The sequence below is a fragment of the Acinetobacter terrae genome (assembly GCF_002135195.1).
GTDB classification, from domain to species: domain Bacteria; phylum Pseudomonadota; class Gammaproteobacteria; order Pseudomonadales; family Moraxellaceae; genus Acinetobacter; species Acinetobacter terrae.
In genome coordinates this window covers 1-57671 of record NZ_NEGF01000009.1, presented here as the reverse complement: position 1 = coordinate 57671, position 57671 = coordinate 1, and the positions used below count along the sequence as shown (strand labels likewise).

General features: G+C 41.4%; 47 protein-coding genes and 9 pseudogenes. 35 read left to right on the top strand and 21 right to left on the bottom strand.

Annotated elements, in window-relative coordinates; translation table 11 throughout:
* Positions 1–363: 363 nt before the first annotated feature.
* Positions 364–1041, top strand: a complete 678-nt coding sequence (locus B9T23_RS10860) for a type 1 glutamine amidotransferase domain-containing protein (protein ID WP_086194112.1) — start codon at positions 364–366, stop codon at positions 1039–1041.
* 104 nt (positions 1042–1145) lie between these two features.
* Here B9T23_RS10860 and B9T23_RS10855 read toward each other — a convergent pair.
* The 5 genes and pseudogenes from B9T23_RS10855 to B9T23_RS10835 all read right to left on the bottom strand — a co-directional run bounded on the left by B9T23_RS10855 (position 1146) and on the right by B9T23_RS10835 (position 8197).
* A pseudogene (locus tag B9T23_RS10855) lies at positions 1146–4021 on the bottom strand (type I restriction endonuclease subunit R).
* A gap of 41 nt (positions 4022–4062) precedes the next feature.
* Positions 4063–4893 (bottom strand): HNH endonuclease, encoded by an 831-nt coding sequence (locus tag B9T23_RS10850; protein WP_086194111.1) that lies wholly within the window; start codon positions 4891–4893, stop codon positions 4063–4065.
* Between the two features lie 11 nt (positions 4894–4904).
* Positions 4905–5153: pseudogene (locus B9T23_RS17235) on the bottom strand (restriction endonuclease subunit S); the annotation flags it as partial.
* 140 nt (positions 5154–5293) lie between these two features.
* A pseudogene (locus B9T23_RS10840) lies at positions 5294–6861 on the bottom strand (type I restriction-modification system subunit M).
* Between the two features lie 166 nt (positions 6862–7027).
* A complete protein-coding gene (locus B9T23_RS10835; RefSeq protein WP_067724374.1) occupies positions 7028–8197 on the bottom strand; it encodes a replication initiation protein in 1170 nt (389 codons plus the stop codon).
* A gap of 904 nt (positions 8198–9101) precedes the next feature.
* Between B9T23_RS10835 and B9T23_RS10830 the strand changes: the two genes are divergently transcribed.
* Complete coding sequence (locus B9T23_RS10830) at positions 9102–9887, top strand: ParA family protein (protein ID WP_086194109.1); 786 nt, start codon at positions 9102–9104, stop codon at positions 9885–9887.
* Positions 9888–9905: 18 nt separating this feature from the next.
* Positions 9906–10805, top strand: coding sequence for a ParB/RepB/Spo0J family partition protein (locus B9T23_RS10825; protein ID WP_086194108.1), 900 nt, complete (start codon positions 9906–9908; stop codon positions 10803–10805).
* 655 nt (positions 10806–11460) lie between these two features.
* Here the strand turns inward: B9T23_RS10825 and B9T23_RS10820 are convergent.
* Both B9T23_RS10820 and B9T23_RS10815 read right to left on the bottom strand, forming a co-directional pair.
* Positions 11461–12147, bottom strand: a pseudogene (locus B9T23_RS10820) (VIT1/CCC1 transporter family protein).
* 233 nt (positions 12148–12380) lie between these two features.
* Positions 12381–13265, bottom strand: coding sequence for a LysR family transcriptional regulator (locus B9T23_RS10815; protein ID WP_086194107.1), 885 nt, complete (start codon positions 13263–13265; stop codon positions 12381–12383).
* Positions 13266–13440: 175 nt separating this feature from the next.
* Here B9T23_RS10815 and B9T23_RS10810 point away from each other — a divergent pair, with 175 nt between their 5' ends.
* The 11 genes from B9T23_RS10810 (at position 13441) to B9T23_RS10765 (ending at position 23724) form a co-directional block, all read left to right on the top strand.
* Positions 13441–14970, top strand: a complete 1530-nt coding sequence (locus tag B9T23_RS10810) for a CoA-acylating methylmalonate-semialdehyde dehydrogenase (protein WP_086194106.1) — start codon at positions 13441–13443, stop codon at positions 14968–14970.
* Between the two features lie 11 nt (positions 14971–14981).
* Entirely contained in the window at positions 14982–15872 is an 891-nt protein-coding gene (mmsB, locus tag B9T23_RS10805; protein ID WP_086194105.1) for a 3-hydroxyisobutyrate dehydrogenase, read from the top strand.
* Positions 15873–15957: 85 nt separating this feature from the next.
* Positions 15958–17616, top strand: a complete 1659-nt coding sequence (locus tag B9T23_RS10800) for an AMP-binding protein (protein ID WP_086194104.1) — start codon at positions 15958–15960, stop codon at positions 17614–17616.
* 40 nt (positions 17617–17656) lie between these two features.
* Positions 17657–18784 carry an acyl-CoA dehydrogenase family protein gene (locus B9T23_RS10795; RefSeq protein WP_086194103.1) on the top strand — a complete coding sequence of 376 codons (1128 nt, stop codon included), beginning with the start codon at positions 17657–17659 and terminating at the stop codon, positions 18782–18784.
* A gap of 18 nt (positions 18785–18802) precedes the next feature.
* On the top strand, positions 18803–19576 hold the full coding sequence (locus tag B9T23_RS10790; protein WP_086194102.1) for an enoyl-CoA hydratase: 774 nt from the start codon (positions 18803–18805) through the stop codon (positions 19574–19576).
* A 24-nt stretch (positions 19577–19600) separates the two neighbouring features.
* Complete coding sequence (locus B9T23_RS10785; RefSeq protein ID WP_086194101.1) at positions 19601–20662, top strand: enoyl-CoA hydratase/isomerase family protein; 1062 nt, start codon at positions 19601–19603, stop codon at positions 20660–20662.
* Between the two features lie 170 nt (positions 20663–20832).
* Positions 20833–21228 (top strand): transposase family protein, encoded by a 396-nt coding sequence (locus tag B9T23_RS10780; RefSeq protein ID WP_086194100.1) that lies wholly within the window; start codon positions 20833–20835, stop codon positions 21226–21228.
* On the top strand, positions 21176–21427 hold the full coding sequence (locus B9T23_RS17160) for a transposase (protein WP_265733411.1): 252 nt from the start codon (positions 21176–21178) through the stop codon (positions 21425–21427). The genes B9T23_RS10780 and B9T23_RS17160 overlap by 53 nt, the downstream gene beginning before the upstream one ends.
* Positions 21366–21626: a transposase family protein gene (locus tag B9T23_RS17190; RefSeq protein ID WP_322853555.1), complete on the top strand. Its 261-nt coding sequence runs from the start codon at positions 21366–21368 to the stop codon at positions 21624–21626. The genes B9T23_RS17160 and B9T23_RS17190 overlap by 62 nt, the downstream gene beginning before the upstream one ends.
* 378 nt (positions 21627–22004) lie before the next feature.
* Entirely contained in the window at positions 22005–23204 is a 1200-nt protein-coding gene (locus tag B9T23_RS10770) for a tyrosine-type recombinase/integrase (protein ID WP_086194099.1), read from the top strand.
* A gap of 274 nt (positions 23205–23478) precedes the next feature.
* The gene (locus B9T23_RS10765; protein WP_067723183.1) at positions 23479–23724 is read left to right on the top strand and encodes a helix-turn-helix domain-containing protein; all 246 of its coding nucleotides are present in this window, start codon (positions 23479–23481) and stop codon (positions 23722–23724) included.
* Positions 23725–23833: 109 nt separating this feature from the next.
* Here B9T23_RS10765 and tnpC read toward each other — a convergent pair whose 3' ends face one another.
* The 3 genes from tnpC to tnpA all read right to left on the bottom strand — a co-directional run bounded on the left by tnpC (position 23834) and on the right by tnpA (position 26243).
* Positions 23834–25453, bottom strand: a complete 1620-nt coding sequence (gene tnpC / locus B9T23_RS10760; protein ID WP_067723450.1) for an IS66 family transposase — start codon at positions 25451–25453, stop codon at positions 23834–23836.
* Positions 25454–25527: 74 nt separating this feature from the next.
* Positions 25528–25917: an IS66 family insertion sequence element accessory protein TnpB gene (gene tnpB / locus B9T23_RS10755; RefSeq protein WP_081406200.1), complete on the bottom strand. Its 390-nt coding sequence runs from the start codon at positions 25915–25917 to the stop codon at positions 25528–25530.
* Entirely contained in the window at positions 25860–26243 is a 384-nt protein-coding gene (gene tnpA, locus B9T23_RS10750) for an IS66-like element accessory protein TnpA (protein WP_067723454.1), read from the bottom strand. The genes tnpB and tnpA overlap by 58 nt, the downstream gene beginning before the upstream one ends.
* A 56-nt stretch (positions 26244–26299) precedes the next feature.
* Here tnpA and B9T23_RS10745 point away from each other — a divergent pair.
* Positions 26300–27528 (top strand): IS3 family transposase gene (locus B9T23_RS10745; protein WP_407640425.1). Its coding sequence is split into 2 segments (ribosomal slippage): positions 26300–26636 and positions 26636–27528, totalling 1230 coding nucleotides; the frame shifts between segments, so codons are not numbered across the junction.
* Between the two features lie 195 nt (positions 27529–27723).
* Here the strand turns inward: B9T23_RS10745 and B9T23_RS10740 are convergent.
* Complete coding sequence (locus B9T23_RS10740; protein ID WP_067723180.1) at positions 27724–28428, bottom strand: nitroreductase; 705 nt, start codon at positions 28426–28428, stop codon at positions 27724–27726.
* A gap of 296 nt (positions 28429–28724) precedes the next feature.
* A complete protein-coding gene (locus B9T23_RS10735) occupies positions 28725–29495 on the bottom strand; it encodes an enoyl-CoA hydratase/isomerase family protein (protein WP_086194098.1) in 771 nt (256 codons plus the stop codon).
* Between the two features lie 312 nt (positions 29496–29807).
* Here B9T23_RS10735 and B9T23_RS10730 point away from each other — a divergent pair, with 312 nt between their 5' ends.
* From B9T23_RS10730 to B9T23_RS10710, 5 genes are all read left to right on the top strand, one after another.
* A complete protein-coding gene (locus B9T23_RS10730; RefSeq protein WP_086194097.1) occupies positions 29808–31118 on the top strand; it encodes an MFS transporter in 1311 nt (436 codons plus the stop codon).
* A gap of 51 nt (positions 31119–31169) precedes the next feature.
* The gene (locus tag B9T23_RS10725) at positions 31170–31919 is read left to right on the top strand and encodes an electron transfer flavoprotein subunit beta/FixA family protein (RefSeq protein WP_086194096.1); all 750 of its coding nucleotides are present in this window, start codon (positions 31170–31172) and stop codon (positions 31917–31919) included.
* 17 nt (positions 31920–31936) lie between these two features.
* A complete protein-coding gene (locus B9T23_RS10720) occupies positions 31937–32869 on the top strand; it encodes an FAD-binding protein (RefSeq protein WP_086194095.1) in 933 nt (310 codons plus the stop codon).
* A 93-nt stretch (positions 32870–32962) separates the two neighbouring features.
* The gene (locus B9T23_RS10715; RefSeq protein ID WP_086194094.1) at positions 32963–34117 is read left to right on the top strand and encodes an acyl-CoA dehydrogenase family protein; all 1155 of its coding nucleotides are present in this window, start codon (positions 32963–32965) and stop codon (positions 34115–34117) included.
* Between the two features lie 31 nt (positions 34118–34148).
* Positions 34149–35348 (top strand): acyl-CoA dehydrogenase, encoded by a 1200-nt coding sequence (locus B9T23_RS10710; protein ID WP_086194093.1) that lies wholly within the window; start codon positions 34149–34151, stop codon positions 35346–35348.
* Between the two features lie 414 nt (positions 35349–35762).
* On the opposite strand, the gene B9T23_RS10705 is transcribed toward B9T23_RS10710, so the two are convergent.
* Positions 35763–36245: a MarR family winged helix-turn-helix transcriptional regulator gene (locus B9T23_RS10705; protein WP_086194092.1), complete on the bottom strand. Its 483-nt coding sequence runs from the start codon at positions 36243–36245 to the stop codon at positions 35763–35765.
* Positions 36246–36841: 596 nt separating this feature from the next.
* Between B9T23_RS10705 and B9T23_RS10700 the strand changes: the two genes are divergently transcribed.
* The 5 genes from B9T23_RS10700 (at position 36842) to B9T23_RS10680 (ending at position 42902) form a co-directional block, all read left to right on the top strand.
* The gene (locus tag B9T23_RS10700) at positions 36842–37609 is read left to right on the top strand and encodes a glucose 1-dehydrogenase (protein ID WP_067723170.1); all 768 of its coding nucleotides are present in this window, start codon (positions 36842–36844) and stop codon (positions 37607–37609) included.
* Between the two features lie 62 nt (positions 37610–37671).
* Positions 37672–38454, top strand: a complete 783-nt coding sequence (gene badI, locus B9T23_RS10695; protein WP_086194091.1) for a 2-ketocyclohexanecarboxyl-CoA hydrolase — start codon at positions 37672–37674, stop codon at positions 38452–38454.
* Positions 38455–38466: 12 nt separating this feature from the next.
* Positions 38467–39624: a cyclohexanecarboxyl-CoA dehydrogenase gene (gene aliB / locus B9T23_RS10690; RefSeq protein ID WP_086194090.1), complete on the top strand. Its 1158-nt coding sequence runs from the start codon at positions 38467–38469 to the stop codon at positions 39622–39624.
* Between the two features lie 151 nt (positions 39625–39775).
* The gene (gene aliA / locus B9T23_RS10685) at positions 39776–41425 is read left to right on the top strand and encodes a cyclohexanecarboxylate-CoA ligase (protein ID WP_086194089.1); all 1650 of its coding nucleotides are present in this window, start codon (positions 39776–39778) and stop codon (positions 41423–41425) included.
* A 139-nt stretch (positions 41426–41564) separates the two neighbouring features.
* Positions 41565–42902 (top strand): DcaP family trimeric outer membrane transporter, encoded by a 1338-nt coding sequence (locus tag B9T23_RS10680; protein WP_086194088.1) that lies wholly within the window; start codon positions 41565–41567, stop codon positions 42900–42902.
* A gap of 151 nt (positions 42903–43053) precedes the next feature.
* On the opposite strand, the pseudogene B9T23_RS17275 reads toward B9T23_RS10680, so the two are convergent.
* Both B9T23_RS17275 and B9T23_RS10675 read right to left on the bottom strand, forming a co-directional pair.
* Positions 43054–43125 (bottom strand): annotated as a pseudogene (locus B9T23_RS17275) (hypothetical protein); the annotation flags it as partial.
* Between the two features lie 46 nt (positions 43126–43171).
* Positions 43172–43393: pseudogene (locus tag B9T23_RS10675) on the bottom strand (transposase domain-containing protein); the annotation flags it as partial.
* A 607-nt stretch (positions 43394–44000) separates the two neighbouring features.
* Here B9T23_RS10675 and B9T23_RS10665 point away from each other — a divergent pair.
* The 6 genes from B9T23_RS10665 to B9T23_RS10640 all read left to right on the top strand — a co-directional run bounded on the left by B9T23_RS10665 (position 44001) and on the right by B9T23_RS10640 (position 51671).
* Positions 44001–45851, top strand: a complete 1851-nt coding sequence (locus tag B9T23_RS10665) for a choice-of-anchor I family protein (protein ID WP_165493768.1) — start codon at positions 44001–44003, stop codon at positions 45849–45851.
* A 480-nt stretch (positions 45852–46331) separates the two neighbouring features.
* Positions 46332–47558 carry an efflux RND transporter periplasmic adaptor subunit gene (locus tag B9T23_RS10660; RefSeq protein ID WP_086194087.1) on the top strand — a complete coding sequence of 409 codons (1227 nt, stop codon included), beginning with the start codon at positions 46332–46334 and terminating at the stop codon, positions 47556–47558.
* On the top strand, positions 47555–48778 hold the full coding sequence (locus B9T23_RS10655; RefSeq protein WP_067723161.1) for an ABC transporter permease: 1224 nt from the start codon (positions 47555–47557) through the stop codon (positions 48776–48778). The genes B9T23_RS10660 and B9T23_RS10655 overlap by 4 nt, the downstream gene beginning before the upstream one ends.
* On the top strand, positions 48771–49526 hold the full coding sequence (locus B9T23_RS10650) for an ABC transporter ATP-binding protein (protein ID WP_067723160.1): 756 nt from the start codon (positions 48771–48773) through the stop codon (positions 49524–49526). Before B9T23_RS10655 ends, B9T23_RS10650 begins: the two co-directional genes overlap by 8 nt.
* Before the next feature lie 610 nt (positions 49527–50136).
* A complete protein-coding gene (locus tag B9T23_RS10645; RefSeq protein WP_171255149.1) occupies positions 50137–50988 on the top strand; it encodes a SphA family protein in 852 nt (283 codons plus the stop codon).
* Between the two features lie 32 nt (positions 50989–51020).
* Entirely contained in the window at positions 51021–51671 is a 651-nt protein-coding gene (locus tag B9T23_RS10640) for an acetamidase/formamidase family protein (RefSeq protein ID WP_081406190.1), read from the top strand.
* Here B9T23_RS10640 and B9T23_RS17230 read toward each other — a convergent pair.
* A complete protein-coding gene (locus B9T23_RS17230) occupies positions 51584–51787 on the bottom strand; it encodes a helix-turn-helix domain-containing protein (protein WP_350353993.1) in 204 nt (67 codons plus the stop codon). The genes B9T23_RS10640 and B9T23_RS17230 overlap by 88 nt on opposite strands.
* A gap of 418 nt (positions 51788–52205) precedes the next feature.
* Between B9T23_RS17230 and B9T23_RS10630 the strand changes: the two genes are divergently transcribed.
* Positions 52206–52388 (top strand): hypothetical protein, encoded by a 183-nt coding sequence (locus B9T23_RS10630; RefSeq protein ID WP_067723156.1) that lies wholly within the window; start codon positions 52206–52208, stop codon positions 52386–52388.
* A gap of 386 nt (positions 52389–52774) precedes the next feature.
* Positions 52775–52900: pseudogene (locus B9T23_RS10625) on the top strand (IS5/IS1182 family transposase); the annotation flags it as partial.
* A gap of 115 nt (positions 52901–53015) precedes the next feature.
* On the opposite strand, the gene B9T23_RS10620 reads toward B9T23_RS10625, so the two are convergent.
* The 3 genes and pseudogenes from B9T23_RS10620 to B9T23_RS10610 all read right to left on the bottom strand — a co-directional run.
* Positions 53016–54650, bottom strand: coding sequence for a SulP family inorganic anion transporter (locus B9T23_RS10620; RefSeq protein ID WP_067723154.1), 1635 nt, complete (start codon positions 54648–54650; stop codon positions 53016–53018).
* A complete protein-coding gene (locus B9T23_RS10615) occupies positions 54647–55063 on the bottom strand; it encodes a hypothetical protein (protein ID WP_067723152.1) in 417 nt (138 codons plus the stop codon). Before B9T23_RS10615 ends, B9T23_RS10620 begins: the two co-directional genes overlap by 4 nt.
* Before the next feature lie 386 nt (positions 55064–55449).
* A pseudogene (locus tag B9T23_RS10610) lies at positions 55450–55560 on the bottom strand (transposase domain-containing protein); the annotation flags it as partial.
* Positions 55561–55683: 123 nt separating this feature from the next.
* On the opposite strand from B9T23_RS10610, the gene B9T23_RS10605 reads away from it, so the two are divergent.
* Complete coding sequence (locus B9T23_RS10605; protein ID WP_067723151.1) at positions 55684–56190, top strand: cytochrome b; 507 nt, start codon at positions 55684–55686, stop codon at positions 56188–56190.
* A gap of 153 nt (positions 56191–56343) precedes the next feature.
* On the opposite strand, the gene B9T23_RS10600 is transcribed toward B9T23_RS10605, so the two are convergent.
* The gene (locus B9T23_RS10600; protein ID WP_067723150.1) at positions 56344–57045 is read right to left on the bottom strand and encodes a VIT1/CCC1 transporter family protein; all 702 of its coding nucleotides are present in this window, start codon (positions 57043–57045) and stop codon (positions 56344–56346) included.
* A gap of 247 nt (positions 57046–57292) precedes the next feature.
* Between B9T23_RS10600 and B9T23_RS17225 the strand changes: the two are divergent.
* A pseudogene (locus B9T23_RS17225) lies at positions 57293–57376 on the top strand (hypothetical protein); the annotation flags it as partial.
* Between the two features lie 14 nt (positions 57377–57390).
* On the opposite strand, the gene B9T23_RS10590 reads toward B9T23_RS17225, so the two are convergent.
* A partial coding sequence (locus tag B9T23_RS10590) for a transposase (RefSeq protein WP_143222517.1) occupies positions 57391–57671 on the bottom strand: 281 nt, incomplete at its 5' end.

The following is a 57671-nucleotide window of genomic DNA, read 5'->3' as shown; positions in this document are numbered from 1 at the left end:
CTCCCTTCTTTTTTCTTGATTTCCGGTTACAGCGTTTTAATTCAGGATCCCGTTTGCGGCGTCCCTTTGCTTTTAATGACAATAGACTTTTTGGATACAAAGCCTAACCTTTATCTGCAAGTACACAGGCTCCTGCAGCAATCGGATTTAAAGTTTGTTTAAGTCGCCTGAACTGGTAGCGAAAAGCTTTTTATATCGATATCTTTCATGCATAAGTTATGCATGAATATTTTAAAATTTACGGTACAGATCATTACCAAAAAGATCATCTTTTTTTGATTGATCCAAGTAGTCTAAGGGTATTACTTTATGAACTAACCGCACCTCAGTAGAACTTAAAAGTACAACCATTAGGTAAACAATATGAAAATTCTTGTCGTTCTTACATCACATGACCAACTTGGCAACACAGGCAAGAAGACAGGATTCTGGCTTGAAGAGCTTGCAGCACCTTATTATGCCTTTATCGATGCCGATGCAGAAGTGACATTAGCCTCTCCCAAAGGGGGGCAACCACCGCTCGATCCTAAAAGTAACGAACCCGATTCTCAGACTGAAACAACGCATCGTTTTGAAGCAGATTCTGCTGCCATGCAGGCACTTGCTCATACCCAAAAACTGAGCGAAATTTCTATCGCTGACTTTGATGCAGTGTTCTATCCAGGCGGTCATGGTCCCTTATGGGATTTAGCAGAAGATACAGATTCAATTGCCCTGATCGAACAAGCTATTCAGATCGGTAAACCTGTTGCCGCTGTATGCCATGCGCCTGGAGTGCTTCGTCACGTTAAAACAGAACAGGGTAAACCGTTAGTTGCAGGTAAGTCAGTCACAGGTTTTAGCAATAGCGAGGAAGCTGCAGTGGGTCTGACTGAAATAGTTCCTTTTCTGGTAGAAGATGTGCTTAAGGAAAATGGGGGGAATTATTCCAAAGTGGATGATTGGCAAGTGCATGTTGAGGTTGATGGATTGCTCGTCACTGGACAAAATCCAGCTTCTTCTGAGGCAACAGCCCACGCACTACTTAAACTGTTAAATTAATCCATAACCCATGGCTGATCTCATTTTAAACGTGATCAGCCATTTGAAGTGAATAAATTGAGAGGCTATGACCAGAATGACGATTTCTGAAAGTCTTTTATAATCTATATCCCGACATAAAATTTCTCAATAAACTGCCGTGTCTTCACCAGCAGATTTGAAAATACATTATCCCGTTCAAACAGCTTCACCTTATAGTTCAGCAAATCTTTCAGTTCTTCCTTACGTGGCAAACGTTTGGTGAACTGGTAATGATCCAGTACTTGTTTCATCACTTCAGGCTTGAGGTTTTCTGCTTCACAGATGTGTTGATAGGCCTGTTCTTTTTCGAAATCCCAGAATGCTGCAAAAGCGGTTTGCACACTTTGACCATTGATCATTTTGGGCAGGTTTTCATTAATGAACTTCTTGATCAGTTCCTGCTTGTCATACAGACTCACGTCATTACCCAGCAGGTCATAGACCTGTGCTTCGTATTTCTTACGTTTCTCATCATCCCCTGCATCAATCGCCAGTTGCAACAGGTTGAGGATATAACCGACATTGATCCGGTCGCTGTGCAGCAAGTCCAGCTGGAAATCGACATCATCCAGTACCGATACTTTTTCTCTGGTGGTGGTCTTGCGCAGATCACGGCACAAGTCTGCATATTTAGAAGCAAAGTTAGCAAAGTGCTGTTTATCGAGCTTGGTTTGATCCTGATCATATTCCACAAAGGTTTGTAACTGCGCGTTATAACGCATCACTTCACGGAAAGCCTTGATAAATGCCAGTTGATCCTCTTCGGTCAAGAGTGCATCGACGGCCTGATAGTCAGGACTAATCGCCAAGAGCTTTGCTACTGCATTTTCATAGTCTTTTTTGATGTCTTCAAAACTTGGCACCAGTACGATCTGTCTACTCTCCTTATTCGAGAACAGCGCCAGTGCTTCATCGGTCGCCCGTTTCAAATTACGGAAGCAGATGATGTTGCCGAAAGGTTTCTTGTCATTATAAACCCGGTTAGTGCGTGAAAAAGCCTGAATCAAACCATGATATTTCAGGTTTTTATCGACATACAGCGTATTCAGTGGCTTGGAATCAAATCCGGTCAGGAACATATTGACCACCATTAAAATATCGATCTGCTTCTTTTTTACCCGATCTGCAATATCGCGGTAGTAGGCGTAAAAGCCATCACCTGAATTGTAGTTGGTACCAAACTGCACATTATAGTTGGCAATATAACGGTCGAGTTTATCGCGATTGGACTGATTAATCTGGGTGGGTACATCGGCGGCTTCTTCTTCAATCAGCCCATTCTGATCATCGCTATTGACCGCTTCATTGGCGCCATAAGAGAAAATGGTGGCAATCGTCAGCGGTTTGAATAATCGGCCTTGTGCTTCATCTTCAATTTGTTTGGCGGCTTGAACCTTTTCAAACATCTCGTAGTATTGGGTCAGCGTAGCCACCGAACTGACGCAAAACATCGCGGTAAATTCACCATTGCGGGTTTTGGTCGGATGGGTATCGACAATATAGCGGGCAATCATTTCCAGACGTTGCGGATTGTCATACAGCTCTTGGGTATCAATCCCTTCGACCTCTTCATCATACGACTCATTAGTCTGCATACCTTTACTGCTGTATTTTCCGCGATAGTCAATCTGGAACTGCAGCACGTTGCGATCCCGAATGGCATCGACAATCACGTATGATGCAGGCACTGATTAAACAGATGATCCGTGGTGAGCTTTAAACCGGCTTTGGACTGGCTATTTTCTGCAAAGATCGGGGTTCCGGTAAAACCAAACATCTGGGCATTGCTAAAGAACTTCTTGATATTCTGATGGGTATCGCCAAACTGGCTGCGATGACATTCGTCAAAGATAAACACCACTTTCTTATCTTTCAGGTAGTCGATATATTCCAGATAGCGGTCGCTGCTGATCGCGCGGTTCAGCTTTTGCAAGGTAGTAACAATCAGTTTGTCATGCCGTTGATCGAGCTGTTTGACCAAGGTATGCGTGCTATCGGTACTGTCCACACTGTCGGCTTTAAAGGCGTTAAATTCTCGGGAGGTTTGCGTATCAAGATCATTACGATCCACGACAAATAACACCTTTTCCACATCCGGCATTTTCATGATGATCTGACTGGCTTTAAACGAGGTCAGGGTTTTCCCAGAGCCTGTGGTATGCCAGATATAGCCATTTCGATTTGAGGTCTGTACCTGCTGGACAATCTTCTGCACCGCATAGATTTGGTAAGGACGCAGCACCATCAACTCTTTAGAGGTTTCATGCATCACCATATATTGGCTGATCATATCGGTGATATGTGCCGGGGTCAGAAATACCTCAGTAAACTTGACCACTTCATTGATGGTTTTGTTGTCGATCCCTGCCCACGGAAAGGCAAAGTCGATATGTTTGGTACCGTTTGAATAGTAACGGGTATTGGCACCATTGCTGATCACAAACAGCTGAATAAAACTGAATAAGCCCTGCCCTGCCCAATAGGCTTCACGGGTATAGCGCTGGGTCTGGTTGAAGGCTTCAGCAATTTCCATACCGCGCTTTTTCAGTTCAATCTGAACCAGAGGAAGACCATTGACCAACAAAGTCACGTCAAAGCGGCTGGTACGTCCATTATGATCGCGATGATCAATGGTAATTTGATGGGTCACCTGATAGATATTCTTGGAAGCATCATTGAACAGAAAGTCGATATGTCGACTGGAACCATCATCAAACTTCACAGGAAAGCGGTCACGCAGATTTTTGGCACGTTCAAACACGGTGCCGGAATTTAAATGACTGATCACCTGTTTCCATTCATCTTGCGATAAAGGTGGCAAAGCATTGGCACGTTCGAGCTGCGTTTTCAGGTTAGACAGTAGCTGGCTTTCATCCTTGAGCGTTACCGATGCATAACCCAGTTGTTTGAGTTGATCAATCAGTTCATTTTCAAGTTGGTATTCACTTTGTACTGTCATTTTTACCCCTGATCTTCTAAATCTTATTCAACACTTATTTTCTATTTTGAATTTTTCGATACTTCAAATAACAGTTTCAGTCGATCCACTTTCATCGGGATACCATTTTCCTGTCTATGTAACATTGCATGGCAATTTGGGCATACAGGTATCAAATCAGTTTCAGGATTTACTTCATAGCTATCTGAAATTTCACTCAATGACGTAATATGATGGACATGAATAAAATCTTTAGCGAATGTTCCATAAGTTTCTGCAAAGCTCATTTCACATATCTTGCAACGTGTACCATGAATCTCAATGCACTTCGCTCTTGCTTCAGGGTTTCGTTCATATCTGTTGACTTGGACTGTTTTTTTCGCACCTTCAGGAAATAATGAATTTTCTAAATTTGCTTCATCGGGATAGTCGGTATTCACACTATCAGTTTTAAACTCATTAAAAATATGAGTTAAAAAAATGCGAATTGGATCATTTGAGGCTTTATCTCGATCTGTGCGAAGACCTTGAATAGGAGCATCAGGAATTAAGTTTTCCTGTCTGAAATATTCAAAAGACAAAGTGGATTTATCCACTTTGTTTAACTTTTCAAAAACAGAGTACCCACCTAGATAACTTTCAATTTTCTTTTTATCCGACCAAAATACTTTCTGTGCTACTGGGTATTCTGAGTTTTCTACTTGCCCAACAACTTTGAATTGATACATCACCTTTGAGATGGGTTGGGTCACATATACATGAACAATATCATTGAGCTGTAACCCTTTACCTTCACTAGTGGCTGAATTCTTCCAATAAATCTGCGGCAAAGCATCATAAGCTGCTTCTAAATCAAACTCAGCATAATTCACGGTTACTAGCCAATTCGCCATAACATTTCCCCCTACACAAACATCTGCTGCAACAAGCCTTTTTTCCAAGTTTTAGCCTGTTCAATTTGCTGCGCCACAACTTCAATTTTTTGGTCAATCGCTGATAAGAAGTTGGCGATTTTGGTTTGTTCTTCTAAACAAGGATATTCAATATCAGCCTCAGATAGCTGAACTTTACATCTTTTATAAATTTTCTCATGTTCATCTTTTGAGATGTAGGAAATATTAGTCAAGTCTAAGCCGTCATTTCTAATATTTTTTGACGTTATATATTTAAACTCCCCTTCTGTCGTTTTAGGAGAAAAATGTGTTCCATCTACTAAATATTCAGTTGCTTCTGCAATCTTGTATCTAGTCCAATCCCCATCAAATTCTTTAAAGCGTAACTTAGGCGCAGTCATTACTTTACCTCCGCAAATGGGGAAGCAATTCCTAGATCTTTGCAAAAATCTGCAATCACGGCATCGGTTTTTTGACTGTTTTGTTCCAAATCTTGCAAAGCTTGAGCAATCACATCTAGGTCAATTTCAGCTTCCGCTTCAAAGGTATCGACATAACGCGGAATATTCAGGTTGTAGTCGTTATCTTTGACTTGCTGTAAACTTGCTACATGGGCGTATTTTTCAATGTCTTGGCGGTTTTTAAATGCCGCAACAATATTGTCCAAATGCTCAGGCAACAGCTTGTTTTGATTCTTTTGCTTTTCAAAACCGTTACTGGCATCAATAAACAGAATATTGCCCGTATGCTCACGGTTTTTCTTCAACACCAAAATACAGGTCGGAATCGAGGTGCCGTAGAAAATATTGGCAGGTAGACCAATAATCGTATCCACCACATTCAACTGTTCAATCAGGTACTGACGAATCACGCCCTCACTGGAACCACGGAATAACACGCCATGCGGCAACACCACCGCCATGGTGCCGTTGTCATCCAGTTGATACAGTATGTGCTGCACAAAAGCCATATCGGCTTTGGAACTTGGCGCCAGTTGCCATAAGCGGCAAAGCGTTCATCTTGTAGAAATAACGGATCGGCTGACCAGTTGGCTGAAAATGGCGGATTCGCCACTACCGCATCAAACTTGTGCTCTAAATGCTGCGGTCGGGTTAAGGTGTTTTCCTGCTTGATGTCGAACTTGGCAAAATGCACATCATGCAAAATCATGTTCATCCGCGCCAAGTTGTAGGTGGTACGGTTCATTTCCTGACCGTAGATCATATCCACTTCTTTGACTTCACGTTTTACCCGCAGCAACAACGAACCTGAACCACAAGTCGGGTCATAGACTGAACGTAAACGCTCTTTGCCTTGGGTCACAATCTTGGCCAGTAAAGTCGATACCGTTTGCGGGGTATAGAATTCGCCTGCTTTCTTGCCCGCACCTGATGCAAACTCACCAATCAGGTATTCGTAGGCATCACCCAGTACATCGGCTTCAGTATTGCTGATGTCAAAATCAATATCATCTAAATGGCTCAGCACCTTGGCCACCAGTTCATTACGGTCACTGGCGTTGTTGCCGAGCTTGGTCGAATTCAGATCCAGATCTTCAAACAGGTTGGCAAAGTCATCGGCAGAATCGGTGCCCAAAGTACTTTGTTCAATCGATTTTAAAGTCGCAGTTAAATCATCCAGAATAAACTCGCCCTGACGACCACGCTGCGCCAGGGTATGAAACAGCTGTTTCGGGGTCAGCGCATAACCGACTTCGGCAATGGCATTCTTTTTGATTTCTTCGATATAAGGCACATGCTCAGGGTTGCTTTCATCCAGCTCAAGAAAACTGAGATCTTCCCCATCCAGCAATTCATTGGCAAAATTAACCGACTTTTCCGATAAATATTTAAAGAAAATAAACCCCAGAATGTAATCCCGAAATTCATCTGCCCCCATGGTTCCGCGTAAAGTATTGGCAATATTCCAAAGTTGTTTTTGTAGCTGTTGCAGTTGTACCTGGGTCATTCGAAGTCCATACACTTGTTGCTTAATACTGGGGGGAGTTTAGCGTGATTATTCATAGCCTCTCCCCATGTGACATAACTTGTCGTTTCAATTTCGGTGCTTAAAGAGATAAGCTCAATTGAGTTGTATCTATCACGATAAAATGTGTAGTAAGTTGCTACACCTTTTAAATAATCTCTTTGCCGAAAATCTCGTTCAAACGTTCGCGATTTCCCTGAACAAAGGCAGGATCATTTTTTAGCTTATATTTCATTTCTTTTTTGAAATCATTCATCGATACGCCGGCCACAGCAAAATCCATTTGAAACATAATATCGTTTACAATCAGGTTGGCTTGAGAATCGGTTAAACAGCCTTCAGCTTTAAACCACTTGCTGAACTGTTTATAATTCGGATCATTGGCGTGAATATACCAAGACCGAACCGTCATATCGAATTTTGCACCCAGCTCTTTCACGATGGCGTTGTCATCAAAATCCACATCCAGATAGATTTGGGTATTTTCATTGCTTTGAGGAATCACCGCCTCAATATGCCCACTGGTAATTTTAAACCGGACACCGACAATAGGCCGTCCTTTCTTAATGGTGTCATATTCCAGCTTCAGACTGGTTCTATCATTAATTTCTTCAACAATTTTATCTAACACATAACGTCTGAAATCAACCCAACGATCATATTTCTTCTCGCCAATATCAGTTAATGCTTTGATGTTTTCCAGTGACAGTTCAACTTCGTATGTGTCCTGATTGGCATACTTGAACTCATTTTTAATAAAGTAAGAATACAGACTCATACTGGTCACCGAGTCTAAAGCAAATAAATCTTTTAATTGATAGGTGGTAAAATTACCGCTTGCCAGACGGGTAAAATAAGGCAGCACTTCACTGGTAAACCGAATCTGCAAGGCATTTTTGGCATCATCTTCCCAACGCAGTTCCCGAATAATAGGCACTACAGAATGTACTTTTTTTACTTTCCGTTTGCTGTCATCTAAAGGTTCTTCAATGACAAAATGGGCAACCCGGGAGGACAGCTCTTTATAGATCCGGTCTATTGCGACATTAATGGAATTTTTTTTATCTAAACCGAGTAACTCGCCTAAATCATCTTTATGCAAATAAATATAGGTTTGCTCGGTAATTTCACGATCTTGATTATTTTTTTCACCGTAATTCGCTACCGCCATCGCATAAAGGAGCGCTTTGTACTCATTGGATGACAATTCAATCGGTCGAATCAGGCGGTTGCTGGTACTGACCACTCCATTATGGCGAATATTCCCAATACAATAAGGTAAATATTCTATTTCTTCTTTTTCGTTCAGCTTGTTCATAAGTGGAAAATAAAAGTACTTTTCTACATGTTATACACAAAAGTGGAATCCTATGCAAATTATCCACCCTTTTAACTCGACACTAAACAGAAATGAACAACAAGCAATCAAAGCAAAGGCTAAGAGTGGAAGCCATGTCACTTTGTTTTGCTATTTAAAACACTTTTTAAACTTAAGGTGGAAAACAAAACAAGTATTGCACTTTTTAGTGACAAACCTTCCACTTTTAGTATTTCTCAATCATTTTGAAAGTGCGTAGAAAGCCAAAAAATGCGCCAAACCACCCTATAAAGTGGAAAGAATAATTAAAAATGCACCTTAACAGTGACAAACCTTCCACTTTTAGCCTGCTCAGAAATGAAAACAGACAATATCCTTGATGAAATTACGAACAAACAGGTTATCCACAGGATAAAAATATTAAAATGACAAGTCTTCCACCTTTAAAGCCAAATAAACTAACTTATCAACAGATTAAGAACCTGTTTTTAAATAATTTTATAGTTTAAATTCAAGCTTTATTTAAACTCCGTGACAAGTCTTCCACCATAGTGACAAGTCTTCCACCTTTCAGTGACAGCTCTTCCACCTTTCAGTGACAAGTCTTCCACCTTTCAGTGACAAGTCTTCCACCTTTCAGTGACAAACCTTCCACTTTTCAGTGACAAACCTTCCACCTTTAAAATCATAAGATATTGATTTTTAATAGTAAAAAAGTGCTCTAATTATAATTAACTAATTATATAAATTAATACTAATTATAATTAGCTAGCTATATTTAATAAAAAAAAGAATCTGTTTGTTTTTTATTCAAGTTCAGATTATAACTTCAACGTAGCGTAAAGAAGCTGTAGCAAGTTGCTACAAAGTTCTTTATATTAGAATAACTCAAACGAGGTCTATTATGACAAGTAAGTCGACTAAAATCATTGCTGTGGCAAATCATAAAGGTGGTTGCGGAAAGACGACCACTGTAGTTCATCTGGCATCAGAACTGGCAGACTTGGGCAACAAAGTCTTGGTGATTGATTTAGATCCCCAAGCAAACGCAAGTCTACATATCGGATCCAGACATCCAAGTGAAGTTGAAACAACTTCTGCTGAATTACTGGTGGGTGATTTAAGTCTGTTATCTGAAGCTTTAGAAGAAGAAACCAATTTCAAAAATGTTTCTTTAATTTATGGTTCTCTAACTTTAGGTAAAACTGAAGATCAACTCAAAGATGATTCTCCAAGACCCTCTGAAGAACTGGCGACTAAATTGGAATTGTTAAAAGGATTATATGATTTCATCCTGATTGACTGTCCTCCAAGCCTAAAACTTCTCACCAGTAATGCATTGGCTGCATCGACACATGTCATGGTACCGATTGAATCAGGTTCACAATATGGCTTATATGGTGTAACTGACTTAATTAACCATTTAAGTAAAATAAGACGTGTTAATCCTGAATTAAAACTTTTAGGCGCTTTATTGATTAAACATGATGAACGTCAAAACGTGTGTAAACTGATCCGAGATGAAGCTTTAAGCCAGGTCGGTGAATTATTAAAAACCACAATTCCGATGAGTACTAAGGTTAATCAAGCCGCAATTTTGCAACAACCATTATTGAGTGTAGATAAAAACGCTAAAGTTCGTAAAGCGTTTCAAGAACTAGCGAAAGAAATTGTTAATCGTGTTGAATAAAAGCATGCTGAGAATATTATGGTAAGTACTAAAGAACTGTTGGCACAACGTTTACAGCAAAATACTCAAAAGCATCAACAAGCTCAAAAAGAGCATGTCAATGATGTGAAAGAACTGCGTCGGAATGTACAAATTACAGATATTCAGCCTAGTCCCAATCAACCACGAAAAATCTTTAATCAACAAGATATTGAAGACTTGGCAACCTCGATTGAAGAAATTGGATTACTACAACCGATTGCAGTACGACGCGTACAGGACAAATATGAGTTGATCGCTGGTGAACGACGTCTGAAAGCGCATCAGGTTCTCAATAAAAGTACCATCGAAGTGATTGTTATAGATGCATCAGATGAAGATGTAGCACTGTTAACTTTAGCGGAAAACTTAAAACGGGAAGATTTAACCGATTATGAAATCTATGTCGGTTTGAGTTCTTTGAATGAAAAATTAAAAAAGAATAAGCAAAAACTGGCAAAGTCCTTGGGCATGAACCGTGAGGATATGTATAAATATTTATCTTTTGAAAAATTACCTCAAGAACTGATTGATGATTTAGAGCAACAACCGACATTGTTGGCACGTACTGCAGCCACGGCAGTAAAAAAGTTTTTATCAGATCATGAAGAGAATTCTAACCATGCTAAAAAAGCTCTGTTAGAAGCCTGGGCGAAGTTACTGAAAAAAGAAGTTGAACAAACAAAATTGGCATTATTGGCGGAAAAAATTCTAAAGTCGAAAGAGACTAAAGAACCGATTAAAACTTCAATCGTGCATAAAATTGAATATGATGGAAAAGTCGCAGGTAATATCAAGTTTGATCACAACACCTTAAAAGTGTCATTAAAAATGAGTGAATTTGATGATCAAAACTTACAAGAACTGGAAAGTTTGCTGAAAAAAATGCTGATCAAATAAAATAAAAAAAGTGTAGCAATTTGCTACACTTTTTTTGAGCTAAAACCAGTAACTCACTTTTGTGTATAGCGTTTGATGTAAACAAAATCGAAAAATATCATCCCTATACAAAACGCTCTGGCTTTATATTTTTAGTCTACTTTGATTATTCCAATATCCCACCAAATGAACCTTATTTTTTATAAAAAACTTCTCAATAAAATAGAAAATAATAAAGATTAGAATAAATGAATTTTTTCTCATTGATGCAAATCAATCAGAAAATGATCAAAAAATGGACCGATTGTATAAGAATACACTGTCTATTTACGTCTATTTGCTTATGAGAGGTTGAGTTTGATCGTTTGTATAGGAATGTAGCTTAAAATTAAAATAATTCGTCTAAGCGCGAATAAAGCAAAATACGACTGTGTTGAATATCTGGATTATTCTTGTGATAAATCTGAATAAACAGACTTTAAAATATCTGTAAATTAAATGTTCATGACAAAAAAAGCTCACTACTTAGCAGGGAGCTTAATATTCAGTTGATGAAGAATTTTTGATGCTATCTATATTAAGTTATTTACCAATCTACTGAGCATAACTGTAAGTTTCTACCAAGTTAGGTAGTATTCGGATGGCTACCTTAGAATTTTGAAACCATCGCTAAATTTTAGGCTGCTGTAACATTAAATAATGAATCTACCCAAAGAACTGAATAACATAGCGATAATGCCCCAGATCATGACGCGAACTGAACCTCGCCATATGCAGACACCACCCACATAACTGGCTAAGACCACCATTAAGCCTAAACTTATAATGCCGACTACCATAATACCTTTATCAAGATAAGATTCTGAAAGAACGATGATTGCAATTAAAGGAAATAATGATCCTACTGAGGGTGCTGCCGCGAGTAAAGGTCGAGCCAATGTTCTATTTGAGATGCCAATTTCATCACGTGTATGGGCATCTAATGCATTATGTGCAGTGAGTTGTTTAGTGACTTTTTCAGCCAAAGCGTGTTGTATCCACGTTGTATATAAAAATTTTTTAGCTTTTGTAGTTCAGGCTCAGGATGGCATTTTAGCTCGCGTGCTTCCATATCAAGAGCATTCTTTTCAATGTCTTGTTGTGATTTAATGGAGATATATTCATCGGCCGCCATCGATGCTGCCCCAGAGATTAATCCCGCTACACAGGTCACCAACAGAGTAGGGGGGCGAAGCTCCACTTGCTGCCATTCCCACGACTAGGCTGGTTACAGAAATAATCCCGTCATTTGCCCCCGTACAGCTGCACGGAGCCAACCTGCGCGTTCAATATAATGTTTTTCAATATGATAAGAATGACGCACAGAAAGTCTCTTTTTATTAGACAAATGATAAGAGGATAGAGACTTCTAGTGAAATAATTTTAAAGAGTTTTTACAATGATCAAGAATATAATTTATATGGTAGTTTTCATCAATGGAAAGAATAACTTCATACTACTCAATAGTCATAAGAATAGCCTAAGAAAATAATCTTATATTTGCATAAGCTATAGTTTCTATTTTAGTAATCACAATCAAAAGAGAAAATATTTTCGTTATTTGCCCATTAACAGCTCTTGCTGAACATCAGCCTGTTTACGTAAAAAATCCCATACCAACTTGATTCTTGGCTCATGTTGTAAGTCAACTAAGGTTAACATCCAAAAAGTGTGAGTAAAGCTCACCTGATCACTGAGGACTTCTTCAAGTTCGGTTTTATCATTGACCAGAAATCTCGGCAAAATGGCCAATCCGGCACCTGCACTGACGGCAATTTGCTGGGCCAGAATACTGTTACTGCGAAAACAGGCACTTACTTGCAGTGGCAAACGTTCCAGTGAATAAAGCGCAGAGCTATAGACTAGATCATCAATATAATCAACAAAACGGTGCTGGGCTAAATCCTCTACACGATTAATTTTCGGGTTTTGCAGTAAATAATTTTTACTACCATACAGCTTTAAACAGTAATTGGACAGTCGGGTAATGATATAAGGGCCGGATTTGGGGCGGTCGATGGAAATGACAATATCTGCTTCACGGTGTGACAGTTTAATTGCTTTCGGAACGGGAATTAAATCGATCGTTAATGCAGGATAGTGCTGAGAAAACTCGGCCAGTAAACGCGCTAAAAATGCAGTTCCAAAACCTTCCGGTGCACCAATCCGAACCCTGCCGTGTAAGGGGTTAAGGGGTTTATCAATTTGGATAAACGACTGTTCCATTTGTTCCACACGGGGTACCAGCGCCAAGCCTTCAGAAGTTAATTCATAGCCTGTCGCTTCGCGCTTAAAAAGTTGAATTCCTAATGTCTGCTCCAAAGCCTGAATGCGACGCGCCACGGTACTGTGTTCAACACCGATCAAGCGCGCGGCATTGGTGAGCGTTTTAGCACGAGCCAATACTAAAAAAAAGCGTAAATGATCCCAATCTACTTTCATGTTCTTTTAACGTCCTGTTAAATCCCTGTGCATATTTGCACAACCATCGTGCAGCAATTTCCATTGGTGGTCAAAGTTTTCTTTGTTAGTCTGCTGAAACAGCGTAAAAAAACGTACGTTTGATAAAGCCAGTCAGGCATAGGCAACCAACAATAACAATGATCACGGAGTGACCATGAACGCTATTCATCAACCCCATCAAAATACCGAATTAACCACGGCTAAATTGCTGATCAATGGTGAGTTTGTTGAGTCACAAACCAGCGAGTGGCACAACATTGTCAATCCTGCGACTCAGGAAGTACTCGGAAAGGTTCCATTCGCGACTCGTGAAGAAGTTAATGCTGCCATTGCTGCAGCACAGAATGCGTTTGCAAGCTGGCGCCATACCCCGATTCAGGCACGTATGCGAATTATGCTTAAGCTGCAAGACTTGATCCGGATAAATGCAAAAAGCATCGCTCAAGTCCTGACCGCTGAACAGGGAAAAACGCTTGCCGATGCTGAGGGAGATATCCAGCGCGGTTTGGAAGTTGTGGAACATGCTTGTTCAATAGGCACGCTGCAAATGGGTGAATATATTGAAGGTGTAGCACGTGGTGTGGATACCTATACGCTTCAACAACCTTTAGGGGTTTGTGCAGGCATTACCCCTTTTAACTTCCCAGCAATGATTCCACTGTGGATGTTCCCAATGGCCATCGTTTGCGGTAATACTTTTGTATTAAAGCCTTCTGAACAAGATCCCCTGTCTACCCTGATGCTGGTTGAGCTGGCAATTCAGGCGGGTATACCGGCGGGTGTGCTCAATGTGGTACATGGTGGCAAAGACGTGGTAGACATGTTGTGTACGCATTCCGATATCAAGGCAATTTCTTTCGTAGGCTCTACAGCAGTCGGAACCCATGTTTATAACTTGGCAGGGCAACACGGGAAACGTGTTCAGTCGATGATGGGTGCAAAAAATCATGTTGTCGTCATGCCTGATGCGAATAAGGAACAAACTTTAAATGCTTTAGTGGGTGCAGCTTTTGGTGCAGCAGGACAGCGTTGTATGGCCTTGTCTGTGGCAGTTCTAGTGGGTGAAACCAAACATTGGGTCGATGAATTGGTGGCTAAAACCAAAACCTTGAAGGTCAATGCCGGACATGAGCCGAATACTGATGTTGGACCAGTGATTTCAGCACGTGCCAAAGCTCGGGTGATTGATTTAATTAACAGTGGTCTTGAACAAGGCGCTGAATTGCTGCTGGACGGTCGAGACGTTCAAGTTAAGGGCTATGAGCAAGGTAACTTTGTCGGCCCAACGATTTTTAATCAGGTCACGACGGAGATGCGTATTTACAAAGAAGAAATTTTTGGTCCAGTGCTGGTGATTATTCATGTCGATACCCTAGAAGAAGCAATCGCATTAATTAATGCCAATCCATTTGGTAACGGTGTCGGTCTATTTACCCAAAGTGGAACGACAGCACGTACTTTCCAGAACAGTATTGATATTGGTCAGGTGGGAATCAATATTCCAATTCCAGTGCCAGTACCGTTCTTTAGCTTCACCGGTTCACGTGGTTCTAAACTGGGTGATTTGGGCCCGTATGGTAAACAGGCGGTACAGTTTTATACTCAAACCAAAACCATTACCAGTCGCTGGTTTGAAGAGAGTCAAGAAAGCAGCGGTGTCAATACCACGATCAGCTTACGCTAAGGAGTGCTCATATGAAGATCGCATTTATTGGCTTAGGCAACATGGGCGGGTCCATGGCACAAAACCTGCTTAAAGCTGGACAAACCGTTTTTGGCTTTGACTTGAGTGAAGCTGCTTTGCAGCACTTCGCTGAAGCGGGCGGAGTCGTGTGTGAAAGCCCACAAGCTGCAGCAAAACAGGCGGATGTGGTGATTACCATGCTGCCTGCAGCCAAGCATGTCCGTGACGTTTATCTTGGTGAGAACGGTGTCCTTGCTGTACTCAAAGCGGGAAGTTTGTGTATCGACAGCAGTACGATTGATCCACAAACCATTAAAGACATTGCCGCAGCAGGTCGTGCTAAACAGATTAGCATTTGTGATGCACCGGTTTCTGGCGGAACACTGGGTGCCAAAGATGGCACTTTGACCTTTATGGTTGGTGCCGATGAACCAACGTTTAATGCAATTCAACCCACGCTCAGCCTGATGGGTAAAAATCTGGTCCATTGTGGTGATGTCGGTACCGGGCAAGTTGCAAAAATCTGCAATAACCTGATTCTGGGTATTTCCATGACTGCGGTGGCAGAAGGCATGGCACTGGGCGTGAAGTTAGGGATTGATCCTCAAGCTTTAGCAGGAGTGATCAATAGCTCAACCGGACGTTGCTGGAGTTCAGAAATTTATAATCCATGGCCACACATTTGTGATAACGCACCAGCTTCGCGTGGCTACACAGACGGCTTTGCGGCCCAACTGATGCTTAAGGACTTGGGGCTAGCCGTTGAAGCAGCAGAACAAGTTGAGCATCCAGTGGTATTAGGTCATCTGGTGCAAAAAATGTATCAGCAGTTATGTCAGGAAGGGGATGCCCATCTGGATTTCTCTAGCATCATGCATCAATACACCACACAACCTGCTTAAGAATTAAATCATCATGATGGGGCAAGGAGACGCTCCATCAAAATACCCTGTCGGTAATAACTATAAACTCAGACTGAGGTTGAAAATGCTAAATTATCAAAAAACGGTTCAAGATTTTGATTTAAATACGGTTGCAAGTCAGTTTTTATCCGGATCAACGCAGGCGGTGAATGCCTGTTATGAGTGTTGTGACCGCCATGCCAATTCCGATGCGATCGCCTTATTTTGGTACGGTAAAGATGGTCGCAAAGAACAGTATAGCTTTCGCGAACTGAAAAAATATTCCAGTCAATTTGCCAACTTTTTAAAATCTCAGGGGATTGGCAAAGGTGACCGCGTTTCCGGATTATTACCGCGTACGCCCGAGCTGATCATTACCATTTTGGCGACCTGGCGTATCGGTGCAGTGTATCAACCTTTGTTTACCGCCTTTGGTCCCAAAGCGATTGAACATCGTATTCACCTTGCCCAGAGCAAACTGGTGGTGACCGATTTGGCAAATCGGGACAAATTATCCGAGATTAGCCATTGTCCAGCGATTGTCACGGTACATGCCGAAACCCAAGCAGAAACCTATCCAAAAGATCTCAGTTTTTGGACGGTATTGAATCGTCAAGCTGAAGCTTGTGAAATAGAAATGCTCAATATAGATGAGCCATTTTTATTGATGTTTACCTCGGGTACCACTGGACCGGCGAAACCCTTAAAAGTACCGCTAAAAGCGCTGATTGCTTTTGCGGGCTATATGCAAAATGCCGTCGGTTTAAGCCCTGAAGATGCTTTTTGGAATATTGCCGATCCGGGTTGGGCTTACGGTCTGTATTACGGTATTACCGGACCATTATTGTTAGGACATTCAACCTTGTTTTATGAAGGCGGTTTTAATGCCGAAAGTGTCTGTGAAATTGTCAAGGAATATGGCATCACCAATCTTGCCGGCGCACCTACTGCCTACCGCATGATGATGGCGGCTGATCCTGCCCAGATGGCGCAGTTGCGCGGTAAATTGCGTGTGGTCAGCAGTGCAGGAGAACCTTTAAACCCAGAAGTGATCCGCTGGTTTAAAGATGTCCTTGATGCACCTATTTATGATCATTATGGCCAAACTGAAGTCGGCATGGTGGTGTGTAATCATCATGCACTGGAACATCCGGTTCATGTAGGTTCGGCAGGTTTTGCCAGCCCCGGTTATCGAATTGCAGTCGTCGATGAACAGGGTCAGGAGTTAGCTGCAGATACTCCGGGGATTCTCGCGATTGATATCAGTCAATCCCCGATGATGTGGTTTTCTGGCTATGAAGAAAGCCGTAAATCTCCATTTCTTGGTCACTATTATTTAACCGGGGATACGGCTGAAATACATGAAGATGGCAGTATGAGTTTTGTCGGACGCAGTGATGATGTGATTACCACCTCAGGCTATCGGGTCGGTCCATTTGATGTGGAAAGTGCCTTGCTCGAGCATGATGCCGTGGTTGAGGCAGCTGTGATTGGCGTACCTGATCCAGAGCGTACTGAAGTGATTAAAGCCTTTGTGATTCTGGCGAATAATTTTAAAGCCACTTCGCAGCTTGCAGATGACCTAGGTCAGTTTGTGAAAAAACGTTTGTCTGCACATGCCTATCCTCGCCTGATTGAATTCGTGACCGAATTACCTAAAACACCAAGTGGCAAAATTCAGCGTTTCTTGCTGCGCAATCAAGAAATAAACAAACAGCAAGCTCAGGCAGCTCTACAGGCCTAACGGAAACAAATACTGAACAGATAGATGGAAGGAATAGTCGATGCAATTAACGGAAGAACAACAACTGATTCAGGATATGGCAAAAAGCTTTGCCCAGGAACAAATTAAGCCTTATGCAGGAGAGTGGGATCAAAAAGGTATCTTTCCTAAAGATGCCTTAGCTCAAATGGGGCAGTTGGGTTTTATGGGGATGCTGATTCCTGAAGAATGGGGTGGCTCGGGTACGGGTACACTGGCTTATGTACTTGCGCTAGAAGAAGTGGCGGCCGCAGATGGTGCGACCTCGGCGATTATGAGTGTGCATAATTCTGTGGGCTGTGTGCCGATTTTGAAGTTTGGTACAGAACAACAGAAACAACAATTTTTAGTGCCTTTAGCACAGGGCGAGATGATCGGGGCTTTTGCTTTGACTGAGCCTCATACCGGTTCGGATGCAGCCGCGATTAAGACTCGTGCGATCAAGGATGGCGAACACTACATCATTAATGGTTCTAAACAGTTTATTACCTCGGGGCATAATGCCGGGATGATTATTGTTTTTGCGGTGACCGATCCAAGCGCGGGTAAAAAGGGGATCAGTGCATTTTTAGTGCCACGAAATACCCCCGGTTATGAAGTGATTCGTGTTGAGGAAAAACTCGGCCTACATGCTTCAGACACCTGCCAAATTGCTCTAACCGATGTGCGGATTCATGAAAGCTTAAGATTGGGTGCAGAAGGTGAAGGCTTAAAAATTGCGCTTGCCAACCTGGAAGGTGGGCGAATTGGCATAGCTGCACAAGCGGTGGGTTTTGCCCGTGCTGCTTTAGAAGAGGCTACACGCTATGCACATGAACGGGTTGCTTTTGGCAAACCTATTTTTGAACAGCAAGCCATTGCTTTTAGGCTCGCGAGTATGGCGACTGAAATTGAAGCTGCACGACAATTGGTACATTATGCTGCACGTAAAAAAGAAGCCGGTGAAGCCTGTTTAACTGAGGCCTCAATGGCCAAGCTATTTTCTTCAGAAATGGCGGAACGCGTCTGCTCTAAAGCCTTGCAAATTTTTGGCGGCTACGGTTATCTCAAAGATTTTCCGATTGAGCGTATTTATCGTGATGCCCGCATTTGTCAAATTTATGAAGGCACCAGTGATATTCAACGCCTAGTGATCGCACGCAGTTTATAATTAAATAAGGATATTTTCATGCAGTGGCAAACCATTTTATTAGAACAACGTAACGGTGTGGGACTGATTACTTTAAACCGTCCGCAAGCTTTAAACGCACTGAACAACCAGCTGATTGTTGAAGTCAATCAAGCGCTTGACCAGCTAGAAAAAGATCCAAATATTGGCTGTATCGTATTGACTGGCTCAGAAAAAGCTTTTGCAGCCGGCGCCGATATTAAAGAAATGGCGGACTTAAACTTTCCACAAATCTATCTGGATGATTTTTTCAGCCTGGCTGATCGTATTGCCCAGCGTCGTAAGCCCTTGATTGCAGCTGTAAGCGGATATGCTTTGGGTGGCGGGTGTGAATTAGCTTTAATGTGTGACTTTATTTATTGTGCTGATAATGCAAAATTTGGTTTACCCGAAGTGACCTTGGGTGTACTCCCAGGGATTGGGGGGACACAGCGTTTAACTTTGGCTATTGGTAAAGCCAAAGCCATGGAGATGTGCCTGACCGCGCGACACATGGGTGCGCAGGAAGCTGAACAAAGTGGTTTAGTGGCACGGGTATTTGCCAAAGATGAATTACTGGAACAAACCCTGCAAGCGGCCGAAAAAATTGCGGAAAAGTCACTGACTGCTGTCATGATGATTAAAGAGTCGATTAATCGGGCATTTGAAGTTAGTCTGGCTGAAGGACTACGCTTTGAAAGACGAGTGTTCCATTCAATTTTTGCGGGTTCTGATCAGAAAGAAGGGATGCGTGCTTTTGTGGAAAAACGCCCAGCTAAATTTACCCATCAATAGGAAAATCATAATAGGAAAACAATAATGAGCGATGAAAATAATTTAGCGATTAGCGTACAAGGTGGTCTAGGCATCATTAGCCTGGATCGTACGACTCACCTGAATGCCTTGTCTATCTCCATGATTCAAGGCATTCAGGCACAGTTAGAACACTGGCGTCATGACCCGAATGTACAAGCGATCTTAATCAATTCTAACAGTCCCAAAGCCTTCTGTGCCGGAGGTGATATTCGTTATCTGTATGACAGTTATAAAGCGGGTAATACAGGACATCATGATTACTTTGCTGCTGAATACGTGATGCTCAATACCCTGCGTAAATTTGCCAAACCGGTCCTTGTTTTCCTGGATGGCTATGTATTGGGTGGCGGCTTTGGTTTGGCCCAAGCCTGTCATATTAAGGTCACTAGTGAAAAATCGCGCTTTGCCATGCCGGAAACCGCAATTGGCTTTTTCCCTGACGTAGGGGCGACACATTTTCTGTCACGACTCGATGAAATTGGTGTTTATCTTGCACTTACGGGTGAGCAAATCAGCAGCAGTGATGCGCTTTATTTAGATCTTGTTGATTATCATATACCGAGTGATAAATTTGCGGAATTACAGGCTGCATTGATCGCTGAATCTGCTTTGAATAACCCAAAAATTAGAAAAATGATTAGCGATTTTATAACTGACCCTGCAGAAAGTGAATTACAAAAACGCGCAGAGCACATTGATAAGCATTTTGCTTATCAAAAACTGGAAGACATTGAATATAGTCTCGCGCATGAAACGAATTCTAAGGATCAAACCTGGGCTGATAAAACACTGGCCATTTTGCAACAACGTCCTTTATTGGCTAAACAAACCAGTTTGAAGTTACAACAGGTAGGACAGAATTTATCACTTGAAAAATGTATGCAGCTTGAGCGCGATATACAGGATATCTGGTTAGAGCAGGGTGATTTTATCGAGGGTGTGCGGGCATTAATTATTGATAAAGACAAGAGTCCACAGTGGCAAACAGAGAATTCACAATTTGAAAAAACCTTGGAAAAGCTGTGGCCTGTGTGGAATAAGCAGCATATAGAGAATATATATTAATATTGATGCTTAGATTCCCTCCATGAACTGAGCTAATGGAGGGTTTAAATATAAAACTCAAGATTATTTATTTTCCAATACTATAGATCTCTTTCATAATTCAAAAAGTGATCTTCTTTTTGGTTGATATTTGCACTCCGGATTTCTTAGCATTCGTGCATAATCTGCGGATGAAATACATCGATTCAAACAAGCTTTCTGATCCTCAGTTCAAGCGATACACCGGCATCTCATGGTCAACCTTCTATTTAATGGTTGAGCAATTGAAGAAACATGTTCCTACTAAAGGCAGACCGCCCAAGTTAAGCCTGGAAGACCAGGTTCTGCTCTGTCTAAGCTATTGGCGGGAATACCGAACCTTATTTCACGTTGCGACGAGTTACGGGGTTTCAGAGCCGACAGCTTCAAGAGTTGTACGTCATGTTGAAGACTGCCTGATTCAGTCCAATCTTTTTAATTTACCCAAAGATTTACCCGAAGGTGAAGGCATCGACTGGAATGTTGTGATCGTGGATGCCACGGAAATTCCAATCCAAAGGCCTAAAAAAACAGAAGAAAAGCTATAGCGGCAAGAAAAAGACCCATACCTTTAAAGTACAGGCCATGATTCACTACAGGACTCAGCAAATTCTGAGTTTATGTAGCAGTCGCGGTGCTGTACATGATTTCGAGTTGTTCAAACGCAATTTAAACCAGATTCCTTTTGGGGCTTTTATCCTTGCAGATAAAGGCTATCAGGGTATTTTATGCTCTGCATCCGAATAGTCTGTTACCTTTAAAAGCCAAAAGACGTTGTAAATTGGATCCTGAACTAAAAATCTATAATCAGGAAATCAATAAAAGAAGAATAGGAATTGAGCATGTATTTGGCAGGCTGAAAACCTTCAAAATCCTTGCTGAGCGTTATCGAAATAGAGGCAAAAGACTCGGTTTGAGAATTCAATTTAATTGCTGGAATTTATAACTTGGAGCTGAGTAAAAATGATTTATGAAAGAGGCCTTATATCTCCCTGAATAAGCTCACACCTACAACCTACTATATGACCAATTGGTCTCAATAAATTAAAATAATTAGCCAGATTAAAAACCCGATTTACATTTTAAATCTAAGGGGTTATGGGAATATTACTTTTCAATATTTATGCAACCAAGCCTCTAATACATTTCTTATACTTGAAAATGGTAACTAACATGGTTACTAAAATTTAATATACTTCTTTTTAAATATTTAAAAACAATTATTTATAATTATATGTGATGCGTATCATACGCATCACATATAATTAGCTTTATTTTGATATAATGAAAGTATTTAGTGTAGTTAGTGGTTTAATTCAATTTCATGAGTCTTACAGAATTTAAGATACGCCAAGCCAAATCTAAGGATAAAATTTACTACTTAGCCGATGATGATGGCTTAAGCTTGAAGATTGAACCTAACGGACGTAAGTCATGGAGTTATCGGTATTCTGTAGCAGGATCGAGCAAACGCCCTAGAGTTAAATTAGGCCTATATCCTGTCATGTCCTTGAAGGATGCAAGATATGCACGAGATGAATATAAGTTAAATAATTACATGGGGGAAAATATACATAGCAAAAAAATAAAATCTTTCAAAGATGTTTGTGAGGAATGGTTGGAATTCAAAATAAAAAACTCTTTTAAAGATGAGCCACGTTGTGGCGTTATTCAGTTATCAAAAAAGTGTTTATATAATGATATATATCCCGAATTAAGTGATATCCCATTTAATGAAGTGAAACGATATGATTTAGTTACAGTTGTAAAGAAAATAGAATATCGGGATGTAAAAGAGCCAGTTAAAAAAGCGTATAGTTATTTAAATCAAATCTATGATTATGCTGTAGCAATGGGTTATTGTGAATATAATATTGCTAATGGTTTACATAAAATATTGGTTAATAATAAAATTAAGAAAAATTATCCATATTTAAAGGAAAAAGATATATCAAATTTTATACTTAGATTAAATGAAGTTAATACTCATCCTATTATTAAAAAAGCATTATGGTTTAAGCTTTACACTGGAGTACGAGGGGCTGAATTATTGCTGAGTGAACCTCATCACTTTGATTTAGATAATAAAATTTGGAAAATTCCTGCTTTGCATATCAAACAGTTTAGACGTAAAGTCATTTTAGGTCATGATATTCCTGATTTTTTGGTTCCTTTGTCAGATCAGGCTATTCTCATTATAAGATCAGCATTAGAATGGTCGCATGGTGAAAAATATGTATTTTATAGTCCTAAAAATAAAAACAGACATCTTCATTTTAATACATTAAATACTATAATTCGTAAAATGAATTATAGTAAAAATGAGTTATCCTTACATGGTTTGCGTTCTACCTTTAGTACCATATTAAATGAGTCTGGATTCTTTCAACAAAATTGGATTGAAGCTCAATTATCCCATACAGATAAAAATAAAACTCGTGCAAGTTATAATCATGCTGAGTATCTTACCCAGCGTATTGAAATGATGCAGTGGTGGGGCGATTATTTAGGTTCTATTAAATAAAATCAGACAACAGCTTTTGATCTTAAAATGAATGAACTTAATAATCATAATTGCTAGATTAAACAAATTTACTGAATGAGACAGAGCCTATACTCAAATACTGTCTTGAGAAAATGGGTCTAGGTAATTTTTAATTTTGAAATGTTTATGCAACAAAGTCCATTTCATCTATCACTGTGTGGCTCTTCAATACTTGCAAGTTAAATAGACATAATAGTATCCAATAATTCTTAAATTAGTATACGATAGATACTATTATCTCTGTTTAATTCCTATGTCTAGATTTTTATTGCTTGATAATATAGATGTACAGCAGGCTTTTTCTGTTCATCTACGCCAATTACGTGAACAGGCAAAGTTATCTCGCGAAGCGCTTGCCGAGCGTAGTAGTGTGCCTGCGTCTACAATTAAAAAATTTGAACTGACTGGAGAAATTTCATTCCGCCAATTACTCTTACTTTGGCAATCCTTAGACGATCTTAAGCGTCTTTATGATTTAACTGTAATAGCCCCCAATTAAAACGGACACTTCTCAATTAAGACCTAGTGATAGCACTAGGGTTTAGGAGTGTTCTATGGAACGTATTGAAGTTATTACGTAAGCGTGCGCTGAACCCCATACCTATTTTTTAATTTTGGTCGGGTTGCCACCGGTGTGGCAGTAATTCTTCTATTTGGGTCACTTTATGTGTCGGTAACCTTTTCAGCACATCACTTAAATAGGCATACGGATCCAAGCCATTCAGCTTTGCTGACTGGATTAAAGTCATGATATTCGCCGCTCGCTGACCACTGCGCAGCGAGCCAGCAAACAGCCAGTTCTTACGTCCCAAGGCCCAGGGGCGCATTTGGTTTTCTATCCAGTTATTGTCAATGGGTAGATTGCCATCATCCAGATAGCGGCTTAAGGCCTCCCAACGTTTTAGGCTGTAGTTGATCGCCCGAGCGGTGGGAGAACTCGATGGCACCGTCAGATGATGTTGGTTGAGCCATTCATATAGTTGTTGCATGACCGGTTGACTATGCTGTTGTCGGTATTCGCAGCGGTCTTCCGCTGTACCATCCGTCTTTTTTCTGAGTTCTGCTTCTATCGCATATAATTTCTGAATCAGCACTAATGCCTGTTCAGCGATCTGACTTTTCCCGGTCACATGCAGTTCATGAAATTTACGACGTGCATGCGCCATGCAGCCTACCTCAATGATCTGGCCTGATCTAAAGCGTGCTTTATAACCCCTGTAATCATCACAGACCAGATAACCCTGCCAGCCTTTCAGGAAGGCTTCAGCATGCTGGCCAGAACGGCTATCCTGAAAGTCATAGATCACCGCCAGAACTGGATTATTCTGTGTGGTGGCATAGGCCCAGACATAACCCTTTTTCGGCTTTTTCTCACCGATCTGCATGACCGTTACTGGCGTTTCATCCGCATGGATTACCTGTTGTTGCAACACTACATGTTTTAAGGCATCTGCCAGGGGTTCAAGTTCAACCCCACAGCGACCAACCCAATCTGACAGAGTGGATCTGGATAAATTAATTCCCGCACGTAGAAAAATCTGGCGCTGACGGTACAAGGGTAAATGATCAGCATATTTTGACACCAGCACATGACTCAGCAATTCTGCACTGGCAATGCCTTTATCAATGACATGGGCAGGCATCGCTTGTTGAGTCAGGATGTCACACTGATCACAGACCCATTTACCACGGATATGTTGTTCCTTATAGAACTGTGCCGGCCTGAAATTCAGTTTTTCACTGATATCTTCGCCGATACGACGCAATGTGCAGCCACAGCTGCATTGCGTTGAGGCAGGTTCGTGCTCAATACGGAGGGTTGGCAGGTGATCTGGCAGTGGTCGACGTTTAGGTTTGTTTGCTGTGGCTTTCTGCGCGGATGCATCAGTTTTACCTGCATTTAATCGTTCTAATTCCAGATCAACAGCGGCAATATCTTCTTCGACCGCTTCATCCCACAGATGGATTTGTTTGGCCGTTAAGTGTTCATTCTTCTGGGCGAACTTATGCCGTTTAAACTGCGCAAGTTCATGCTCATATTTTTGATTGAGAATAGAGAGAGATTTAACTTTAGAATCTAATTGCTGATTGGATACTTCAAGTTGCTGAACTTTGGCATCTAATTGCTGGTTTGATTGTGCTAGAGACTGATGCTGCATCGCCAACTGTCTGGTGAATTCCAGCAGTTGTTCATGGGTCAGTTGGCTTAAGTCAGGCAGCGTATTCATGACCGCAGTATGCCTGAGGTCATGAAGAGAATGAAATAGAACGTTTGGAGGATGGCAGAATGGCCGAGCTTGGTTTAGAGCATATTCACCACTTGCTGCAATCCAATTCTCTGCCAGGGCAAACCCTGGATTAATGCCTGTAACTGTTCCGGGCTGAGGGCCACGGTTTCACCTTGGTGAACTTGAGCCCAGTGAAATTTTCCCTGTTCCAAACGCCGGGCACAGAGCCAGATTCCCAGTCCATCATGCACCATCACTTTCATGCGATGGCCACGTTTATTACAGAACAGGTAAGCGCAATGCGGTTTGATGTAGCCAAAGGCTCTCACCACCTGAGCCATGACAGTATCCATCCCTGCTCGCATATCCAGAGGTTGGGTAGAAAGCCAGATTTCATCAATGCGGATCATGTTGCAAGTGCCTTGAGTAATTCTGCTAAAGCAGATATTTCTGATACTTGCCATTTCAAGCCAATTTCTGCTTTTGAGTGGGGTAAAGTAATTTGAACCGTTAACATGTCAGTAGGAGTAGGATCTAATGGTGCACAGCAAGATAAGGCAATAAATGCAGGTTTATTCGGTAGTGGTGAGCGATCATTCCCTGGCTTACCATCAATTAAGCGAATCCATTTGGATACAAGATTTGTATTCAATCCATGTTGCAAAGCGACCGAAGCAATTGAAACGTCCGGTGCTTTACAAGCCTGAAAGATCTGCTGTTTAAATTCAGCACTGTATGTTCTTCGTTTTTTCGCAAGAGATGCGATGGATGTCTGATTATTTGTAGTCATAAATTTAAGTCCCCACTTGTTTTTAAGTGGGGACTAAATTAAGGCTTATAGGATGAATTCATAAGGTGTGTTCAGCGGATGCTTACGTTATTACATCAGTTCAGCGTCGTCGACGTTATTCCGGTCAAGAGAAAGCCCAGTTTGTTGCCATGACCATGCAACCAGGTTCATCCGTTTCTTCTATTGCCAGACAGTATGGCATCTCTCCAAGTTTGCTGTTTAAATGGAAAAGACTTATGCAAGATGGTGGAGTAACTGCCGTGGAAGCCAATGATCAGGTCGTCAGTGTGTCTGACTATAATGCTCTGTTGAAAAAGGTTAAACAGCTAGAGCAAATGCTGGGCCGCAAAACTGTAGAAGCTGAAATTCTCAAAGATGCTTTAGAGATTGCCCAGACAAAAAAGTACATATCGCACATGCCCTTATTACCACCCGACGATACCCAACTCAACAAATAGCCCAGACCTTGGGTGTGTCGAGATCAAATCTCTATCGGCGAATGAAGCAGCCGGAACCTGTTTCTCGTTTAAGATACTGCAAGGCAGATGATATGGTTTTATTGCCAATCATTCGGGAGATCTGTGATCAACTGCCTAGCAATGGATATAGGCGTGTTACAGCACATTTAAATCGTCGTCTAAAACAGCATGTGATGAAACTTGCTCGGGTAAATCCTAAACGTATTTACCAGATAATGAAGCAGAATCAGTTACTTATCATGCGAGCTGAGCCATTAAAGAATGATCGGACACATGATGGTCGAGTTGAAGTATTTGTATCAAACAGCCGCTGGTGTTCGGATGGCTTTGAGATCAAGTGTTGGAATGGCGAGAAAGTACGGGCGATCTTTAGTCTGGATTGCTGTGATCGGGAAGTCATGAGTTATCTTGCAACAACTACTGGCATCAGTAGTGACATGGTGTGTGATGTACTTGTACAGAGCATGGAAAAACGCTTTGGTGCAGTCAGTTATTTGCCTCATCCAATTGAATGGCTGACAGATAATGGCAGTTGTTATATTGCGAAATCGACACGGCAATTTGCACATGCGCTTGGCTTTCGGATCTGTACCACACCAATCAGAAGTCCACAGAGCAATGGGATGGGGGAAGCATTTGTAAAGACATTTAAACGGGATTACGTCTATTTGAATGATATGCCTGATGCTGCAACCGTGCTTAACGCTTTGCCGGTATGGATAGAAGATTACAATTGCAATCATCCATATAGTGGATTAAAAATGAAATCCCCTCGGGAGTTTCTATCGCTAAAATTAGCGAGTTAACTGTCCGTTTTTATGGGGGCTAATACATTAACAAAAGAATCTAAAGTCTCAGAAAAGCTTCCCACTTCAATTGATGAGGTCTTAAAAGATGAATTTAAAGCCAATTCAAAGTGATGATACTCGTATTTGGGGGCCTTTATTTCTAAAAAATGATGAAAGTGATGATACTGGAGAGTTTGTTTATATATCCATATTTCATTCATAGAAAATGGCAAAGTCTTCGACTGGCAAGCGTGAAGTATGAAAGCTGTTTACACGCTGAGTGAGGTCAGCATAACCCAAGGCAATGCTGCAGACCAGTTCTTCATCGTGCGGTATATTTAAAATGTCAGAGATAAGCGAAGAAAACGGATTCCATGCCGCCTGCGGGCAAGTATCTAAACCTCGCGCTTTGGCTGCAATCATCACATTTTGAATCATCATTGAAATATCCATTTTTGAGCCTGTGGCTAATGATGTATGCAGGGTAAAAAATAGGCCGACAGGTGCATCAAATAATTGATAATTACGCAGATGCTGAGCTTGCATTTTTTCTTGTTCACCTTTTTGAATATCAAGTAGGCCATACAGCCCCCAGCCATTTTCGCGGCGGCGCTCAATAAAAGGCGAAGTCCATTGCTCAGGATAATATTTAAATGGTTCTTGATAGCGGTGCGCTTGTTCAGGATGATTGAATAACTCAATTTGTGCCTGGCAGACCTGCCGAGTTAACTCTTGACGCTTTTTCCCAGTGACGACATAGACTTTCCAGGGTTGAATATTGTTACCTGAGGGTGCACGGCTGGCAACAGTTAAAATGTCTTTAATCAGTTGGGTTTCCACTGGGGTGCTGGAAAAAGCGCGAACGGAGTGTCTGGAAGTAATCGCCTGATCCACCAGATTTTGTTGTTCTTGATGCATATGAATTCCTTTTAGGGTTGATGTTGAGTATTTTAAAATCCAGAGATCATCCTGAAAAAATAGCAATAACAACGCTGTACTGTACTATCTTACTTCAGCCATTTGAAGGCCATTTAAGCTTTGGCTTATGTCTATATATTCAGCCCGATCTAAAATGACATGCCAATACTTGAGATCCGGGCAGGAACCTGCACCCAGCACTGGCCTAGGTACGGACGAAATTCCAGACTGTTCTTATCTTCATTAAATTGGTTTTTATTCAAGCCAGACTCCATTCTCGCTTTCATCTATCGGTATTATTTTTGAATAAAGTGTGCAGGCCGTTTTTCTAGAAAAGCCTGAATTCCCTCTGCTGCATCGGCTGTCTGGCTGACATTGACAAATAATTCTGCTTCTAAAGCCAAACCGGCCTGAATATCCAGTTCAGAGGCTGTCTGAACGGCTTTCATTGCATGTTGAATGGCAGCTGGGAATTGCAACCCGAACTCATCCAAATATTGACGACCGATTTGAATGGGATCACTCAAGTCTAGAATACGGTTAATCAGTCCAATATGAAGTGCTTCTTCTGCCGTAATAATTTTTCCACTGATAATTAACTCCAGTGCTTTGGTCTGCCCGACGAGGCGAGGCAAGCGCTGTGTACCGCCATATCCGGGAATTAGCCCTAGTTTAATTTCAGGTAATCCCAGGCGCGCGCTTGGACTGCAAATTCGAAAGGTACATGCCATGGCCAGTTCTAAACCACCGCCTAAAACCGCACCATTGATACAGGCAAGCGTAGGGAATTTTAATTGATTAATTTGCTCAAATAAGCTTTGCCCGATTTGTATTGTATTTAAATGCGCTGCAGGGGTTTTGTTCTGTAGTTCTGTAATATCGGCACCTGCGCAAAATGCTTTATGACCATCACCTGTAAAAATTGCAGCGCGTAAGTTGAGGGGAGCAATTTCTGCGATGAATTCTTGCAGTTTGGCAATCATTTCTGTATTCAGCGCATTTCTTGCTGCTGGACGCTTTAAGGTAATGATCGCGATATTGTCTTGATATTTTAGTTCTGCACTCATGCGCCAGTTCCTTGGTTTGATGTATTTAAAAGAATAAATTTTATTTAATATATGTCAATACATATATTTAATTTTTAAAAAAACAAATATAAGTAATTGAATTTATTTATTTTTAATAAAAAGATATGTAAATGTATTGACATAAATTTACACCTAAATTAATCTGTCAATCGCTAGTGAAAAGCAGAAAAGAGTGCAAGGGATTTTAAATTTAGCGCATCGAACAATGAGTGATATCGCGATTTAGAATAAGGAAAAGCGATTTTAAAATTCGTAGATTCAGAACAATTAAAACGATCAAGGAGTTGATGTATGCAGCATGTGGATATGCAAAAAACGGTAACCGAAGCAAAGTTTAACCGTTTCCATGCGAAGGTGTTGATCTGGTGTTTAGTGATTATCATTTTAGATGGTTATGACATTTCGGTTTCTGGCGCAGCCTTACCTTCAATTATGGAACAAATGGGAGTAAGTGCTTCAACTGCTGGATTTATGATGAGTTCTGCACTATTTGGAATGATGTTTGGTGCAATGTTTTTTGGCGGTTTGGCCGATAAAATTGGTCGTCGCTTAACCATTGTAATATGTGTTTTTTTATTTAGTGTCTTTACTGCGGTAGCGGGTTTAGCTGAAGATCCTGTTACTTTTAGTATTATCCGTTTTATTGCAGGTTTGGGGATTGGCGGGGTAATGCCGAATGTCGTTGCCCAAATGACGGAGTATTCACCTAAAAAAATACGGACCGTGATGACGTCATTAATGTTTTCAGGTTATGCGGTAGGTGGTATTTTAGCAGCAGTTTTAGGTAAGCAGTTTATTGTCGAGTTTGGTTGGCAAGTTGTTTTTTATGCTGCGGCCATTCCAGTCGTTTTAATCCCCTTTATCTGGAAGTCAATGCCAGAGTCACTCAGCTATTTAACTAAAAAGAATAAAGAAAGCGAATTGAGAAGTCTTGTAGCGCAGATTGCGCCTCATCTTCAAATCAATAGTGACACAAAATTTGTGAATGAGACCAATATAAACAGTACTAAGCCCTCTATTGGACTGTTATTTAGTGATGGACGTGCCTTTAGTACGCTGATGTTCTGGGTCGCATTTTTCACCTGTTTATTCATGGTCTATGCTTTAAGTACATGGTTAACCAAATTGATGGCAATGTCCGGTTACTCTCTTGGCTCAGCCCTTACTTTTGTGATCGCTTTGAATGTGGGCGCAATTATTGGGGCGATAGGTGGGGGGTGGTTGGCAGACCGTTTCCACATTAAATGGGTTCTGGTCATCATGTATAGCTTAGGGAGCGTATTCCTGTATTTAATGACGTTGCCAATGTCAATCAATATGCTGTATTTCACCATTGCTATTGTAGGTGCATGTACAACGGGTGCACAAATTGTTGCCTATTCTTATTGTGGACAATTTTATCCAAGTATTATTCGTTCAACAGGAATTGGTATGGCCTCTGGCGTGGGACGCTTGGGAGCAATTGGCGCACCATTATTAATTGGTTTGATTGTGTCGTTAAATTTACCTATTCAACAAAATTTTATGGTGATTGCTTTGGCCGGATTAATTGGTGCAGTTGCCTTGTCGCTTATTAATCATCAACGTTCAAGCTCGCCTTAAGTCTTAAGTCAGAAATAGATATTGGGTTGCAGGGTAAAATGAAGGAAATGTATGAAAACACTTGTTGCTGTAAAACGTGTGGTTGATGCCAACGTTAAAGTTCGCGTTAAACCGGACAATAGTTGGGTAGACCTGACTAACTTTAAAATGTCGATCAACCCATTCTGTGAAATCGCAGTGGAAGAAGCGGTTCGTTTAAAAGAAAAAGGAACAGTTTCAGAAATCGTTGTGGTTTCTATCGGTCCTAAAGAAGCGCAAGAACAAATCCGTTCTGCTATGGCGTTGGGTGCTGACCGCGGGATCCTGGTAGAAACTGCTGACGAGATTGGTGCACTTGAAGTGGCTAAAATCTTGAAAGGCATTGTAGAACAAGAAAAACCAGAACTGATCCTGCTCGGTAAACAAGCGATTGATGACGACTCGAATCAGGTGGGTCAGATGCTGGCTGCTTTACTGGGCGCTGGTCAAGGTACATTTGCTTCTGTCGTGAATGTTGCTGGCGATAAAGTTCAGGTGACTCGTGAAGTGGATGGTGGTTTACAAACGGTTGAATTGAACCTTCCTGCCATTATCACCACGGACTTACGTTTGAACGAGCCACGTTATGCAGCTCTGCCAAACATCATGAAAGCGCGTAAAAAACCGCTGGATGTGAAGTCACCTGCAGATTATGGCGTTTCAGCGACCACTAAACTTAAAACAGTGAAAGTTGAGCCACCAGCAGAACGTAAAGCTGGCGTACAAGTGAAATCTGTTGACGAGCTTGTTGCAAAACTTAAAAACGAAGCGAAAGTGATCTAATACAGAAGGATAATATCATGAGTATTTTAGTTATCGCTGAGCACGACAATAAAGCACTAAACGGTGCAACTTTAAACGTTGTTGCTGCAGCTCAAAAAATCGGTGGTGATATCACTGTATTGGTTGCGGGTTCTGGCGCTCAGGCCGTTGCTGACCAGGCGGCTCAAGTTGCGGGTGTCAGCAAGGTATTGCTTGCTGACAACGCGGCTTATGCACACCAGTTGGCTGAAAATGTGGCTAAACTCGTTGCCGAGTTAGGCAAAGATTATAGCCATATCCTGGCTGCATCTACCTCAAATGGTAAAAACGTATTGCCACGCGCTGCTGCACTTTTAGACGTCAGCATGATCACTGACATCATTGCTGTTGAAAGCCCTAAAACTTTCAAACGTCCAATCTATGCAGGTAACGCCATTGCAACGGTTGAATCTGCTGAATCTGTTGTGGTTGCCACTGTTCGTGGTACGGCGTTTGATCCTGTGGCGATGACAGGCGGTTCTGCGGCAGTGGAAGCGCTAAGCGACGTTCAAGATGCGGGCATCTCTACGTTTATTTCTGAAGAGATTGTTAAATCTGAACGTCCAGAACTTACAGCTGCGCGTATTGTTGTTTCTGGTGGTCGTGGTGTGGGTTCAGGTGAAAACTATCACACAATCCTTGATCCATTGGCGGACAAGTTGGGCGCTGCTCAAGGTGCTTCACGTGCTGCAGTGGATGCCGGCTTCGTTCCTAACGACATGCAAGTCGGTCAAACAGGTAAGATCGTTGCACCTGACCTGTACATCGCTGTCGGTATTTCTGGTGCGATCCAGCATTTGGCGGGGATGAAAGATTCTAAAGTGATCGTTGCGATCAACAAGGATGAAGAAGCGCCAATCAATGCGGTTGCTGACTACTGGTTAGTGGGTGACTTGAACACTGTAGTTCCAGAACTCGTTTCAAACATATGATCTAAAACTTTGTATTCAAAATATTTATTTCGTAATACGAAACAAAAATTAATGGTAAAGGAATTTACCGTAACCCAGTAAACGGAGATCAATATGATTCGTGATCCAGAAATGCTTGAACAGCTTTTAGAAACGATTCGAAATTTTGTAAAAAATGAGCTGGTGCCATTAGAACACGAGGTTGAAGAAAGCAATGCCATTCCTGAACATATCGTGAATCAGATGAAAGAGCTGGGTTTATTTGGCCTCACCATTCCGGAAGAATATGGTGGTTTGGGCATTACCATGGAAGAAGAAATTCTAGTGGCACTGGAATTGGGTAAAACCTCAGCCGCTTTCCGCTCTTTGATTGGGACCAATAACGGCATTGGTTCCAGTGGTATCCTGATTGACGGAACAGAAGAACAAAAACAAAAATATTTGCCTCGTTATGCCAGCGGTGAATATATTGGTTCATTCTGTTTAACCGAACCAGATTCAGGCTCAGATGCAGCCTCATTAAAAACCACGGCCACCAAAGATGGCGATCATTATATTTTAAACGGAACCAAGCGCTTCATTACCAATGCGCCACGTGCGACGACTTTTACTGTCATGGCACGCACCAATCCAGAGATTAAAGGCGCCAGCGGCATTTCTGCATTTTTAGTCGAAGCCGGTACACCGGGTTTATCTTTAGGCAAAATTGATAAAAAAATGGGGCAGCATGGTTCTTATACCTGTGACGTGATTTTTGATCATTGCCGCGTGCATCAGGATCAGTTGATTGGCGGACAAGAAGGAATTGGCTTCAAAACCGCTATGCGCGTGCTCGATAAAGGCCGTTTGCATATTGCTGGATACAGTGTCGGCATGGCCGAACGCATGTTGGAAGATGCGCTGAATTATGCCGTTGAACGTAAACAGTTTGGTCAGGCGATTGTAAATTTCCAGCTCATTCAAGGGATGTTGGCTGATTCTAAAGCAGAAATCTATGCCGCAAAATGTATGGTCATGGATGCTGCACGTTTACGTGATGCAGGCCAAAATGTGACGACGGAAGCCTCTTGCGCAAAAATGTTTGCCACTGAAATGTGTGGTCGTGTCGCAGATCGCTGTTTACAAATCCATGGCGGTGCGGGCTATATCAGTGAGTATTCGATTGAGCGTTTTTACCGCGATGTGCGTCTGTTCCGTTTATATGAAGGCACCACTCAAATTCAGCAGATTATTATTGCCCGTGAAATGATTAAACAAGCCACAGCATAAATACACGATCTAAATTTTTGGAATATAAAACATGACTTCAAAAACTAAATTTAACTGGCAAGACCCGTTTTTAATCGAACAGCAATTAACTGAAGAAGAGCGCATGATTCGCGATTCTGCACATGCCTATTGCCAGGACAAATTGTTGCCTCGTGTACTTGAACAGTTCCGTCATGAACAGACCGATGCTTCCATCTTTCGTGAGATGGGCGAGTTGGGTCTGTTAGGCCCCACCATTCCTGAGCAATACGGTGGTGCAGGGTTGAACTATGTCAGCTATGGTCTGGTGGCCCGTGAAATTGAATATGTCGATTCAGGTTATCGTTCCATGGCCAGTGTGCAAAGCTCGCTGGTGATGGTGCCGATTAATGAATTTGGCTCTGAAGAACAGAAACAGAAATACTTGCCTAAACTGGCAACGGGTGAATACATTGGCTGCTTCGGCTTGACTGAACCGGATCATGGTTCCGATCCAGGCAGCATGATTAGCCGGGCCAAAAAGGTAGACGGTGGTTATCGTTTATCTGGTGCGAAAATGTGGATTACCAACAGCCCGATTGCCGACGTGTTTGTGGTCTGGGCCAAAGAAGTATCGAAAGAAGGCAATGTCGGGGAGATCCGTGGCTTTATTCTGGAAAAAGGCTGGGAAGGGCTATCTGCACCAGCGATCCACGGCAAGGTCGGCTTGCGTGCCTCAATTACCGGTGAAATCGTGATGGACAATGTTTTTGTTCCTGAAGAAAATGCCTTTCCGGAAGTACGCGGTTTAAAAGGTCCATTTACCTGCCTGAACAGCGCACGTTACGGCATCGCCTGGGGTGCGATGGGTGCAGCAGAATTCTGCTGGCATACCGCACACCAATACACCATGGACCGTAAACAGTTTGGCCGTCCACTCGCTGCCAACCAGCTGATTCAAAAGAAACTGGCAGACATGCAGACTGAAATTGCCTTGGGTCTACAAGTCGCACTCCGTTTTGGCCGCATGAAAGATGAAGGCATTGCTTCGGTTGAAGGGACTTCACTGATCAAACGTAATAACTGTGGTAAGGCACTGGATATTGCACGTTTGGCACGTGACATGCTCGGCGGCAACGGGATTAGCGATGAGTTCGGTGTGGCACGTCATCTGGTCAATCTGGAAGTGGTGAACACCTATGAAGGTACCCATGATGTGCATGCCTTGATTCTGGGACGTGCACAGACCGGGATTGCTGCATTCTGTAATTAATGAAATGAAAATAAACCATGTTTGGATTGGTCTCATTCACTGATTCAAAGTTTTTAGCATGCGCATATGCTGGTTTAGCTATGTTAAACCAGCTTTCTCTTGAAGTATGGATGCTTTGTTTTCTTGTGGATTGACAGGTTGTTATATCGTTTTCAAGAAATTGATTCAATGTGCTTTTCTATGATTATCGTTAAAGTGTCGCCTATGCCATTGGTTTAGGTGTCTTGATTCGGGTTGGCACACATTTCTTAGGCGGTGCTGGATCGGGGATTTTTATTAAAGATCGTCAATATGACCCGAAAAACCATACAAAACTGTTGCAATAAACTAAAAAAATGAGCCCTAGAAAGGACTCATTTTTTAAATATAAATTAAATTAAGATATAGCCAATTTTTTAATTTGCACTACATATCTCAGATTTCATTTTTAATTTTAATACTTTTTAGACCTTCATTTACTTTGTTTAAAAGATGAATCAAAGTGACTACATCATCAAAAGCAATCTTGTTTAAAGCCTGTCCATAAAAATTAAAAAAATCAACTTGTAACTTATCCCAAACCTTAATACCTTCGGCAGTTAGTGCGACAGTTTTTGCACGTCTGTCATTTTCATTAATGATACGTTGCACTACGCTATCACGTTCTAGTCGCTTTAAAACAGCATCTAAATTCTGACGACTCACTCCAAGATATTCAGTCAAATCTGAAAATGACATTCCTGATTTCACATGCGGTCGAGACAAAGCACCAAGCACGGCCCAATGTACAGGAGAAATACCCAATTCATTCGAGCACTGTCGGTCTAATGTATTTCCGACCTGAAACAGCCTGAAAAAAAGTCTATTGTGGGCAGAGTATAAGGATTGATCATAATTTCTTGGTATAGAATCACTCATTATAAAGACCAACCTCATGAGAAAAGCGTTTAAATAAGAAAGAGTATACCTTATAGGTATTGATCATAAAACTAATTCCTTTTTTTCTATAACCCTTAAAAAATTTATATGATGATTTTATAGTTGATATTTAAAATCATAAGTTTAAATATTTAATTCCATTCTTATATCCAGACTGAATCTGTTCTGTATGCCTGGAATATCACTCTCATCAAACCACTTAAAAATTAAATTTAAAATACCTCATGATCAAGAGTTTTACTTTCCACTTACTCCAGATGGGTTTTCATGAATTCTAATTCGGGCAGCGGTTGGCTGACGAGATGAAAAATTCAAGGTTCTTTTTCATGAAAATTTCTTTGTTCTGTAATAAGCCCGTAACTTAAGTGAAATCTAAAATTAAAAGTGGTTATATGTCAATGTATTTAATTTTTTAAAATATTATATTATTGATAATATTAAATAAAATAAATTTATAAAATTAATTTATGTAAATATGTTGACATAAAAACATTATAATCCTATTTTAGTGATTACAGGCGTTAAATGAACAATAGCCAACCAAAATTAGATAAAAATAGAGTAGGGAGACAGAGATGAAAGGGTTGAAGGATAAGGTCATTATCGTGACGGGTGGTGCAGGTGGAATTGGTTCTGCAACGTGTCGACGTCTGGCTGAAGAAGGCGCCAAAGTGGCGATCTTTGATATGAATATTGAAGCCGCAGAAAAACTGGCTACCGAGATTAATAACCAGAATGGTCAAGCTTTGGCCGTGCAGTGTGACATCACCCAAAGCGATGTCGTGGAGCAGGCCGTACAGAAAATAGAAGCAGAATTTGGGCCTGTAGACGGTTTGGTCAATAACGCAGGCTGGGATATTTTCAAACCTTTCGTAAAAAGCAATCCGCAAGAATGGGATAAACTGATTCAGATCAACTTGGTGGGTATGCTGAACATGCATTTTGCTGTACTTAAAGGCATGGTAGAGCGTAACTCTGGAAGTATTGTCAATATTGCCTCTGATGCTGCACGTGTGGGTTCTTCGGGTGAAGCGGTTTATGCGGCATGTAAGGGCGGACTGGTTTCATTTTCTAAAACACTGGCCCGTGAACATTCTCGCAACAACATCAAAATTAATGTGATTTGTCCAGGACCGACCGATACCGCTTTACTTGCAGGTGTAACTGAAGGTGCTTCAAATCCAGAGAAACTGCGTGAAGCCTTTGTACGCGCTATTCCACTTGGCCGTTTAGGTCAACCAGAAGACCTCGCTTCTTCAATCGCATTCTTCTTAAGTGATGACGCGAGCTTTATTACCGGACAAGTGCTGAGTGTTTCCGGCGGTTTAACCATGAACGGTTAAGCAAACCAGATCACAGTGATTAAAAATAAAAGTCAGATAGAGAAATACAGGAAGTAATAAAAATGATTTTTGAAGATATCTTATATGAAGTAAAAAATGGTGTAGCTTGGATCACCATCAACCGCCCAGAAAAAATGAATGCCTTTCGTGGCACCACCTGTGATGAATTAATCAAAGCCTTAAACAAGGCAGGCTATGACCGTGAAGTCGGTGCGATTATAATGACGGGTGCCGGTGATCGTGCTTTCTGTACCGGCGGTGACCAGTCTGCGCATGATGGTAATTATGACGGCCGCGGAACCATTGGATTGCCGATGGAAGAATTACACACTGCGATGCGTGATGTACCCAAACCCGTGATTGCACGCGTACAAGGTTATGCCATTGGTGGCGGAAATGTATTGGCCACCATTTGTGACCTCACCATTTGCTCAGATAAAGCGATTTTCGGTCAAGTGGGTCCTAAAATGGGTTCTGTGGATCCAGGTTATGGCACAGCATATTTAGCTCGCGTTGTCGGCGAGAAAAAAGCCCGTGAAATCTGGTATATGTGCCGTCGTTATACTGGCCAGGAAGCAGTTGAAATGGGGCTTGCCAACAAATGTGTGCCGGCCGATCAACTGGATGCGGAAGTACAGGCCTGGGCAGAAGAAATCTGTCAGCGTAGTCCGACTGCCATCGCGATTGCCAAACGTAGCTTCAATATGGATACCGCGCATCAGGCAGGAATTGCCGGTATGGGCATGTATGCACTGAAATTGTATTACGATACAGAAGAATCACGCGAAGGGGTAAATGCGCTTAAGGAAAAACGCCAACCTGAATTCCGTAAGTACTACAAATAAGGAGCATAAATAATGTCAAAAAATCCTTATATCACCGAAGATTTAGAATTCTTAGCTGAAACTGCTGAAAAATTTGCCCAAAAATTTATTGCACCCGGTTTTTTAGAGCGTGATCAGAGTCGAGTATTTGATCGTGACCTGGTTAAAAAAATGGGTGAAATGGGCTTTATTGCACCGGAACTTCCTGAACAGTACGGCGGTCAAGGGATGGGGCGTCTGGCTGCGGGGATTATTCATGAAGCCGTGGCCAAAGCCGATTTAAGTTTCTCCTATATCAACTTACTGGCTTCCCTGAATGGTCAGATTCTGGCGGAACATGGTCAACCTGAAGTGGTTGAGTCGTGGCTGAAAAAATTGACGGCGGGTGAAGCGATCTTTTCGATCGCATTAACTGAGCCGCGTGGCGGTTCAGATGCTGCCAACTTGCGTTTAAAAATCGAACGTGACGGCGATGAGTATGTTTTAAATGGCGAAAAAACTTCTATTTCCGCTGCCGATCAGGCCGATGCTTCGGTGGTGTTTGGCCGTACCGGTTCAATTGAAGATGCTGCACATGGCGTAACGGCGCTCTTGGTTCCGATGGATTTGCCGGGAATCACGACCACACGTTTTGATTGTCATGGTCAGCGTGCGATTGGTCGCGGTTCGATTTTCTTTGATAATGTGCGTGTACCGGTCAATCATCGTCTAGGTGATGAAAACAAAGGTTTCGTGCAAGTCATGCAAGGCTTTGACTTTTCACGTGCTCTAATTGGGTTACAGGTTCTGGCGGTTGCCCGTGTCAGCCTGGATGAAGCCTGGGAATATGCGGCACAACGTGAAGCTTTTGGTCAGCCCTTAACAGCCTTTCAAGGGGTTTCGCATCCATTGGCCGAGTATGAAACTCAAGTGGAAGCAGCACGATTATTGTGCCTGCAAACCTTATGGTTAAAAGATAATCATCTCCCGCACACCTCCGAAGCCGGAATGTGTAAATGGTGGGGGCCAAAATTGGCTTATGATGTGATTCACCAATGCTTATTGACCTTTGGTCATGCCGGTTATGATCGAGGTGTGATGGAACAGCGTATGCGCGATGTGCTCGGCTTCCAGATTGGTGATGGTACCGCACAAATTATGAAAACTATTATTGCGCGTAAAAAAGCAGGCCGAAAAGCAGTCCCAGCCTAATAAGAGCCACTAAATTATGTAAAGTCCTATTTCTAATTGCTCAAATGTTTATTTGAGCAATATAGCAAAGCTCTACCTAAGATTTGGTGGCTAATGTCGATATTGTGATTTGAAATAAAACAATCTGATAATTATAAATTGGAGTTATGGAATGGATTTCGATGCGGTTCTTTTACCCCCACGCAGGGAAAAAATGTTACAAGAAGGGTATTGGTTAAATAAAACGATACTTGATTCATTGAATGAAGCAGTATATCAATACCCGGATAAAGTTGCTTTGGTCAGTTATAAAATAGAAGATCAATCTGAAAAAAGCTTTACTTATCGGGAAATGCTCCATACTGCTAATAAAATTTCATTAGGTTTGAAGCGTTTAGGTGTTCAAAAACAAGATATCGTATCTTGCCAATTACCCAATTGGTGGGAGTTCACTTTATTGTATATCGCTTGTCGTCGTATAGGTGCTGTACTTAATCCGTTAATGCCAATTTTTAGAGAGCGTGAGCTTTCATTTATGTTGAAACATACCGAAAGTAAGGTGCTCATCGTACCTAAAGTCTTTCGTAAGTTTGACCATGAAAAACTCGCCTATCAATTACAGAAAAATATTGAAAGCCTAGAGCACGTCGTTGTAGTGGGTGGAGAGGGTGAGAATAGTTTTGAAAAATTATTATTAAATCACGGTCTAGATAATGACCCGCAAATCTTAAATACCCTGAATGATGTCACCATCACTGCTGACGATATTGCTCAACTTGTGTTTACCTCAGGTACTACAGGCGAACCTAAAGGGGTAATGCATACAGCGAACACCTTATTTTCCAATATTGTACCGTATGCCAAGCGTTTACATTTAAGTAAAGACGATGTGATTTTTATGGGTTCGCCAATGGCGCACCAAACCGGCTTTATGTACGGCTTGATTATGCCGGTACTGTTAAAAGCAAAAGCGGTATTGCAGGATGTTTGGGATGTAAATACTGCCATCGGTCTGATTCATAAGCATCAAGTTACATTTACCATGGCCTCCACACCATTTTTAAATGATTTATCTGAAGCGGTATTAGATACCCACCAATCTTTAGATAGCTTGAAGTTATTCCTGTGTGCGGGTGCACCCATTCCAAGCACACTGGTGCAAAAAGCACGTCAAAACATGGGTGTTAAAGTTATTTCAGCTTGGGGAATGACCGAGTGTGGGGCGGTAACGACGACTTGTCCTGAAGATGATGACGAACGTTCATTTAATACCGACGGAATTCCACTTCCTGGTGTTAAAGTTAAAATTGTTGATGATCATGGCGAGGAATTACCACCGCATCAATCGGGCACGCTCATGATTCGTAGTTGTTCGAATTTTGGTGGGTATCTGAAACGCCCACATTTGAATGAAACCAGTGAAGATGATTGGTTTGATACGGGTGATATTGCCTATATGGACGAGCATGGCTATATCCGTATTGCGGGTCGTAAAAAAGATGTGATTATTCGGGGCGGTGAAAATATTCCAGTTGCCGAAGTGGAATCATTAATTTATTTACATCCAGATATTGCCACAGTCGCTTTAGTGCCTTATCCAGACGAACGAATGGGCGAAAAAGCCTGTGCAATTGTGAAGCTAAAAGAAGGTGCTCACTCAATTAGGTTAAAGGATCTGGTTGATTTCTTGAAAGTGCATAATCTGGCCAATCAATATTTGCCAGAGCGTTTGGAAGTCTGGGATGAAATACCAATGACGCCTTCAGGCAAAATTCAAAAATTTAAGCTTCGTGACTTGTTGCAGCAAAGTGCAAAAGTATAAAAAGCGTTAGGTTCAAGAATGAATGAAAAACTTTCGTTGATAAATATCGCTGCTGATATTTATCAACAGAAAGGCTGATTAAAAAAGACGATTTTAAACAGGAATGTGGAAAAGTCCTTATTCAAAATGGAATTTTAGAATGACAAAAAATGTAAAATTTTTAGCGAAGACAACCCTTAGTTTATCGATTTTAATGCTGGCGACCTCAAGCTATGCCGCAATGACTTTAGAAGAACAAGTCACTCATCTGCAGCAGCAAGTACAGGAATTGCAGACTTTAATGCAGCAGCAAAAGCAGGCCAGTGAAAAAATTTCTGCCGAACTGCCAAAATTAAAAGAAAATACATCAGAAAAATCGGTGCTCAAAAGTGATCTGAAGCAGCTAGTGACAAAAGGGGGCGCTGAATTTGAATTGTATGGAAATGTGCGCGCCGATGCGAGTTATCAGTTCAAAGGGCCAAGCACCATGTATAACTATATTAGTGCTGTACCCTTAGAAGGCAGTGTAAATGAAGGCAATAATTCGGATAAATTTCAAAGTACCTTAAATGCAACGCGATTCGGTTTTAATTTTAAAACGCCAAAAATTGGTGATCACAGCGTTGGTGGTAAAGTCGAAATGGATTTTTTTGGAGGGGCCGGACGGGATTCCTTCCGTATCCGTCATGCATATTTAACTTATGATGAGTGGTTAATTGGTCAAACTTGGTCAAACTTCAATGCAGTTGAATATTTCCCTGAAACTGTTGATGCCTCTTTATCTGTGGGAGGGTCTTTAACGCGGGTTCCACAAGTGAAATACAGCTATCCCGTGGATAAAAATATGAATCTTGCATTTAGCTTAGAAGATTCTAAAGCTGAAACTGTAACGACATCGGGAACGCAAGATTTTAAAACAGATGCCAATGCTAAGCTGAAATTGCCATCTGCTGTTGGGCGTTTAAACTATAAATTCGAAAATGGTTCTGCACTTTCAGGGCGTGTGTTTTTAACGCAAAAAGCCACCAATCATGAAGGAAATGATGATTTCTTGGCCTGGGGTGCTGCATTAGGCGGAAAATATCAGGTTACAGATAATACTTTAGTGCGTTTTGATTATAATCACATCAAAGGTGATACCAAAAATGTACTCTGGTCTAATTATGCCTATGTCTTCGATGCCAATGATAAGATGAAACCCAATGAGTTTGATACGGTCACTTTAGGGTTAACACAGAAGATTACCCCTAAAATTCGTTCTACCTTAGGGTTTGGTTATATGAGAGCAAATGATAATAATAGTTTTGCCGATTTAGTACGCAATGGTAAGGATTCAACTCAAAACAAAGAGTTAAAAGAGGGTTGGATTAATATGTTCTATAATCCTGTTAAACCTATTAATTTGGGCATCGAATATATGTATGGTGAGCGAAAAACCTTTAATGATCAAAAAGGTATTGATAATCGTGTGAATTTAACGGCAATTTATGACTTTTAAACGTTATTTAGATTTTATGTGAAATTATATTTAACGGTTGATCAGAATATAATTTTGGAAAAAATAAACTAACACCTCAGTGGAAATTTAAGAGTTAGGTTTGATGTAATTGAAATTAAACACACTAAAATTTAGCTTGAGTTTATCGATTTTATTTCGCTATATGATCACACTTACAGCAAGTTTGGCTGGTGTGTCGAGGATTTACTCTGACAAGCGAGCCACCTTGCTAATGTTGCGTAAGCGTCCGGTGAACCGAGTTCCTATTTTTAATTTGGATTGGGTTTGCAGCGATGTGGCCGCAATTCTTCAATCTGGCTGATTTTCTGTGTCGGCATCTTTTCAGCACATCACTTAAATAGGCATATGGATCCAGGCCATTCAGTTTTGCTGACTGTATGAGGATCATGTTGGCTGCACATTGACCACTGCGAAGTGACCCAACAACAGCCAGTTCTTACGCCCCGAGGCTTAGGACGCATTTGGTTGTCGGCTAGTCAGACTCGGTTACCCACGTCTAACCCCTTAAAAACCGTGCATGCGAGTTTCCCAGCACACGGCTCAAGCCTCTGCTAATGCGCCATTGGGCACCCGGTTATACATCGTTGACATTGGCACATTGCACATCCCTTGGGCAATGCTGGTGGTATAGCGGCCCGTCCGTCCCACCATGACTTACCTTCACAATATGGCGGTTGTGCCATGGTGTGTTTTTGGTGACCGATTTAAGGCAGGCGCAGCAGCTGCCTACTTGCTGTAGCCACAACTCGATACATCTTGGCTCGCCCCTTTGCGCAGATAAGCATTCTTTTGTCCCCCTGCGGGAGTCAAACTGTAACTCTATTAGGTTGAAATATATATGGAGAGTTTATGATCTGATTGATTTGTACCGCATAATGTAGCGTAAAAAATAAAAGTACTATTTAGAGAATATGTATTTTATGAAAACATTTTTTCCTTGCATTTCTATTATATCTGTTACCTAAAGGTACTCAACCTTTTATATTTACAATTAAACTAAACTGAAATAAGCGGGTCATAAATTATTCATCTTGAGTATGTAAGTTGGGTAAATTTATAAAATTCAATGAGAAAATAGTGAAAAAACAACTTTCTACATTAATGATCGCTTTGCTTTCAGTGGGGATAGTCGCATGTAATGATGACAATAATGACAGCGTCAGTAATGCACCGATTAAACAAGAAGCAACCCCTAATTCAATTCAGTTGGAGCGAATGGGTACGTATGATGCACAGATATACGGTGCAAGCGCAGCGGAAATACCAGCTTATGATGCGGCAAGTAAGCGCTTGTTTGTAGTGAATGCACAAAAAGGCATGATCGATGTATTGGATTTAACTAATCCGAATCAACCTGTTTATTTACAATCCCTAGATGCAAAACAACATTTAGCCAACTCTGAAGTGAACAGTGTTGCAGTACATAATGGAATTGTAGCACTGGCAGTTCAAGCAGAACAGAAAACGGATCCTGGTATCGTGGCTTTCTTTAATGCCAAAGATGCAAGTTTTATCAGTAAAGTTGAAGTGGGTGCTTTACCAGATATGCTGACGTTCACGCCAGATGGTAAAAAAATTCTGGTCGCGAATGAGGCTGAGCCAAGTGAAGGCTATGCCATTGATCCAGAAGGATCGATCAGCATTGTTGATATCAGCGATATTAAAAATCCAAAAGCTAAAGTAGTTGGTTTTAGCGCATGGAATGACCGTAAAGCCGAACTGGTTGAGAAAGGTATTCGTATTTTTGGACCAGCTGCAACTGTTGCTCAGGATTTAGAGCCTGAATATATTACAGTGAGTGCCGATGGTAAAACTGCTTGGGCAAGTTTACAAGAAAACAATGCGATTGCTGAAATTGATTTGAGTAAAGATCAAGTCATGGATATTTTCCCAATGGGTTATAAAGACCATAGCCTTACTGAGAATGCATTAGATGCGGGTGACCGTGATAGCGGCATCAATATTAAAGCGTGGCCAGGATTAAAAGGCATGTATATGCCAGATGCGATTGCCCAATATCAGGTAGATGGTCAAACTTATTTGGTGACTGCTAATGAAGGTGATGCTCGTGAATGGCTAAAGGATGAGGCCGTTTATTTCACCACGAATGATTTAAGTTCGGGGTATGCAGAAGAGATTCGAGTCAAACATTTATTCAATAGTAAAGGCTTCCGTACTAACGGTGATTATGCGGCACATTTACGTCAGATTACTCCCGGGGTCAAAGGTGCGAAACTCAATCCAGCGATCTTTGGTGAATGTAAACTGGGTACGAACGAGGAAGTGTGTGTAAATAACTTAATTGATGATTCTCAACTGGGCCGTTTAACCATTAGCTGGACGCAAGGCTATCAGAAAGATGCGAGTGGTCAGCCTGTACTTGATGAAAATGGACTAATGACGTACAACGCGCTTTATGCATATGGTGGTCGTTCATTTAGTATTGTTGATTCTAAAACCAAAGCAATTATTTGGGATTCGGGTAATGAATTTGAACGTAAGGTAGCAGAACTGTTTCCTGAAAACTTTAATTCCAACCATGAAGAAATTGGTATGGATAACCGCAGTGATAACAAAGGACCGGAACCAGAAGGGGTTACTTTAGGTAAGATTGGTCAGAAAACTTTTGCTTTTATTGGTTTGGAGCGGGTAGGTGGAATTATGGTGTATGACATCAGTAATCCCAAAGCCCCTAAATTTGTACAATATTTTAATGACCGTAGTTTCAAGCAAGAACCTTTGTTGAACTCAGCTGGTCAGCCTGTTGTAGATAAGGATGGGATTCAAATTATGCGCGAAAAATCAGATCTAGGTCCTGAAGGCCTAGTCTTTATTGCTGCTAAAGACTCACCAAATGGCAAGCCATTACTCGTAGTTGGTAATGAAGTTAGCGGTACGACTACGGTTTATCAAATTAAAGTGATGTAAAAAACCGAATAAAAAAGGACTCATGAACTGCACTCCGAAAATTGGTTATTTTATTCTAATTTGAAGAGTGCTTTTCTCTGTCTGGGTATTCTAAAAAATTTCAACCTCAATCAGGTATAAGAGGGCGATGCTGATCTATTTAATTTTTAAATCAGTAATATTTTCAAAACATTACCTTATTTCTGAATGTGTCTAAGATCACTTAGACAACAGCTTCAATTTAAAACTGGTGTTCAAAGTTTATGAACTTATGTACTATCAAATAATCCTTCAGGGAAGGCTTTTATCCTGAGCCAGGAATATGCTGGATTTAGATTAAAAAATCAGAGCTGAAATTTAGATTTAATCAAAGCTCTGCAAAACTGATAAGTAAATTTTACGTCTTTATCAAAGTATCAAAGTATCAAAGTATAAAAGAATAGGAATACAGCTGCTCTGCCAATTGCAGTATGATGCTTTTAAACTGAACTGGAGAGGCTCTTGCGCGTTGTTCGCTATAAATCTGTGGTTATTATTATACTGCTCATACTTGCAGCGGGTTTTGCCCTGTTTCGATGGTGGCAGGGACCGCTATTGCCAGCTTATACCATTGCGTCGACGCCTCTGGTGCAAACTGTGGTGGCAACCGGGCGAGTAGCGACAGTATCACGCGCTCAGGTTGGCAGTGAAATTACTGGTGTGGTCCTTGAGCGGCTTGTACAGGAAGGTGATCAGGTTTCGCCAGGTGACCTGTTATTGGTTCTGAAATCGGATGAACTAATTGCTCAGGCGAGGCAGGCTGAAGTTGCACTGACCGAACTGGCAACCAGCAGGCGTCCACAGGTAGCAGCAGAATTAGCTAGTGCTAAAGCACAACTAGAACAGGCCAGCCGAGAAGCAGCACGTAGGCGTAATTTAGAAGCAGGAATACTGTCGGCTGAAGAAATAGAGAAGGCTGTTGAGACTGAAAGAGTGGCCCGCAACAACTTTGATGCGGTACGTTTAAGGGCGACAGCATTGGCACCGGGTCAAGTCGAGGAAGCTAAGCTTCGTGAGCAACTTGCTGCGACACAAGCTCAGCTTGCCAAAACAAAAATACGTGCTGGAGTAGCAGGTACGGTGCTGACACGCGATGTGGAGCCGGGCGATCTGGTACAGCCCGGTCGGACATTATTTACCATTGCACTGAATGGCAATACGGAAATTCGAGTGCCGCTTGATGAAAGAAATTTATCACGGCTTGCCTTGCAGCAAAATGCAGCAGTGATTGCCGATTCGTACCCTGATCAATCTTTTCCTGCCCGTATCAATTTTATTGCACCGAGTATTGATCCACAGCGAGGTACGGTAGAGGTTCGGTTAGCGGTTGATCCAGTACCCGACTTTCTACGTCAGGACATGACTGTCTCGGTCAATGTCGAAACTGACAGACGTGAGCGAGCATTGACCATCCCTAATGATGCTTTAAGCAGTATAAAGGGAAATAAGGCAGTAGTGCTGTTGGTGCGTGATGGAAAAATACAGCATCAGCAAGTTACCTTAGGTTTACGTGGCTTAGCCATGTCGGAAGTGGTTTCAGGTTTGAGTAAGGGTGATCATGTACTTGCCGATGCCGAATCCTCATTAAAAGAGGGAGCGCGGGTACGCTTAAAACTGCAAAAAATACCATTGAATAATCAAGCTGGTGACACAGACAGCAAAAATGAATTACCGGTGAAATTCGATTGAAAAACTTTTTCGGGCGGCTTTGGACCGAGTGGACGATCGCAATCAGTTTTTTGCGCGAGGGCCGTGCACAGTCCATCATGATCACTGTGGGCGTCGCAGTGGGTGTGGCGGTAATTGTGTTTATTAGCGCTTTAATTCAAGGATTGCAGTCGAATATTGTCGAACGTACTTTGGGAACACAGGCGCATATTCGTTTGCTGTCACCGGATGAGGTGAATCAGATTGTGCGGCCTGCAGCCGGTACTGTACAGTTGCTGCAGGAAGATAAACGGGCACAGCGGCTGCGCTCGATCAATAACTGGCAGCAGATTACCGAGACCTTGGATCATTTACCCATATTGACTGCTGTTTCACCCGTAGTGTCTGGACCTGCCTTTGTGCAACGCGGTGATGCAGTCGAATCGGTCGCATTGGTAGGTATCAATCTAGAACGTTACCAACAGATCATCCCGCTGAAAGAATATTTGCAGAGTGGTCAGTTACGAGTGGGTGCTGACGAGGTACTGATTGGCAGCCAGTTAGCCAAAGATCTGGGAGTACAAGTCGGGAGTAAGTTACGATTAGATACCGGTCAGGAGAACAGTGCCGTGGTCAATATCTCCGGGATATTTGAACTGGGGGTACGCGAACTGGATGCGCGTTACGTCTATCTGGACTTAAAACAGGCACAATCGCTACTCAGTTTGCCTGGGGGAGTCACGGTGATTGACCTGACCATCGCAGATATTTTTGAGGCAGATAACATTGCTGCACAGATAGGACGCTTGACCTCATTAAAAGCCGAAAGCTGGATTGAAACCAATGCCCAGCTTATGAATGCGATTACAGCGCAAAGCCTGTCGACCAATATGATTATTGTCTTTGTGGCGATTTCTGTGGCCTTTGGGATCGCCAGCGTCATGTCGGTCAGTGTGGTGCAGCGAACCCGGGAAATTGGCATTATGCGTGCGACAGGTGCGACCCAATCACAAATCTTACGAATTTTCTTATTTCAGGGTGCAATATTTGGCTTGCTGGGTTCGGTTCTAGGTAGTGCTGCCAGTTATGTGTTGGTATGGGTATTTAATACTTTTGGTCCAGGTTTATTTTATATTCCTGTGTCTACAGAGCTAGTGATGCTGGCAGTGTTACTTGCTACACTGACTGGCGTGCTGGCTGCAGCTGTACCATCGCGCCGGGCAGCCGCACTCGATCCAGTGGAGGCGATTCGTCATGTCTGATCAGTCTCAGGAAGTGTTACGTCTGGAAGCACTGCGTAAATCTTATAATATTGGTCAGCCCAATGAGGTGGAAATATTACATGGGATTGATCTGTGTATTGAGCGCAAGGATTTTGCTGCGTTGATTGGTCCGTCTGGTTCGGGTAAAAGTACCTTGTTGAATATTCTGGGCTTGCTGGATAAACCCAGCAGCGGTGAGCTTTATTTACTGGGTCATGCGACGAGTAGTATGGATGATGCCGGACGCACTACGTTACGTGGCAACAGTATCGGGTTTGTTTTTCAGTTTCACTACCTTATCCAGGCCTTTACCGCCTTAAATAACGTGCTCATGCCGTTGATGCTGACTCAGGGCAAACCCGATAAGCTTGCACTACAGCGAGCGCGTGAATTGCTTGCTGCGGTGGGTTTGGAAAAGTTTGCCGACCGTAAACCCAATGAACTCTCGGGTGGTCAGCAACAGCGGGTGGCGATTGCCCGGGCTCTGATCACTCAACCCGCGTTACTGTTAGCGGATGAACCTACAGGTAATCTTGATACTAAGACAGCTGCAGAAATGTTTGAACTATTTCGTAAAGTACATTACGAACACGATTGTGCTGTGCTGCTGGTCACCCATGATCCGCGCCTGTCAGCAACCTGTGATCGAACTATTAATCTGGTGGATGGTCGTATTGAAAGTGATTTGAGAAATAATAAATCAGATGTGTCATCTCGAGTGCCAAGCGATAAGAGCGACGGGGAGTGACCACTTTATTATTGCTGTTTATCATAAGTTCTTATAATCACATGTTGCTGTATAGCGATTTAATCAATATGCAAAGCTGATTTGTCACGTGAAGCAAAAAAACTTCATTTTTAGCAGGTACCAATGTACTTGTACTTTTAGTGAGCATTATCCTTGAGCTAAAGGAGAATGCTCACTAAAAGTGTTCAAACTGTACGGTTCTTCGCTGCACTACTCGTTATCCCCTAGTTTAACCAGACGCTCATGGGCCTCATCTGCTTTCCCGCTACATGAATTTCAAAGCTATTATTGACGGTTATGTTTATTTAATTCAATTTTTACAATAAAACTATTCAATCAACCTGGTTCTGTAGATAAGTATATCTACCTATATAAGTAGGCATTCTTATAGGTACTGTCAGCACTTTCCTTATTTAGTTACATGATTTTGATTATCAGTCCTTAACTTTTGCCTGATAAAAACACTGATTCATCCTTATATTTCGCAGGCATGTTCTCGGACTAGATTAAGTCATGAACTTAGTGGGGGTTAAACCCTCTATTGAGGAAGACTTAACGATCTGAGGGATTGCTGCAAATGATAGCTAAATATCTAAAATCGATAGCATTAATGACAAGTCTTTTGAGCTGTACGCCCTTTATATTTGCAGCTGAAAATGGCGGAAGTGCTTATCCTGATGGCACAGAAAGCTTTTTTGGTGGTGCAATGCCACCTTCAGGTACGTATCTGGTGAATTACAACCAGTTTTACTCGGCAGACAAATTCAAAAACGACCATCCTGTATTTGATGATTTCAAACTTGATACTTTTGCAACTGTTGCACGCGGTATCTATGTCAGTGACAAAACATTCTTAGGTGCTTCTTGGGGCATGCATGCCTTCCTGATCTATGCAAATGCCGACATCACTTTGGGCGGCGGGCAGGATGACAAAACGGCTCTAGGCGATGTCATTATCGATCCATTCCTGTTGGGCTGGCATAAAGGTGACCTGCATGTCGCTACAGGCGTGGATTTTTATATTTCTGTGGGGTCTTACAACAAGAACAAGCTCGCAAATATTGGTCGTAACTACTACACCATTCAACCGATTGTTTCAGCGACTTATCTCAACAAACAAGGTATCGAGGTTTCCACCAAGTGGATGTACGACATCAACTTTGAAAACAAGGACACCAATTACCAATCAGGCAATGCGCTGCATGTGGACTATATCGTTGCCAAACACATGGGGCCGCTTGCAGTGGGCGTAGGGGGGTATGTACATCGCCAGCTTGAAGGTGACTCCGGTGAAGGCGCAATTCTCGGTGACTTTAAAGCCAAAGCAGCAAGTATCGGTCCGCAAGTGCGCTATCAATTTGCTAAAGGCGTCGCTGTTGCAGCCAAATACCAAAAAGAATTTGATGTAGAAAACCGACCGGAAGGTCAAAAGTTCGCAATCGATCTCACCATTCCATTTTAAGAATCAGCCATTTAATAATATAGGGGAAGACTATGAAAATTGAAAATCAAGACTATGCATTAGGCAGTGCCAACGCTGTTGATTATCTGATGGTGAATGAATTCTCAGGCGGTATTGTCGGTCCTAGCCAACGCATGCTTGGTCCACTAAAAAATGGTGGCACACTGAAAACGGGTACACCGCCGGGCTGTTGGGGTCCAATGATTACCCCTGCATTTCAGGGCGGTCATGAAGTGACATTGCCTGTGTCTATTGAAGGTGCTGAAGTTGGCGATGCTGTAGCCTTAAAAATTAAGAAAATGAAAGTGACGTCGATTGCAACTTCTTCAGGTGCGATGAGCTTCGTTGAAGGGCGTTACCACGGCGACCCGTTTGTGGCGAAATACTGTAGTGCTTGTGGTACTGAACAGCCGACAAGTTATGTTGAAGGCATTGGTGAAGATGCGATCCGTTGCAAAAACTGTGATGCAGAAGTCAGTGCTTTTGAATTTTCACACGGCTATGTGATCGTGCTTGATGAGGAAAACAAAGTCAGCCTGACTGTGAATCAAGAGATTGCCAACAAACTTGCCGGCAATGCCAATGAATTGGCCGCTCAACATTCAATTTTGTCACTGGCACGTGCCGATATGCCGGGTGTGGCAGCGCATAAACTCTTCGGTAAATTAAACAGATTGGACTGAATCAGGCAGTCTTCAACATGACGTACAATTCTTGAGGCTGTGGGCTCTGAAACCCCGTAACTCGTCGCAACGTGAAATAAGGTTCGGTATTCCCGCCAATAGCTTAGACAGAGCAGAACCTGATCCTCCAGGCTTAACTTGGGCGGTCTGCCTTTGGCAGGGACGTGCTTTTTAATTGCTCAACCATTACATAGAAGGTTGACCATCAGATGCTGGTGTATCGCTTGAACTGAGGATCAGAAAACTTCTTTGAGTCGATGTATTTATGCGTAAATTATGCATGAATACGGTAAATTTTTGGGTATAGATAATAGTTAAAAGATGCTCATCTTTTGACTTGTGAAAGAGATCTAACAATTTGAATTATTACCTTATTTTGACAGCAGAGTTGATATTAATAAATATCAACGAAATCTAGTTACAGATTGATATTTAGACACAAGATAATACTATCTCTTTTTTTTGCATACGTGCATTGTAATTGGGTTCGTTAAAAATTGGCAATTTTATAATTTTAGAAAAGGATGAATAAAAATGACCAAGCAAAAACACCCAAAAGATGAATCAGAATCTAAAGAAACTGAAGATCTGGTGAGTCAAGATGACAGTCAGCCGCAAAAGAATCCTAAAGACAAATCTGATGAGCATGAAAAGCATAAATCAAGCCACTATCATCAGCACCATGATACAACAAGCAACTATAAACCACCCCATTGAACAGAATTGATCCGCATCGATATTAATGCCGTACAAATGTAAAAGAAATGCATCCCATTATCCTGCTCGCTTATCTCAGGACAGGTCACATCCAATGGCCTGTCTGGTACAGGCAGTCACAAATCAATAATTTCAAAGCATTCTTATCAAATGCTGAGGTAAGTCTATTTAAAAGCCTTGTTGAGACAGTGATTGAGCGCTTGAAGGGTACATTCGGTTTGATCAGCACAAAGCAAAGATCTATTTCTGTTTATTTGAGCAACATATATGCTTCATTATGTGTATATCAATTATGTCAAAAGAATAAGCTCAGGATTTTCATCAAATAGCTTTATCCATTATTCGGGTTAAATAAATGATTTAAATATTAGGGACTGTTCTCATTTGTTGAAAATGCCTTTGCCCTATTAAAGCACTTTCGTGGTATTGCAACTCGTTTTGAAAAGTTAGCTCGTAATTATAAGTCCATGTTGTTCTTGGCTTGTTTGTTTATTTGGTGCAAAGTCAAATGAGGACACGCCCTAAATCACCCTGAATAACGGATAAGAAATTGACTTGAAAAAGGTGTTACCAGAGTCATTAGTTGAGTTACCAAACCTAACTACTCACTGAACAAACTCCCTCTGATTAAGTCGCAGCTGAAGGGCTGCTTTCTAACTGATGTACGGCATCATCGACACTTTGTGAATGATAACTAGACTGGGGAAATAATGGACTGTTTACATACAATAAGGTTTGTGCGACTGAACGACGTACTCGTGCCAGTTGCAGGTCAATCCGCTGCTCTTGCAAATGCTCAGCCAACGATAGCAACTCTTCAATACTGGTACTATCAAGGCTTGGACATTCTTCAAGATTCAAAATCACATGTTTATAATTTTGCTCAGAAACCTTCTTTAGAATCGCATGACAGATTTTTTCTGCATTGGCAAAAAACATGGGATGATCAGGCCGTGCAATTAAAATAGCATAAGGTGCTACAGCTTCAGGAAAACGGTTTATGTCAACAAAATCATGCCCACCATCTAGACGTCCAAGCCATGCAATTCGAGGGACAGAGTAGCTTTTCAATAACATTAAAACGCTCACAATCACCGCAATCAATAAACCATTGAGCACCCCAAAAATAATCACCGCCCAAATCGCAATAATCGACAACAACCGATCTTTATGCCAAATAAAATACTGCTTAAATGGTGCAAAACGAATATGTCCACTTACTGCATACATCACAATACTCGCTAAAACTGGCTCAGGAATATTGGCGATATACTGACGAAAATACAGCAAAAAAATCACCACTGTCAGTGCTGCCACCCATGCCGATTTTTTGCTTTTTGCCCCTGCAGACTCATTGGCTGAAGTTGCTGAATAGCCTGCACCAACCGCCATTCCCTTAAATAATCCTGAGCAAATATTACTCACCCCTAATGCAATCAGGTCACGGTTTGGCTCGCTTGAATCATTGTATTTTAGGGCAGAGGTACGAATTGAAGTATAAGATTCGGCATAAATAATCAGAGCGACTGCCAACGAAATTTCAACCAGTTGCAACCAACTATTCATATTCAAATGAGGTAAGCTAACACTCGGTAGAACAAACTCAAAATTCCCAACAGATCTAATTCCCCATTCTTGGATATACCCCATAACATCTAAACCAATACCTAAAATAATCAGCAACAAAGCCACTGGAATAGTTTTATAGCGCTGTGTGAATTGTAGAGTGAAGAAGACACAGAGTCCCATACTCAAAGCATGCCAGTTCCAGGTCGAATAGGCTTGTAACATTTCCCATAACTGATGAAAAAAATCATTGTGTGCAGGATGTACCTGTAATACTGACGGGAGCTGTTTAACCACAATGCTGAGTGCCAAGCCAAAGGAAAAGCCTTTCAGCACAGGTTTTGCAATAAAATGCGTCACCTCTCCAAGCTTAAACAACCCTGCAATCACCAGTAAAATACCCGATAAAAATACCACTGCATATGCCAGACTTGCCCGTTCTGGCGAAGAAAACATCACTATGGTTGCCAAACCTGAACTCATGACTGCGGCAGAAGATGATGTCGAAGACACAATTGCAAGACGGCTATTCCCGATCAGACCATAAAGTACTAAACCCAGCACTAGCGCCACCAAACCGCTTTGCGGTGACAACCCTACCAGATTGGAATAGGCTACTGCTTCAGGCAGCAGCAAACCTGCGATAGATAATCCCGCAATCACATCAGAAATCGGGATGTTTTTAGCAGCGGTCATACATTTGCCAAATCTTGTACAGTCAGTGAAATAATCTGGCAAGGAATGAGAGCATCTTCATCATGTAGATACACCGCACATAATCGATGATAACCATCCGCGATAATTAAATGGCGTCGTCCTAAATCACGTACCAACAATAAAGGTGAAAGTGCTTTGTTCTGCTCAATTTTGCTCAAATCACGTGCCACATGAAAATTGTGCTCATCGAGTAGTGGAAGCTGTGCTGCACGAAAAATATCTTTGGCTTTAAACTGAGTTACTGTTTCGACTTGTAACTGGCTCACCAGTTTTTCAACCTGTGAAGGATGCAACACCAAACACAAATAAGACCTCGCAGCAGGATAATCATGTGCTTCTGGCTGCTCGAGCCAGACAATTGAATGCTTAGGTTTTTTATTATTACTATCCATAGTTTCAGATTACTTATTATGACTATAAATCAGCTGACAGCATAACAAATCAGTCGAATAAAAGTCTGTAAAAAAGTGGTTTTACTGAGGACTTGATTACCCGCTAAATATTGATCACGATTTGAATAAATCGTAATGATTAGATAGGGTCCATACCAGCCCCCATTAGGTGTTTTTTGTCAAAAAATCACTGATTCGATCAAGATATAATAATATTTTAACTAATCCTGTTATTCGCCCATTTGAGTTATTCAAAAAAAGTATCTATTCTGAAATTGCAGATTCAGCAATAGGTAAAATTCATTTTCTGGATAAGCATCCGGTTAACCCCTTGCTTAATTTCAATTTTAGGCGAGCTTCCAGTGATGTGGTAGCAGTTCTTCAATCTAGCTCATTTTCTCCGTTGGCAGTCTTTTCAGCACATAACTTAAATAGATATACGGATCCAGTCCATTCAGTTTTGCTGATTGGATTGAAGTCATAAAGTTGGTGGCTTGCAAGCTGTATTATATTGATTTTATAATATTTTTAAAATTTATAGCTATTTATTTTAGTTTTAATCTCTAATTCAGTTAGATTGTATTTTATATAATATCAGTATCTGACATTCAGGAAAAATCATGAACAATAACTATCCAAAACCTATAATAATAATGCACTGGATTACCTTTGTTTTAGTTGTAATTGTATATTTGACGAGTGGAGATCCAACAAGAACAGGCTTGCAGGGCCAGATTCATGTCGTAGGTGGAATTTCAATATTTATTTTATTTTTCGTGAGATTAAGTTTTGTTTTTATCTATAAAAGAAGTATTCCTCAAAATGAGATAATTAGTTCGTATCAAATCAAATTATTTAAAATTGTCAGATTTACGCTTTACTTAAGTTTATGTGTCGTTCCAATAGCGGGCTGGCTTGCATTATCGAGTTTGACTGATAACTTCCAAGTATTCTCTTTAAACTTGCCACTTTTAAGCAGTGTTAAAGATCTTAAATTTATTGCTGAATTACATCAATTTTTAGGTAACTTTTTTATTGTAATTGTAGGTTTGCATGCCTGTGCTGCATTAATCCACCATTTTCTTTTCAAAGATAATGTATTAAAAAGTATGCTTTTTAAAAAATGAAGTGATTCAGATCTAAAACTATAAAAAATAGCGATATTGTTCACCCAGAACAACATGCTTTATCGATATAAAGCATGTCAAATATTTCTATAGAGCTATTATCTATACCCCTCATGGGGTTGGACGTGTTCAGATTATATAAAAAAAGAGATCTTACGCCACCGCAACATTAAATAATGATCCGATCCAAGCACTGAATAACATGGCGATAATACCCCAAATCATGACCCGAATTGAACCTCTCCAAATACTTGCACCGCCAGCATAACTGGCCAAGGCCCCCATAATTCCGAGGCTTAATACCCCAATCAGTATGACGCCTTTCTCCAGGTATTGCTCAGGCAAAAGTATAATTGAAATTAAAGGAAATAATGAGCCTATAGTAAATGCAATGGCTGAAGAGAATGCAGCGCGAAAGGGCTGGGCAGAGGTATGATCTGAAATACCAATTTCATCACGAGCATGTGCATCTAAAGCATTGTGTTCAGTCAGTTGTTGCGCGACTTCTTGTGCTAAAGCGGGTTGCAGTCCCCGCTGTATGTAAATATTCTTTAGTTCATTTAATTCATGTTCAGGATGGCGTTGTAGTTCACGTTCTTCCATCTCCAGATCATTCTTTTCAATGTCTTGTTGTGATTTAACGGAAATATATTCACCTGCAGCCATCGAGGCGGCCCCAGATATTAATCCGGCAACACAAGTCACCAGTAAAGTATGGGTGGATGCTCCACTGGCTGCTATTCCGACCACGAGACTTGTTACTGAAATAATCCCGTCATTTGCCCCCAGCACAGCTGCACGCAACCATCCCGCACGTTCGATGTAATGTTTTTCAAGATGATAAGAATGGCGCACAAGGTATATCCTTTTTTGTTATCATGCTGATTATAGTTAAATTTATTTCATTTGTAGACATTATTATTGGCTAATTTCAAAAACCGTGCTTAACAAGAGGGGCGAATAGTTAACAGCTCAGCATCCTACATCACACGTACATGTTAAAAATAAAAGGCTTTTATCAATAATCTTGATTACCATAAACCTTTGTCTTCAATGCTTCAGCGTTTATTGGGGTGCTGATGTAGTAAAACCAGCTCAATTCTCTAAACCTCCTAAATTGATGGTTTTAGTGGTAGGAGAAACTGCACGCGCTGAAAGTTTTTCATTAAAGGGCTACGCAAAAAATATTAGGGCGTGTCCTCATTTGGCTTTGCACCAAATAAACAAGCAAGCCAAGAACAACATGGACTTATAATTACGAGCTAACTTTTCAAAACGAGTTGCGATACCACGAAAGTGCTTTAATCGGGCTAAGGCATTTTCAACAAGATGCCTTAAGCGATAAAGATAGTCATCAAAATCTACGTTTGGCTTTCTGCTGTTTGATTTTCTTGGAATAATAGGAGTCATCCGATGATTACGAGCGACTTCACGAATATGCTCTGAATCATAACCTATATCTGCAATTAAATAGTCGGCTT

Excerpts from the sequence above, each read along its gene's own strand:
- badI (WP_086194091.1), top strand. The coding sequence starts at position 37,672 with ATGATTTTTGAAGATATCTTATATGAAGTAAAAAATGGTGTAGCTTGG.
- B9T23_RS10615 (WP_067723152.1), bottom strand. The coding sequence starts at position 55,063 with ATGGATAGTAATAATAAAAAACCTAAGCATTCAATTGTCTGGCTCGAG.
- B9T23_RS10810 (WP_086194106.1), top strand. The coding sequence starts at position 13,441 with ATGAACGCTATTCATCAACCCCATCAAAATACCGAATTAACCACGGCT.
- B9T23_RS10800 (WP_086194104.1), top strand. The coding sequence starts at position 15,958 with ATGCTAAATTATCAAAAAACGGTTCAAGATTTTGATTTAAATACGGTT.
- B9T23_RS10790 (WP_086194102.1), top strand. The coding sequence starts at position 18,803 with ATGCAGTGGCAAACCATTTTATTAGAACAACGTAACGGTGTGGGACTG.
- aliA (WP_086194089.1), top strand. The coding sequence starts at position 39,776 with ATGGATTTCGATGCGGTTCTTTTACCCCCACGCAGGGAAAAAATGTTA.
- B9T23_RS10825 (WP_086194108.1), top strand. The coding sequence starts at position 9,906 with ATGGTAAGTACTAAAGAACTGTTGGCACAACGTTTACAGCAAAATACT.
- B9T23_RS10680 (WP_086194088.1), top strand. The coding sequence starts at position 41,565 with ATGACAAAAAATGTAAAATTTTTAGCGAAGACAACCCTTAGTTTATCG.
- B9T23_RS10715 (WP_086194094.1), top strand. The coding sequence starts at position 32,963 with ATGATTCGTGATCCAGAAATGCTTGAACAGCTTTTAGAAACGATTCGA.
- tnpA (WP_067723454.1), bottom strand. The coding sequence starts at position 26,243 with ATGACTACAAATAATCAGACATCCATCGCATCTCTTGCGAAAAAACGA.
- B9T23_RS10720 (WP_086194095.1), top strand. The coding sequence starts at position 31,937 with ATGAGTATTTTAGTTATCGCTGAGCACGACAATAAAGCACTAAACGGT.
- B9T23_RS10815 (WP_086194107.1), bottom strand. The coding sequence starts at position 13,265 with ATGAAAGTAGATTGGGATCATTTACGCTTTTTTTTAGTATTGGCTCGT.
- B9T23_RS10645 (WP_171255149.1), top strand. The coding sequence starts at position 50,137 with ATGACAAGTCTTTTGAGCTGTACGCCCTTTATATTTGCAGCTGAAAAT.
- B9T23_RS10650 (WP_067723160.1), top strand. The coding sequence starts at position 48,771 with ATGTCTGATCAGTCTCAGGAAGTGTTACGTCTGGAAGCACTGCGTAAA.
- B9T23_RS10705 (WP_086194092.1), bottom strand. The coding sequence starts at position 36,245 with ATGAGTGATTCTATACCAAGAAATTATGATCAATCCTTATACTCTGCC.
- B9T23_RS10730 (WP_086194097.1), top strand. The coding sequence starts at position 29,808 with ATGCAGCATGTGGATATGCAAAAAACGGTAACCGAAGCAAAGTTTAAC.
- B9T23_RS10630 (WP_067723156.1), top strand. The coding sequence starts at position 52,206 with ATGACCAAGCAAAAACACCCAAAAGATGAATCAGAATCTAAAGAAACT.
- B9T23_RS10740 (WP_067723180.1), bottom strand. The coding sequence starts at position 28,428 with ATGCATCAAGAACAACAAAATCTGGTGGATCAGGCGATTACTTCCAGA.
- tnpB (WP_081406200.1), bottom strand. The coding sequence starts at position 25,917 with ATGGCAAGTATCAGAAATATCTGCTTTAGCAGAATTACTCAAGGCACT.
- mmsB (WP_086194105.1), top strand. The coding sequence starts at position 14,982 with ATGAAGATCGCATTTATTGGCTTAGGCAACATGGGCGGGTCCATGGCA.
- B9T23_RS10770 (WP_086194099.1), top strand. The coding sequence starts at position 22,005 with ATGAGTCTTACAGAATTTAAGATACGCCAAGCCAAATCTAAGGATAAA.
- B9T23_RS10795 (WP_086194103.1), top strand. The coding sequence starts at position 17,657 with ATGCAATTAACGGAAGAACAACAACTGATTCAGGATATGGCAAAAAGC.
- B9T23_RS10835 (WP_067724374.1), bottom strand. The coding sequence starts at position 8,197 with ATGAACAAGCTGAACGAAAAAGAAGAAATAGAATATTTACCTTATTGT.
- B9T23_RS10780 (WP_086194100.1), top strand. The coding sequence starts at position 20,833 with ATGAAATACATCGATTCAAACAAGCTTTCTGATCCTCAGTTCAAGCGA.
- B9T23_RS10850 (WP_086194111.1), bottom strand. The coding sequence starts at position 4,893 with ATGGCGAATTGGCTAGTAACCGTGAATTATGCTGAGTTTGATTTAGAA.
- B9T23_RS10860 (WP_086194112.1), top strand. The coding sequence starts at position 364 with ATGAAAATTCTTGTCGTTCTTACATCACATGACCAACTTGGCAACACA.
- B9T23_RS10710 (WP_086194093.1), top strand. The coding sequence starts at position 34,149 with ATGACTTCAAAAACTAAATTTAACTGGCAAGACCCGTTTTTAATCGAA.
- B9T23_RS10620 (WP_067723154.1), bottom strand. The coding sequence starts at position 54,650 with ATGACCGCTGCTAAAAACATCCCGATTTCTGATGTGATTGCGGGATTA.
- B9T23_RS10640 (WP_081406190.1), top strand. The coding sequence starts at position 51,021 with ATGAAAATTGAAAATCAAGACTATGCATTAGGCAGTGCCAACGCTGTT.
- B9T23_RS10725 (WP_086194096.1), top strand. The coding sequence starts at position 31,170 with ATGAAAACACTTGTTGCTGTAAAACGTGTGGTTGATGCCAACGTTAAA.
- B9T23_RS10765 (WP_067723183.1), top strand. The coding sequence starts at position 23,479 with ATGTCTAGATTTTTATTGCTTGATAATATAGATGTACAGCAGGCTTTT.
- aliB (WP_086194090.1), top strand. The coding sequence starts at position 38,467 with ATGTCAAAAAATCCTTATATCACCGAAGATTTAGAATTCTTAGCTGAA.
- B9T23_RS10700 (WP_067723170.1), top strand. The coding sequence starts at position 36,842 with ATGAAAGGGTTGAAGGATAAGGTCATTATCGTGACGGGTGGTGCAGGT.
- B9T23_RS10785 (WP_086194101.1), top strand. The coding sequence starts at position 19,601 with ATGAGCGATGAAAATAATTTAGCGATTAGCGTACAAGGTGGTCTAGGC.
- B9T23_RS10735 (WP_086194098.1), bottom strand. The coding sequence starts at position 29,495 with ATGAGTGCAGAACTAAAATATCAAGACAATATCGCGATCATTACCTTA.
- B9T23_RS10605 (WP_067723151.1), top strand. The coding sequence starts at position 55,684 with ATGAACAATAACTATCCAAAACCTATAATAATAATGCACTGGATTACC.
- B9T23_RS10830 (WP_086194109.1), top strand. The coding sequence starts at position 9,102 with ATGACAAGTAAGTCGACTAAAATCATTGCTGTGGCAAATCATAAAGGT.
- B9T23_RS17160 (WP_265733411.1), top strand. The coding sequence starts at position 21,176 with ATGCCACGGAAATTCCAATCCAAAGGCCTAAAAAAACAGAAGAAAAGC.
- tnpC (WP_067723450.1), bottom strand. The coding sequence starts at position 25,453 with ATGAATACGCTGCCTGACTTAAGCCAACTGACCCATGAACAACTGCTG.